Annotated in this window: 55 protein-coding genes, 1 pseudogene and 1 riboswitch (2 of these 57 running past the window's edge); of the genes and pseudogenes, 36 read left to right on the plus strand and 20 right to left on the minus strand. The window is 42.5% G+C overall.

Features of this window, described 5'->3' with window-relative positions; all coding sequences use genetic code 11:
- A protein-coding gene (gene glmM, locus B4U37_RS00970; protein ID WP_088016702.1) for a phosphoglucosamine mutase crosses the window boundary here: on the plus strand, window positions 1–1214 show its 3' portion. It extends 133 nt beyond the left edge of the window; only the last 1214 of its 1347 coding nucleotides appear in the window; the start codon falls outside the window, past its left edge; its stop codon occupies window positions 1212–1214.
- A gap of 534 nt (window positions 1215–1748) precedes the next feature.
- Complete coding sequence (gene glmS / locus B4U37_RS00975) at window positions 1749–3554, plus strand: glutamine--fructose-6-phosphate transaminase (isomerizing) (RefSeq protein WP_088016703.1); 1806 nt, start codon at window positions 1749–1751, stop codon at window positions 3552–3554.
- Window positions 3555–3637: 83 nt separating this feature from the next.
- Here glmS and B4U37_RS00980 read toward each other — a convergent pair whose 3' ends face one another.
- The 3 genes from B4U37_RS00980 to B4U37_RS00990 are packed head-to-tail and all read right to left on the minus strand — an operon-like array spanning window position 3638 to window position 7550.
- Window positions 3638–4819, minus strand: a complete 1182-nt coding sequence (locus B4U37_RS00980; protein WP_157663670.1) for a Ger(x)C family spore germination protein — start codon at window positions 4817–4819, stop codon at window positions 3638–3640.
- The gene (locus B4U37_RS00985; protein ID WP_088016705.1) at window positions 4816–5907 is read right to left on the minus strand and encodes a GerAB/ArcD/ProY family transporter; all 1092 of its coding nucleotides are present in this window, start codon (window positions 5905–5907) and stop codon (window positions 4816–4818) included. The genes B4U37_RS00980 and B4U37_RS00985 overlap by 4 nt, the downstream gene beginning before the upstream one ends.
- Window positions 5908–5936: 29 nt before the next feature.
- The gene (locus B4U37_RS00990) at window positions 5937–7550 is read right to left on the minus strand and encodes a spore germination protein (protein WP_088016706.1); all 1614 of its coding nucleotides are present in this window, start codon (window positions 7548–7550) and stop codon (window positions 5937–5939) included.
- Window positions 7551–7748: 198 nt separating this feature from the next.
- Window positions 7749–7848: riboswitch (purine riboswitch) on the plus strand.
- Window positions 7849–7907: 59 nt separating this feature from the next.
- Here B4U37_RS00990 and add point away from each other — a divergent pair.
- Window positions 7908–8909, plus strand: a complete 1002-nt coding sequence (gene add, locus B4U37_RS00995) for an adenosine deaminase (protein WP_088016707.1) — start codon at window positions 7908–7910, stop codon at window positions 8907–8909.
- 164 nt (window positions 8910–9073) lie between these two features.
- Here add and brnQ read toward each other — a convergent pair whose 3' ends face one another.
- Window positions 9074–10426: a branched-chain amino acid transport system II carrier protein gene (brnQ, locus tag B4U37_RS01000; protein ID WP_088016708.1), complete on the minus strand. Its 1353-nt coding sequence runs from the start codon at window positions 10424–10426 to the stop codon at window positions 9074–9076.
- A gap of 242 nt (window positions 10427–10668) precedes the next feature.
- Here brnQ and B4U37_RS01005 point away from each other — a divergent pair, with 242 nt between their 5' ends.
- Both B4U37_RS01005 and B4U37_RS01010 read left to right on the plus strand, forming a co-directional pair.
- Window positions 10669–11340: a GntR family transcriptional regulator gene (locus B4U37_RS01005; RefSeq protein WP_088016709.1), complete on the plus strand. Its 672-nt coding sequence runs from the start codon at window positions 10669–10671 to the stop codon at window positions 11338–11340.
- A gap of 30 nt (window positions 11341–11370) precedes the next feature.
- Window positions 11371–11829, plus strand: a complete 459-nt coding sequence (locus B4U37_RS01010; protein ID WP_088016710.1) for a GNAT family N-acetyltransferase — start codon at window positions 11371–11373, stop codon at window positions 11827–11829.
- A 45-nt stretch (window positions 11830–11874) separates the two neighbouring features.
- Here the strand turns inward: B4U37_RS01010 and katG are convergent, their stop codons facing one another.
- Window positions 11875–14061 carry a catalase/peroxidase HPI gene (gene katG / locus B4U37_RS01015; protein WP_088016711.1) on the minus strand — a complete coding sequence of 729 codons (2187 nt, stop codon included), beginning with the start codon at window positions 14059–14061 and terminating at the stop codon, window positions 11875–11877.
- 307 nt (window positions 14062–14368) lie between these two features.
- Window positions 14369–15415: an NAD(P)/FAD-dependent oxidoreductase gene (locus B4U37_RS01020; protein WP_088016712.1), complete on the minus strand. Its 1047-nt coding sequence runs from the start codon at window positions 15413–15415 to the stop codon at window positions 14369–14371.
- A 322-nt stretch (window positions 15416–15737) separates the two neighbouring features.
- Here B4U37_RS01020 and B4U37_RS01025 point away from each other — a divergent pair, with 322 nt between their 5' ends.
- On the plus strand, window positions 15738–15935 hold the full coding sequence (locus tag B4U37_RS01025; RefSeq protein WP_088016713.1) for a hypothetical protein: 198 nt from the start codon (window positions 15738–15740) through the stop codon (window positions 15933–15935).
- A 55-nt stretch (window positions 15936–15990) separates the two neighbouring features.
- Here the strand turns inward: B4U37_RS01025 and B4U37_RS01030 are convergent, their stop codons facing one another.
- From B4U37_RS01030 to B4U37_RS01055, 6 genes are all read right to left on the minus strand, one after another.
- Complete coding sequence (locus B4U37_RS01030; RefSeq protein ID WP_088016714.1) at window positions 15991–16950, minus strand: nuclease-related domain-containing protein; 960 nt, start codon at window positions 16948–16950, stop codon at window positions 15991–15993.
- A gap of 298 nt (window positions 16951–17248) precedes the next feature.
- The gene (locus B4U37_RS01035) at window positions 17249–18961 is read right to left on the minus strand and encodes a glutamine--tRNA ligase/YqeY domain fusion protein (protein WP_010195008.1); all 1713 of its coding nucleotides are present in this window, start codon (window positions 18959–18961) and stop codon (window positions 17249–17251) included.
- Window positions 18962–19389: 428 nt separating this feature from the next.
- Complete coding sequence (locus B4U37_RS01040; RefSeq protein WP_088016715.1) at window positions 19390–21048, minus strand: b(o/a)3-type cytochrome-c oxidase subunit 1; 1659 nt, start codon at window positions 21046–21048, stop codon at window positions 19390–19392.
- Window positions 21045–21518 (minus strand): cytochrome c oxidase subunit II, encoded by a 474-nt coding sequence (locus B4U37_RS01045; protein WP_088016716.1) that lies wholly within the window; start codon window positions 21516–21518, stop codon window positions 21045–21047. Before B4U37_RS01045 ends, B4U37_RS01040 begins: the two co-directional genes overlap by 4 nt.
- Window positions 21519–21545: 27 nt before the next feature.
- On the minus strand, window positions 21546–21713 hold the full coding sequence (locus B4U37_RS01050; protein ID WP_088016717.1) for a cytochrome c oxidase subunit 2A: 168 nt from the start codon (window positions 21711–21713) through the stop codon (window positions 21546–21548).
- Between the two features lie 15 nt (window positions 21714–21728).
- Window positions 21729–22088 carry a cupredoxin domain-containing protein gene (locus tag B4U37_RS01055; RefSeq protein ID WP_088016718.1) on the minus strand — a complete coding sequence of 120 codons (360 nt, stop codon included), beginning with the start codon at window positions 22086–22088 and terminating at the stop codon, window positions 21729–21731.
- Window positions 22089–22306: 218 nt separating this feature from the next.
- Here B4U37_RS01055 and B4U37_RS01060 point away from each other — a divergent pair, with 218 nt between their 5' ends.
- The 8 genes and pseudogenes from B4U37_RS01060 to B4U37_RS01090 all read left to right on the plus strand — a co-directional run bounded on the left by B4U37_RS01060 (window position 22307) and on the right by B4U37_RS01090 (window position 28145).
- Window positions 22307–22981, plus strand: a complete 675-nt coding sequence (locus B4U37_RS01060; RefSeq protein WP_088016719.1) for a YdeI/OmpD-associated family protein — start codon at window positions 22307–22309, stop codon at window positions 22979–22981.
- Between the two features lie 100 nt (window positions 22982–23081).
- The gene (locus tag B4U37_RS01065; protein WP_088016720.1) at window positions 23082–23912 is read left to right on the plus strand and encodes a DUF2935 domain-containing protein; all 831 of its coding nucleotides are present in this window, start codon (window positions 23082–23084) and stop codon (window positions 23910–23912) included.
- A 125-nt stretch (window positions 23913–24037) separates the two neighbouring features.
- The gene (locus B4U37_RS01070) at window positions 24038–24709 is read left to right on the plus strand and encodes a haloacid dehalogenase type II (RefSeq protein ID WP_088016721.1); all 672 of its coding nucleotides are present in this window, start codon (window positions 24038–24040) and stop codon (window positions 24707–24709) included.
- Window positions 24710–24724: 15 nt separating this feature from the next.
- Entirely contained in the window at window positions 24725–25228 is a 504-nt protein-coding gene (locus tag B4U37_RS01075) for a peroxiredoxin family protein (protein ID WP_010195019.1), read from the plus strand.
- Window positions 25229–25518: 290 nt separating this feature from the next.
- Window positions 25519–25896 (plus strand): annotated as a pseudogene (locus B4U37_RS22660) (protoglobin family protein); the annotation flags it as partial.
- Window positions 25885–26706 (plus strand): methyl-accepting chemotaxis protein, encoded by an 822-nt coding sequence (locus tag B4U37_RS22665; RefSeq protein WP_425444105.1) that lies wholly within the window; start codon window positions 25885–25887, stop codon window positions 26704–26706. The pseudogene B4U37_RS22660 and the gene B4U37_RS22665, both read left to right, overlap by 12 nt.
- A gap of 168 nt (window positions 26707–26874) precedes the next feature.
- The gene (locus tag B4U37_RS01085) at window positions 26875–27345 is read left to right on the plus strand and encodes a DUF2243 domain-containing protein (RefSeq protein WP_088016723.1); all 471 of its coding nucleotides are present in this window, start codon (window positions 26875–26877) and stop codon (window positions 27343–27345) included.
- Window positions 27342–28145: a cytochrome c oxidase assembly protein gene (locus B4U37_RS01090; protein ID WP_198317061.1), complete on the plus strand. Its 804-nt coding sequence runs from the start codon at window positions 27342–27344 to the stop codon at window positions 28143–28145. The genes B4U37_RS01085 and B4U37_RS01090 overlap by 4 nt, the downstream gene beginning before the upstream one ends.
- A gap of 59 nt (window positions 28146–28204) precedes the next feature.
- Here the strand turns inward: B4U37_RS01090 and B4U37_RS01095 are convergent, their stop codons facing one another.
- Window positions 28205–28867: a spore coat protein gene (locus B4U37_RS01095; protein ID WP_010195024.1), complete on the minus strand. Its 663-nt coding sequence runs from the start codon at window positions 28865–28867 to the stop codon at window positions 28205–28207.
- 148 nt (window positions 28868–29015) lie between these two features.
- Here B4U37_RS01095 and B4U37_RS01100 point away from each other — a divergent pair, with 148 nt between their 5' ends.
- Both B4U37_RS01100 and B4U37_RS01105 read left to right on the plus strand, forming a co-directional pair.
- A complete protein-coding gene (locus B4U37_RS01100; RefSeq protein ID WP_010195025.1) occupies window positions 29016–29222 on the plus strand; it encodes a hypothetical protein in 207 nt (68 codons plus the stop codon).
- Window positions 29203–29517: a YbjQ family protein gene (locus tag B4U37_RS01105; RefSeq protein WP_010195027.1), complete on the plus strand. Its 315-nt coding sequence runs from the start codon at window positions 29203–29205 to the stop codon at window positions 29515–29517. The genes B4U37_RS01100 and B4U37_RS01105 overlap by 20 nt, the downstream gene beginning before the upstream one ends.
- 63 nt (window positions 29518–29580) lie before the next feature.
- Here B4U37_RS01105 and B4U37_RS01110 read toward each other — a convergent pair whose 3' ends face one another.
- Window positions 29581–31143: a glycoside hydrolase family 10-like protein gene (locus tag B4U37_RS01110; RefSeq protein ID WP_088016724.1), complete on the minus strand. Its 1563-nt coding sequence runs from the start codon at window positions 31141–31143 to the stop codon at window positions 29581–29583.
- A gap of 263 nt (window positions 31144–31406) precedes the next feature.
- On the opposite strand from B4U37_RS01110, the gene B4U37_RS01115 reads away from it, so the two are divergent.
- Together B4U37_RS01115 and B4U37_RS01120 are read left to right on the plus strand one after the other, a co-directional pair.
- Window positions 31407–32174 carry a MerR family transcriptional regulator gene (locus B4U37_RS01115; protein WP_088016725.1) on the plus strand — a complete coding sequence of 256 codons (768 nt, stop codon included), beginning with the start codon at window positions 31407–31409 and terminating at the stop codon, window positions 32172–32174.
- A 437-nt stretch (window positions 32175–32611) separates the two neighbouring features.
- The gene (locus tag B4U37_RS01120; protein WP_034774788.1) at window positions 32612–33940 is read left to right on the plus strand and encodes a hemolysin family protein; all 1329 of its coding nucleotides are present in this window, start codon (window positions 32612–32614) and stop codon (window positions 33938–33940) included.
- A gap of 52 nt (window positions 33941–33992) precedes the next feature.
- On the opposite strand, the gene B4U37_RS01125 is transcribed toward B4U37_RS01120, so the two are convergent.
- Complete coding sequence (locus B4U37_RS01125) at window positions 33993–35222, minus strand: hemolysin family protein (protein WP_010195032.1); 1230 nt, start codon at window positions 35220–35222, stop codon at window positions 33993–33995.
- A gap of 205 nt (window positions 35223–35427) precedes the next feature.
- Between B4U37_RS01125 and B4U37_RS01130 the strand changes: the two genes are divergently transcribed.
- From B4U37_RS01130 to B4U37_RS01145, 4 genes are all read left to right on the plus strand, one after another.
- Window positions 35428–36594 carry an FtsW/RodA/SpoVE family cell cycle protein gene (locus tag B4U37_RS01130; RefSeq protein ID WP_198317062.1) on the plus strand — a complete coding sequence of 389 codons (1167 nt, stop codon included), beginning with the start codon at window positions 35428–35430 and terminating at the stop codon, window positions 36592–36594.
- Window positions 36595–36716: 122 nt separating this feature from the next.
- Window positions 36717–37127: a hypothetical protein gene (locus tag B4U37_RS01135; RefSeq protein WP_088016726.1), complete on the plus strand. Its 411-nt coding sequence runs from the start codon at window positions 36717–36719 to the stop codon at window positions 37125–37127.
- A 448-nt stretch (window positions 37128–37575) separates the two neighbouring features.
- Window positions 37576–37917, plus strand: a complete 342-nt coding sequence (locus B4U37_RS01140) for a MerR family transcriptional regulator (RefSeq protein WP_088016727.1) — start codon at window positions 37576–37578, stop codon at window positions 37915–37917.
- Window positions 37917–38366 carry an SRPBCC family protein gene (locus B4U37_RS01145; protein ID WP_088016728.1) on the plus strand — a complete coding sequence of 150 codons (450 nt, stop codon included), beginning with the start codon at window positions 37917–37919 and terminating at the stop codon, window positions 38364–38366. The genes B4U37_RS01140 and B4U37_RS01145 overlap by 1 nt, the downstream gene beginning before the upstream one ends.
- Window positions 38367–38407: 41 nt before the next feature.
- On the opposite strand, the gene B4U37_RS01150 is transcribed toward B4U37_RS01145, so the two are convergent.
- From B4U37_RS01150 to B4U37_RS01160, 3 genes are read right to left on the minus strand one after another with little or no spacing between them, the layout of a single operon-like run.
- Window positions 38408–39169: an HAAS domain-containing protein gene (locus B4U37_RS01150; protein WP_088016729.1), complete on the minus strand. Its 762-nt coding sequence runs from the start codon at window positions 39167–39169 to the stop codon at window positions 38408–38410.
- An 18-nt stretch (window positions 39170–39187) separates the two neighbouring features.
- The gene (locus B4U37_RS01155; protein WP_088016730.1) at window positions 39188–39868 is read right to left on the minus strand and encodes a DUF1129 family protein; all 681 of its coding nucleotides are present in this window, start codon (window positions 39866–39868) and stop codon (window positions 39188–39190) included.
- Entirely contained in the window at window positions 39865–40197 is a 333-nt protein-coding gene (locus B4U37_RS01160) for a PadR family transcriptional regulator (RefSeq protein ID WP_088016731.1), read from the minus strand. The genes B4U37_RS01155 and B4U37_RS01160 overlap by 4 nt, the downstream gene beginning before the upstream one ends.
- A gap of 211 nt (window positions 40198–40408) precedes the next feature.
- Here B4U37_RS01160 and B4U37_RS01165 point away from each other — a divergent pair, with 211 nt between their 5' ends.
- The 14 genes from B4U37_RS01165 (at window position 40409) to B4U37_RS01220 (ending at window position 53363) form a co-directional block, all read left to right on the plus strand.
- Window positions 40409–41086, plus strand: coding sequence for an AlkZ-related protein (locus tag B4U37_RS01165; RefSeq protein WP_088016732.1), 678 nt, complete (start codon window positions 40409–40411; stop codon window positions 41084–41086).
- Window positions 41087–41228: 142 nt separating this feature from the next.
- The gene (locus B4U37_RS01170; RefSeq protein ID WP_157663671.1) at window positions 41229–42299 is read left to right on the plus strand and encodes a sensor histidine kinase; all 1071 of its coding nucleotides are present in this window, start codon (window positions 41229–41231) and stop codon (window positions 42297–42299) included.
- The gene (locus tag B4U37_RS01175; RefSeq protein ID WP_088016734.1) at window positions 42300–42941 is read left to right on the plus strand and encodes a response regulator transcription factor; all 642 of its coding nucleotides are present in this window, start codon (window positions 42300–42302) and stop codon (window positions 42939–42941) included.
- Window positions 42942–43392: 451 nt separating this feature from the next.
- Window positions 43393–43539: a hypothetical protein gene (locus tag B4U37_RS21720; protein WP_157663672.1), complete on the plus strand. Its 147-nt coding sequence runs from the start codon at window positions 43393–43395 to the stop codon at window positions 43537–43539.
- Between the two features lie 96 nt (window positions 43540–43635).
- A complete protein-coding gene (locus B4U37_RS01180; RefSeq protein WP_088016735.1) occupies window positions 43636–44568 on the plus strand; it encodes an ABC transporter ATP-binding protein in 933 nt (310 codons plus the stop codon).
- A gap of 12 nt (window positions 44569–44580) precedes the next feature.
- The gene (locus tag B4U37_RS01185) at window positions 44581–45843 is read left to right on the plus strand and encodes an ABC transporter permease (protein WP_088016736.1); all 1263 of its coding nucleotides are present in this window, start codon (window positions 44581–44583) and stop codon (window positions 45841–45843) included.
- 63 nt (window positions 45844–45906) lie between these two features.
- Window positions 45907–46947 carry an ABC transporter permease gene (locus B4U37_RS01190; protein ID WP_088016737.1) on the plus strand — a complete coding sequence of 347 codons (1041 nt, stop codon included), beginning with the start codon at window positions 45907–45909 and terminating at the stop codon, window positions 46945–46947.
- Window positions 46948–47046: 99 nt separating this feature from the next.
- Window positions 47047–47262, plus strand: coding sequence for a helix-turn-helix transcriptional regulator (locus tag B4U37_RS01195; protein WP_088016738.1), 216 nt, complete (start codon window positions 47047–47049; stop codon window positions 47260–47262).
- A gap of 3 nt (window positions 47263–47265) precedes the next feature.
- Window positions 47266–47679 carry a hypothetical protein gene (locus tag B4U37_RS01200; RefSeq protein ID WP_088016739.1) on the plus strand — a complete coding sequence of 138 codons (414 nt, stop codon included), beginning with the start codon at window positions 47266–47268 and terminating at the stop codon, window positions 47677–47679.
- A gap of 99 nt (window positions 47680–47778) precedes the next feature.
- The gene (locus B4U37_RS01205) at window positions 47779–49767 is read left to right on the plus strand and encodes a methyl-accepting chemotaxis protein (protein WP_198317064.1); all 1989 of its coding nucleotides are present in this window, start codon (window positions 47779–47781) and stop codon (window positions 49765–49767) included.
- A 378-nt stretch (window positions 49768–50145) separates the two neighbouring features.
- Entirely contained in the window at window positions 50146–50679 is a 534-nt protein-coding gene (locus tag B4U37_RS01210; protein ID WP_088016741.1) for a sigma-70 family RNA polymerase sigma factor, read from the plus strand.
- The gene (locus B4U37_RS01215; protein WP_088016742.1) at window positions 50666–51958 is read left to right on the plus strand and encodes a DUF4179 domain-containing protein; all 1293 of its coding nucleotides are present in this window, start codon (window positions 50666–50668) and stop codon (window positions 51956–51958) included. Before B4U37_RS01210 ends, B4U37_RS01215 begins: the two co-directional genes overlap by 14 nt.
- Before the next feature lie 40 nt (window positions 51959–51998).
- Window positions 51999–52172, plus strand: coding sequence for a hypothetical protein (locus B4U37_RS21725; RefSeq protein WP_157663673.1), 174 nt, complete (start codon window positions 51999–52001; stop codon window positions 52170–52172).
- Window positions 52173–52334: 162 nt separating this feature from the next.
- Window positions 52335–53363, plus strand: a complete 1029-nt coding sequence (locus tag B4U37_RS01220) for a LysM peptidoglycan-binding domain-containing protein (RefSeq protein ID WP_088016743.1) — start codon at window positions 52335–52337, stop codon at window positions 53361–53363.
- A gap of 291 nt (window positions 53364–53654) precedes the next feature.
- Here the strand turns inward: B4U37_RS01220 and metH are convergent, their stop codons facing one another.
- Together metH and B4U37_RS01230 are read right to left on the minus strand one after the other, a co-directional pair.
- Window positions 53655–57131: a methionine synthase gene (gene metH, locus B4U37_RS01225; RefSeq protein ID WP_088016744.1), complete on the minus strand. Its 3477-nt coding sequence runs from the start codon at window positions 57129–57131 to the stop codon at window positions 53655–53657.
- Window positions 57124–57671, minus strand: partial view of a bifunctional homocysteine S-methyltransferase/methylenetetrahydrofolate reductase gene (locus tag B4U37_RS01230; RefSeq protein WP_088016745.1) — the 3' end only. It continues 1315 nt past the right edge of the window; the window shows 548 of its 1863 coding nt (coding positions 1316–1863); its start codon lies beyond the right edge, outside the window; it ends in the stop codon at window positions 57124–57126. Before B4U37_RS01230 ends, metH begins: the two co-directional genes overlap by 8 nt.

Consider the following 57671-nt stretch of genomic DNA (forward strand, 5'->3'; position numbering starts at 1 on the left):
TTGGCCGTGACACGCGTATTTCAGGACACATGCTGGAAGGAGCGTTAGTGGCAGGTTTACTATCCATTGGCGCAGAAGTCATGCGTTTAGGTGTAATCTCCACTCCTGGTGTGGCTTACCTGACAAAAGCATTGGGTGCCCAAGCTGGTGTGATGATCTCTGCTTCTCATAATCCGGTTGCAGACAACGGAATTAAGTTTTTCGGACCAGACGGATTCAAACTGTCTGATGAGCAGGAAGCAGAAATCGAAGCGTTAATGGATGAAGAGACCGACAGCCTGCCACGTCCAGTCGGTGCTGACCTTGGACAAGTGAACGACTACTTCGAAGGCGGACAAAAATACCTTCAATTCCTAAAACAAACAGTGGATGAGGATTTCTCCGGTATCCACATTGCGCTGGATTGTGCACATGGTGCAACATCTTCTCATGCGACACATCTTTTTGCAGACCTAGAGGCGGACATCTCCACAATGGGATCTTCTCCGAATGGATTAAACATCAATGACGGTGTGGGTTCTACTCACCCTGAGACACTAGCGTCATTAGTGCTTGAAAAAGGTGCAGATATCGGTCTTGCGTTTGATGGCGACGGAGATCGCATCATCGCAGTTGATGAAAAGGGACAAATCGTTGACGGTGACCAAATCATGTTCATCTGTGCAAAATACTTAAGCGAACAAGGTCGTCTTCGTCATAACACAGTAGTTTCCACAGTCATGAGTAACCTAGGTTTCTACAAAGCATTAGAAGCTGCTAACGTAGAAACAAAACAAACAGCAGTTGGTGATCGTTATGTAGTAGAAGAGATGAAGAACGGCAATTACCTTCTTGGTGGGGAGCAATCCGGCCACATCATCTTCCTTGACTACAACACTACTGGTGACGGCATGTTAACAGGCCTTCAGCTTGTGAACATCATGAAGCTCACGAAGAAGAGCCTGTCTGAGCTTGCTGGCGAAATGACAAAGTTCCCTCAACTGCTTGTGAACATAAGAGTGACGGACAAGCACCGTGTAACAGAGAACGAGAAAGTGAAAGCTGTCATTGAAGAAGTAGAAGCGGAAATGAACGGAAACGGCCGTATCCTTGTACGTCCTTCCGGTACAGAGCCACTTGTACGTGTAATGGCCGAAGCCCCAACACAAGAGCAATGCGATGAGTACGTAGAACGTATCGCAGCTGTTGTGCGCGCGGAAATGGGCATGGAATAAGTTCCGAATAAACGTCTAGATGTACGAGAAAGATATGCATAAACCGCACTTATGGAGCGGTGGATGCATATCTTTTTTATATGGTGTGGGAATTTTGTTCAATGGCGGCCTTACTACCCAATTCACACCAGTAGCATAAGTCAAAATGCCCCCACCTTTGCAGTAATTGGAAATAATCCACATAATTGTTGACGAATTGGGGTATGGAAGGTAAGATATTATTTGTTGCTATTCAAGAATGGAAAGGAGCATTAAAGTCAGACAACTATAACTAGATACACAAAGCGCCTGAACTAAGCGACGGACGAAACAACGCTTAGTTGACGAGGAGGAGGTTTATCGATCTATCGGCGGATGCCTCCCGGTTGCCAATCACAACCGACTCTAGGGACAGTTTAAAGCATAAAGGCAACTTTATGTACAAAGACTGTTACTATGATTACCAAAATTATTTTATAGGTAATGTGGGGGCAAGACTGTCCCCTTACTATGGTGTGCTTTCTTGTCCCTGCAACTCTAGGGAGGAAACTATTTATGTGCGGAATCGTTGGATATATCGGAACACAGGATACAAAAGAAATTCTTTTAAAAGGTCTAGAAAAGCTTGAATACCGTGGATATGACTCTGCTGGTATTGCGGTAATGAACGAGAGCGGCGTACACGTATTCAAGGAAAAAGGCCGTATTGCAGACCTTCGCGAAGTAGTGGACAATGACGTTTTAGCATCAACTGGAATTGGTCACACTCGCTGGGCAACTCATGGTGTGCCAAGTAAAGTAAATGCGCATCCACACCAAAGCACGTCTGGTCGCTTTACACTTGTGCACAACGGAGTTATCGAGAACTATTCACAATTAAAACGCGAACACTTACAAGGCGTAGAACTAGTAAGTGAAACAGATACAGAAGTAGTTGTACAAATCATCGAGAAGTTTGCAAACGAAGGACAGCATGTGGAAGAAGCGATGCGTCGCACTCTTTCCATTCTTAAAGGTTCTTACGCGATTGCTTTATTGGACAACGAAGATCCAGAAACAATCTATGTAGGGAAAAATAAGAGCCCTCTATTAGTTGGAGTAGGAAAAGGTGACTTCAACGTAGTGGCAAGTGACGCAATGGCGATGATCCAGGTGACGGATCAATTTGTTGAGCTTATGGACAAAGAAATGGTTATCGTAAAGAAAGAAGCGGTGACAATCAAAAAGCTGAACGGTGAGATCGTCGAGCGCGCGCCATACACTGCTGAACTTGATGCAAGTGATATCGAAAAAGGCACATACCCACATTACATGTTAAAAGAAATCGATGAGCAGCCATTAGTAATTCGTAAGCTCATCCAAAAATACCAAAACGAAAATGGTGAATTGACGATTGACGTTGACATCATCAACGCTGTTAACCAATCTGACCGCATCTACATCGTAGCAGCAGGAACAAGCTACCATGCAGGTCTTGTTGGAGCGCAAATGATTGAAAAGCTTGCAAAGGTACCTGTAGAAGTACACGTAGCAAGTGAGTTCAACTACAACATGCCAATTTTATCTGAAAAACCGCTATTCATCTTTATCTCTCAAAGTGGAGAAACAGCGGACAGCCGTGCAGTACTTGTACAAGTGAAAGAGCTTGGTTACCCAGCACTTACAGTAACAAACGTACAAGGATCAACACTATCCCGTGAAGCAGATTTCACATTGCTACTTCACGCAGGCCCTGAGATTGCAGTAGCTTCTACAAAAGCTTACACTGCACAACTTGGTGTTCTGTCCATTTTCGCAGCAGTGCTAGCGGAATCTAAAGGACATAACCTAGAATTTGACCTAGTGCAAGATCTAGGTATCGTTGCAAATGCAATGGAAGTTCTATGTGACGCTAAAGAAGAGCTTGAAGATATTGCTCGCAAATTCTTGGCAACAACAAGAAACTGCTTCTTCATCGGCCGTACAATGGACTACTATGTAGGTCTTGAAGGTGCATTGAAACTAAAAGAAATCTCCTACATCCAAGCAGAAGGATTTGCTGGCGGAGAATTAAAGCACGGAACTATCGCCTTAATTGAAAATGGTACACCAGTTATCGCCATCTCCACACAAGAGCAAGTGGATCTTTCCATCCGCGGTAACGTGAAAGAGGTAGTAGCACGTGGTGCCAACCCATGTATCATCTCCATGAAAGGCCTAGAAACAGAAGAAGACAGCTTCGTTGTACCACCAGTAAACGAACTGCTATCTCCACTAGTTTCAGTTATTCCGTTGCAATTGATCTCTTACTACGCAGCACTTCACAGAGATTGTGACGTAGATAAGCCACGTAACCTTGCGAAGAGTGTTACGGTGGAATAGTTCTGTAGAGTAGTGAAAACTACTATTAAGGTTAAACGTGAGAAGCACCTTACTGTAACTAGTAAGGTGCTTTTTATATCTTGTTAGTTCTGTATCCCCAAGCCAAAGTCAGTGATTGTGATCTGTACTTCATAATCGATAGGAGCCTGACTGAAAATAGTATCCCAGTCACTTTGATGTTCTTTCCAAAATTCTGGGTACTTAATCCTCACATAATCATGGAAGCCAATGACATCCACTTGTAAGTCTTTTTGAATTCTTTCTAAGGTAGTCTGAATCTCTTTTTTTATTTCTTCCGCTATTTGCTCCTCTAATTTTCTTCTTGTTTTTTCCTCTGAAAAGCTTTCGGTGTTGGTTGCTACCTCAATGATAAGGCCTTCTGATTTAACTTTTACTTGAAAAGAAAGCTTGTCGTCCTCTATTGTGGGAGTGATCTTACTTTTTAATAATTCTTGTTCGTAAATTATTGGTTTATCACTGCCTTCTTCCTCAACTTTTACAATAGCGCCATTAGTTTGTGCAGTAATCCAATTTATTCCTTTTAATTCTTCTTCCGTTAAGAAACCAATAAGCTTCAATGTACTTCCTTTTATTACAGCAGCACCGGACAGTTTAAGTTCACCATCCGTTTGTACGACGTTTTGTAGTATAAAACTTGCTTGTGCTTCCATTAAAGCGTTTATTTTTGCAAGGGACTTCCGTTCAAGTAGCTTATTCGATTTATCAAAGTTTTCAGTGATATCATATATATGCATAGATGGGATATCGTCTGTCTCCATATAATCTAATATGTCCTTTGCCAGCCCGTCTGTAATCATGACAAGCATACTCATTCTGGCCTCAGGTTCACGGATGAAAAAATCAAGAATTTCTCTTATACTTCGATTTTCTGCTACCTCTCTACTTATGATAATTAACCTTTGGTGTTGACCGTTCACTGTGTTTTTTCTTAATTGTATAATTTCTCGAGCTGTTTCGATGAGGGAGGCTCCTGTCTGTTCTACGTTAGTGTAGGGTTTATCTTCTTGCTTTTTAGTATTTTGACCTTGATTGCTTTTTATTTTTGCCATTTGATAGGTAACAGTTAGTAGGGAATCCGCTCCATAGTAAGAAGAAGTAATATTCTCTTCTTGAGCTGTATCCACTCCAACGCCAATCAAGAGATCCAGTTTTTCAATATCCCTAGAACTCCAGCAGCCGGCAAGTAGTGGAATTAATATAACCAGTTGGAAAGAGCGTCTTAAGAGAATAAATATATGCTTCAACTGTGCTTCCTCCTTAAGAAAGAGAGAACTAATAGCATAATGGGGATTATGCCAAATAAAAGAATTGCTGCATTTCCCAGCATGTCACCTAGCGAAAAAGCTTGCTGCAGATTTTGAGGTAACATCGAAATAAAGAAGGCAACGGGAAGGAGAATGTACATAAAGGTTTTTATCTCTTTATTGAAAAGCTGCGATAGTCCCAAAGATGCTGCATATAACGTAATAGATATTGTCGCGAAAATTTGTAATATCCAAATCGTTAAAAAGAGGGAATCATATCTTTCAAAGAATATTCCAGGAAATTCAAAAGAGTGAATCAGTGTTATCGTAGGCCATGTTAAATTGCCTACTCCATCAAGCGATAAGGCTCCAATTACTATCACAATAGTGACAAGATAGAATATAGTCGGCATTAATACTCCGACAAATACAACTTTCTTGCCTTTCTTGGGATCAGTTAAAAAGGCAGAGAGAATAATTAGTATTTCAATGCCGATGTAAGACAAAGAAGTCGTTTTAATTCCTTTTAACACAGGGCCAATACCACCGCCAAGAACTGGCCTTAAGTTTTTTAATTCAAATAATCCTAAGCTCATTAACGCTAATAATATAAAAATAAAAACAGTAAGAGGAAAAATGATCTGAAACATCCGTGCGATTGAATTAAGCCCATCTACATTTAAATACAGGGTAAGCCATAAAAAGAGAATGATTAAGATTTGGATAGGAGTGTCTTCCAGTAGATATGTTTCCGTAACCTCAGCTAAAATCCTCACTTCAAAACTTGTTAAGGTAATAAAATATATGACCATCGAAAGACAAATGATGATGCTTAATATCCTACCAACAATTTTGTAGCTGTATTGATAGAATGTTTTCTTAGGGTATCTATTGTTAAGCATTAAAATAATGAAGCCTACTGCCAAAGGAAAGATGCTGCTAATCAGGATGGTAATCCATATATCAGGAGTTCCGACTTCATCAGCAAGTGCTCTAGGTAAAGTAAGTATCCCTACGCCTAGAATATAGTTGATGATGATAATAATCGCTTGAGCAGGCGAAATTAGATTTTCCTGTTGTGGGTTCATAATCAATAGGTCCTTCCCTAATAAATAAATTAACCTTTCCGGATAGTGTCAGTTGGCTTGAAGATTTTTGGTCTTTTTTTCATAGCTGATATAGGAAGTCGTATTAAAAAGTCCTTCCAATCATTGGTCTGATAAGGTACTGCAGGGCTAAGGTAAGGAACTCCAAAGCTTTTTAAGCGAACAAGGTGTATGCTGAAAAATATAAAAAAGACTATAACCCCATACAATCCCAATGTTGCAGCAAAGAACATGGCAATGAATCTTAAAACTCTTAACGAAATGCTTAAATTATATTGTGGAAGCGAAAAGGAGGAAATAGCCGTAAGAGCTACGACAATAACAGTTACTGGGCTAACGATACCAGCTTGAACGGCTGCATCTCCAATTACCAAACCACCAACGATTCCAATCGTTTGGCCGATTGGTTTCGGCAGCCTTAAACCTGCTTCTCTCAGTATCTCAATAGATACCTCCATCAGAAGAGCTTCAATAAGGATTGGAAAGGGAACCCCTTCCCTGGAACTAATAATGGAAAGGGCGAGTTTTGTAGGTATTAACCCTTGATGAAACGATACGAATGATATGTATAATGCAGGTGTGAAAACTGCTATAAAGGCAGCTACATACCTTAGGAAGCGGACTAAACTGCCTGCAATCCAGCGCTCATAGTAATCTTCGGGGGATTGCAAAAACATATTAATAGTAGCAGGTACAATTAATGCAAAAGGAGTCCCATCTAATATAATGGCAATTCTTCCTTCAGTGAGGGCAGCTACAACCCGATCAGGACGTTCTGTACTCTGAACCTGTGGAAAAAGGGAGAAATTATTTTCTTCAATTAATTCCTCCACATATCCTGATTCAGGTATATTATCAATATCGATAGACTCAATTTTTTGTTTCACATTTTCAATGATTTCCGGATTTGCTATCCCTTCTACATAGGTAATGACTAACTCTTTGTTGAATCGTTTGCCTAATTGAAGGGAGATAAACCGTAGTTCAGTATTAACGCCCGCTTTCCGAAGAAGGGTCACATTATCTATCAAGTTTTCATTAAAGCCTATTCGTGGTCCTCTAACCTGCAACTCAGATACAGGTTCTTCCAAGTTACGACCTTTAGCATTGCTGGTTTTTAATACAAAAGCATAATCGATATCTTGTAAAAATAATACCGTTTGCCCTCTAAGAATACTTGTGTTGATCACATCAATCCGGTTTTCTTCGGAAATCTCACTAATTGGTAGAAGATTTTTTATTTGAATAGTGGGTGGATTTACATGATCCGGAAGATTTACTAATAATGGTTCTAGTATATTACTATTAATAATTGCTGTATCTACAAGACCCTTGGCAAAAATTATGGCAGCTCTAGTCTGTTCTTTCCCAAAGGTGAACTTTCTTGTAATAATGTCCTTGTTTGTCCCGAAATTCTTGTTTATTTCATCAATATTGGCAGATAAGTCATTCGAAAGTATAGCAGGAACTTCCTTATCTTGTTGTTTATTTACAGGTTTTTCTTTATCGCCTTGCAAATAACCGGTAATCTTAGACAGGGCCAAAGGAACCAAAAGAGTAATGATGGTATACACATAGATATTTGCTTCTGGAAGAAAATTTTTTATAGATTCAACAATATGCACACAGGGACCTCCTAAAGCTAAAAGAGAGGGTAATTCAATTAACTTATCATGGATATATTATCACTCATGACCTAAAAACTATGCGTGTCATTATTGAATTATCGAACATAACAGGAGAAGTGATTGTTCCTGAGAGATTAGAATGTAAAACTAGCTCCTTGACAATGTAGATGAATTTTATTATTTTTATATAGAACTTATTAATAAAATACTTAAATTCGTATAACTCCAATAATATGGTTTGGAGGTTTCTACCAGGTACCAATAATTCCTGATTACGAAGGAAATACAAGAATTTTATCTTGTGCTTTCTTCGTAATCAGGATTTTTTTTTGTTAAAAAATAGGAGGTCCAACAATGAATTTTTCTAAAATGCCTAAGATTGAACTTCACTGCCATTTGGATGGGAGTGTTAGACCGGAGACCATCATTGACATTGCAAAGAAAGACGGCATCCGTATTCCTTCCTTTGATACGGAAGAGATAAAGGAAGAACTAATTGCTCCACTCAACTGCGAATCCTTAGATGAATATCTTAAAAGATTTTCTATTCCTAATTTAGTAATGCAGTCAAAAGAAAATTTGAAAAGAATTACTTATGAGCTTTATGAAGATGCAGCAAAGGAAAATGTAAAATACATGGAGGTTCGATTTGCCCCCTTACTTCATACGAAAATGGGATTATCTATAGAAGAAATTATCTTAAGTGTGATAGAGGGAATGAAAGAGGCAGAAGAGAATTTTGATATATATGGAAATATTATATTGTCATGTATGAGAACGATGGCAGTGGAAAGTGCTTTTGAGGTTGTGGAGAAGGGGAAAGAATTCTTAGGGAAAGGGGTAGTGGCAATTGATTTGTGTGCTTCTGAGGAGGAAGGTTTTTGCAGGGAGTTTATTGAACCAATCAGATTGGCTAAAGAATATGGCTTTAGAGTCACGATCCACGCAGGTGAAACTGGAATCGGAAAAAATGTGCTTGAGGCGGTTAAATGGTTAGGGGCTGAAAGAATTGGGCACGGTGTGTTCATTCATGATTGTGTAGAAGCTTATAATATTGTGAAGCAAAAACAGGTAGTACTTGAAATGTGTCCAACAAGTAATGTCCAAACCAAAGCAGTAAACCAAATCAGTGACCATCCAGTCTATGACTTTCACAGGGATGGAATAAAAGTAACCGTTAATACAGACAATAGAACGGTTTCGAACACAACGATGACAAAGGAATGTGATTTAGTCTGGAATGAATTTGCTATGAGTGATGTAGAGTATAAACAGATTTACATGAATAGCGTGCAAGCCTCTTTTGCAAATGAAAAAGTAAAGGAAAAACTGAAGACATATTCACTAGACATTTAACCTTTTTCGTCTATTGATTCCTAATTAATAGTAGTTCATTTCGAAAGAATTGGTATTAAGAATTGGTACTAATCAAATGGATAGCTTTAAATAAAACACCGTTTCAGTTTAGAAACGGTGTTCTATGCATTATGCCTCTGGTTGAGTCTTTTTACATGGTGTAATTAACCTGCTTTCCTCTCAAGCTGTACACGTTCTGGCTTTTCTTTTATAACCTTCCCAAAAACAAATCCTAACATACCCCCAATAATCGCTGGGAAAATCCACCCTAAACCTACTTCATAAAAAGGAAGAATTGTAGCAAAAAGATCTTCAACCGGTGCAATGCTCATACCCGCAGCCTTCAACGCGTCAGAGAATGCCACAATGGAAGTGAAAATCATACTTCCTTGATATACTTCTTTTCTTCCATTAAAGAATGAGTGCAAGAATGTTAAGACCATCAAGCAGACAACAAATGGATAAATCGCTACTAACACTGGAACGGATACGGCGATCAATTGCGTTAAGCCCACGTTTGCAAAAATGGCACTGATTGTGGATAACACGATGACAAAGGTTTTGTAAGAAATGCTTGGCAATAGTTTATTAAAATAGGAAGAACATGAAATGATAAGACCGATACTTGTTGTTAAACAAGCGCCAATAACGATCAGGCTAAGTAATAGTCCACCGTAAGCGCCGAAGAAGTGATTGGATGCACCCGATAGCACTGCTCCTCCATTTTCTAATAATCCTAATGCTTCCACACTTGAAGCTCCAATATAGGATAGGGAAGTATAGATGATGGCAAGAAGACCTGCCGCAATACCCCCTGCTTTTGTGACAGCGATCATGATTTCCTTCTTCGTTGTCGCACCTTTTGCTTTCACGGCATTGATGACTACAATTCCGAATACAAAGGCAGCAAGTGCATCCATTGTCAGGTATCCTTCTTGGAATCCTTTGAAGAAGGAGCCGTCTACATAACTCTCTGTTGGAGCTTGGAAGCTTCCAATAGGAAAAATAAAGGCCGTTGCAATTAAAATTCCTATGAAAAGTAGTAATAGTGGCGTCAAAACTTTCCCTACAATATCAACTATTTTGGTAGATTTCAGAGAAAAGAAGACGGTAACGCCAAAGAATAGAATGGTGAAAATCAATAACCCAATGCTGCTGCTCTCTTCTGATAAGAACGGTCTGATTCCCATTTCAAAGGACGCCGTTCCCGTTCTTGGGATGGCAAAAAGTGGCCCAATGGCTAGATATAATATAACCGTAAAAACTAGTCCAAAAACGGGATGTACCCTGCTCGCTAGGGACTGGAGATCGCTTTTCCCCGAATATCCCAACGCTAATACGCCAAGTAAAGGTAAGCCAACACCTGTTACGATAAAGCCCGCATTAGCAGACCAAATATTCGTCCCTGCGGATTGACCGAGCATGGCTGGGAAAATTAAATTTCCCGCACCGAAGAATAAAGCAAAAAGCATAAAACCAATGGCTAGTACAAATGAAAATGGCATCTTGTTTGTCATCTTAAGTCCTCCTGGTAGTTTAGTGATCTGGTTGGTCCCGCATAAATATATAGATAATTATTTTAGTAAGGTAATATATTGCATAACACAAGATATCATATGCAAAATATTTATGCAATATATTACGTATAATTGTTCCATGTAATATATTGTATTTAAAAGCAGAATACTATACACTTTTAACATATCTAACTCGAATGCATCATTATTTTTTGTGAAATTTATAAAGGTGGTTGATCATAATGCCCATACCTTCTAACTATTCATCACCCACTCGGGTATCTGCCAAAAAGCGCGCCTTTGCTCAAATTCAAGAGTGGATCATTGATGGAACGCTTCAACCGAAAGAAAAGTTGAATGATGCAGAACTTGCACAAGCTTTAGGTGTGAGCAGAACGCCTATACGGGAAGCACTGCAGCTACTGAATGTTCAAGGTTTAGTAGAAATGTTTCCAGGGGTCGGCACGCAAGTCACCTCTGTTAAAAAAGAAGACATAACCAAGATCCTGCCTCCATTAGGGGCTTTAGAGGCCTTAGCGGCAGAACTTGCAACACCATTAATTACCCAAGATACCATTGATACGTTGCGTGAAATTAATTCTGCGTTTGCCCGCGCTATAAAAAAAGGAGACTTTTATTCCGCTTTAAAGCAGGATGAAAAGTTTCATAATATTATTGTAGAAAATGCACAGAACCAGTATCTGGCTAACTCAGTATCAAATCTACAAGCACATGTTCTGCGTCTTTATTTTCATCAATCGATCATACTGACGGATACTTCTATAGATGAACATGAATCCATGCTAAAAGCGTTCGAGAATCGAGATCCAGAAACGGCGGCTAAAATTGCCCGCACTAATTGGCTGCGCGCAATAGATGAGTTTTATGCGGAGCAGAAAGATAGTAGGGAATAGCTTTACTATACCTTCGAACGGAGCATAACATTGGAAATTATCGAAATTAGAAACAAGGATCAACTATTGGATAAGGCAATCCAAGTTTTCTGGCAGCAGTGGGGGAGTGAGGAGAACTTTAAGTTTTATGAAGATGCGATTCTCCATTCTGCTACCACCTCTTCTGATATACCGCGATTTTATGTGGCAGTGGAAGATGGTCAAATCATTGGTACGTATGCGATTTTAAGAAATGATATAAATAGCCGTCAGGATCTGTGTCCATGGTTGGCTTGTCTTTATGTGGCAGAGGGGCATAGAGGGAAGGGGATAGGTGCCAAGCTGTTGGAGCACGGATTAGAAGTGGCGGCTGAAAAAGGGTATGACAACCTATACTTAACGACAGATTTAGAAAACTATTATGAGAGATACGGTTGGAAAAATAGCGGGATTGTTTATGGACCAGACGGTGGCTCGATTAAGCTTTATGAAAAAAGTACTGCTCAATAAAGAAAAGCCAGATGAAGGGTTTAACCTAAATCTGGCTTTTTTGTATTATTTATTTACTTTTACGTCATAACGATCTGCATCCATCACTTTCACCCATGCAGCCACAAAATCATTTACAAACTTCTCTTGGCTGTCGTCTTGTGCGTACACTTCAACAAGTGCACGTAGGACGGAGTGTGAACCAAAGACAAGGTCTACTCTTGTAGCGGTACGGACAAGCTCGCCTGTTTGGCGATCACGTGCTTCGTAGTAGCCTTCTCCTTCAACCGGCTTCCATTCCACACCCATGTCAAGCAGGGTCAAAAAGAAATCGTTCGTGAGCGTACCGATTTTCTCCGTGAATACGCCATGCTTAGTGTCACCGTGGTTTGCACCAAGGACACGTAAGCCTCCGATAAGAACAGTCAATTCCTTCGCAGAAAGGTCCATAAGTTGCGCCTTGTCCACCATAAATTCTTCCGGTTTTAAGGAGTATTCTTTCTTATGGTAGTTGCGGAATGCGTCAGATACAGGCTCCAACACTTCGAAGTTCTCTTCGTCTGTTTGATTCTGAGTGGCATCACCGCGACCAGGTGTGAACGGAACTTTTACTTCAAAGCCAGCGTCCTTGGCAGCTTTCTCAACGGCTGCACTTCCGCCAAGTACGATAAGATCAGCAAGGCTGACGTTTTTCTCCAAGCTTTGTTGTAAGTCTTCTAATACATTCAATGCCTTTGCAAGTTGCTCCGGCTCATTTGCTTCCCAGTCCTTCTGAGGAGAGAGGCGAACGCGGGCACCATTTGCGCCACCACGCTTGTCCGAATGACGGTACGTGCTCGCAGATGCCCAAGCAGTTTTTACAAGCTCGCTTACAGAGAGTCCGCAATTTAAAAGTTTAGCTTTAAGATCTTCAATCTCTGCATCAGTTAATGTGTAGTCCACCTTCGGAACCGGATCTTGCCAAATGAATTCCTCTTCTGGCACTTCAGGTCCTAAGTATCTGTCGCGAGGCCCCATGTCACGGTGAAGCAGCTTGAACCATGCGCGTGCAAAGGCATCAGCAAACTCATCCGGATTTTGATGGAAGCGGCGGGAGATCTTTTCGTATTCTGGGTCCATGCGCATCGCCATGTCCGCAGTCGTCATCATTGTTTTTACTTTTTTGGATGAATCATGAGCGTCTGGAGCTAAATGCTCTTCATCTGGATCGATCGGTGCCCATTGGTAAGCGCCAGCCGGGCTCTTCGTCAGTTCCCACTCATATCCGAACAATAGATCAAAATAGCTCATATCCCACTGAGTAGGAGTTGGCGTCCATGCACCCTCAATTCCACTTGTGATGGTGAAAGCGCCGTGGCCAGTTTCATGGCTGCTCTTCCAACCGAAACCTTGGTGTTCAAGGCCTGCTCCTTCAGGCTCTTCTGTCACATGAGACGGATCTCCGGCACCGTGGGCTTTCCCGAATGTATGTCCGCCGGCAGTCAATGCCACGGTTTCCTCATCATTCATTCCCATTCGTTTGAATGTATCTCGGATATCAAAGGCACTTTTCTTGGGATCTGGTTCGCCGTTTGGTCCTTCCGGATTAACGTAAATCAATCCCATTTGCACGGCAGCAAGCGGGTTCTCCAGGTCACGCTCACCGGAATAACGGTTGTCACCAAGCCATTCCTTCTCCGGACCCCAGTTTATGTCTTCTTCAGGGTGCCAGATATCTTCACGGCCGCCACCGAATCCAATCGTTTTTCCGCCCATGGATTCAATCGCAACATTTCCTGCAAAAACGAGCAAGTCTGCCCAAGAGAGCTTGTTGCCATATTTCTTTTTAATCGGCCATAGCAGTCGGCGGGCCTTGTCCAAGTTTCCGTTATCAGGCCAACTGTTCAACGGTGCAAAACGCTGAGATCCGCTTCCGCCGCCTCCGCGTCCATCTACTTGACGATATGTACCAGCTGCATGCCAACTCATACGAATAAAGAACGGCCCATAATGACCATAGTCCGCCGGCCACCAGTCTTGGCTATCTGTCATAAGATTATGTAAGTCCTCTTTCAGGCCTGCATAATCGATCTTTTGGAATTCCTCTGCGTAGTTGAAATTTTCCCCAAGTGGGTTTGTCTTTGTGTCATGCTGGTGAAGCACATTCAAATCAAGTTGATTCGGCCACCAGTCTTTGTTTTTCGTGCCTCTGATCGGTTTTTCAGAACTGCTTTCCCCAGTAAATGGGCACTTTCCAACGTTCTCATTGTCCATACATCTTTTCCCCTTTCTGTTTTGAGAAGAGTAAATAGCATAATAACTAGCCTTACAACGTACGAAACCACAAAATGAGACAACATCAATTCTTACATTATAATTATAATAAATAATCAGCAGAATAAAAAGAAATACGCACTTAATTTTTAATAATATTCTGAAATTAATGGCATTCAAGTACGCCGCCAATATTTAAGGTGCCTTTTAGTTGGAATTTAATACCTATTAATGAACAGAAAAAAGCCAATCGCTACCGTGATACGATTGGCATACATTTTATTTAGGTTGTTACTTGCTTTGTGCATTACCGAATCATTTGCTTAATCAATTCTTTATTTCTAGCTTTAAATACTTCGTTGTGTGAGGAAACCATTGCTACTTTGCTTGCATGAGGTTGTATATATTGTTTTGCTTTGTTGACTGCATTTGCTGCATCCTGGAAAGCCCCAGCAATTAAATGCAATTTCCCATCATGATTTAAAATATCACCAGCAGCATAGAGTCCTGGTATGGAGGATTCACTTTTTGAATTCCCCGCTATGTAATATGTGTCCACCATTTCAATTGGCAGTTCGCTGTTCTCGATTAATGTTCCGTCCCGTTCATATCCATGGCTGATAATGACTTCATCAATAGAAAGGGTGGAGATATCCCCGGTTTCATGATTGGTAAGCTGAACTCGTTCGATTACTTCATGGTCAGCGCTCGCAATTAACTTCGTGATGGAGGTGTGGAATAGACATTTTGCCGAGCTGTTCAGCAGTTGTGATACCTGTGCCTCGTGAGCGGATAGCGCATCTTTTCGATATGTAACATATACTTGTTTAGCTATCGGCTCCAGTTCATTTGCCCAGTCTATAGCTGAATTGCCTCCGCCGGATATGATAACAGTTTTGTCTTTAAAGCGTTGAAGTGACTTAACGGTATAATTTAAATTTGTTACTTCAAATCTCTCTGCTCCTTCAATAGCCAGCTTTTGCGGATGAAGGATGCCTCCACCTACAGCAACAATGACCGTTTTGGATAAATGGCGTTCACCATTGGAATCCAAGAGCACAAAGAGGCCTTCATCATTTCGTGTAATAGATTCTACTTTTCTACTTAATACAACTTCAGGATTGAAGGTTAGGCCTTGCTCAACAAGCTGTTCAATCAGTTTTGCTCCGGGAAGAGGCGTCTGTCCCCCGACATCCCAAATCATTTTCTCAGGATACACATGAATTTTTCCGCCTAATTGATGCTGATACTCAATCAGCTTTGTCTTCATTTCTCTAAGACCACTATAAAATGCAGAGTAAAGGCCTGCAGGACCGCCACCAATAATCGTTACATCAAATAAATCCAGTTTCACCCTTATTCACTCCCTGTAGGAAATAGATAAAATTGATTATCATTCTCATTTAAGTATATAACTATTTTACTAGTTTATGCAATATGGAGGCGGGGGATTGGCTGATATTTTGTAAATGTCACAATAACACGATGAAAAGTTATAATGACCATTATAAAAGTTTCAATCCACGGCAAAAGAGTTACAATAACCCTTCGAAAAGGTACAATCCAGCAAAATATCGCGGTAATAAGCAGATAAACTAAGTTAGTATAGTTGAAAAAAAACCTTTTATAAGCTACCGTTCAATGTATAGAGAGTTTCCGAAATGGAGAGAGAGCATATGATGTTAGTTTTAGGCGTTTTAGGAGTGCTAGTTTTGGTTGGCGGGCTGTTTGCAACACTTCAGGTAGCGGGAAAGGGAGATCACGATTATCAGAAGAAATCAGAGGGGAATGTAAGGCGACTTACGTACATTTATATCGCGTTATTTGTTGTTATTATCGTTGGGTTTATTGTTTATTTGAGATGGTTTGTGTAGGATATAATGTTAAAAGGCCCCCGGGAGTCTAACTTCGCGGGGGTCATTTGTATTTTTATTCAATAAAATATATGCGGGCTTTTTTGTTGCCTTGGTGGGGGATATTTAATGATAGGAGCTCTCTGTAAGCAATGTGTGAGGAATGAAGACATATGAACTCTCGGAACTCTCTGTTTGTTATCTTGTTCCCAAATCCAAGTAATGGATAGTCCTTAATTGTCTGTTGAAGAAGCTCTTTTTCTGAATGTCCACATTTTAAGCACAACCACTTCTGATAAGATTTCTGCATAGGTGCATGGGAGCAAATAGGGCAAATCACTCCTCTAATAAACGAAGAAGAAGAAAGTCCATAGTAATTCATCAAGTTAAAGTTCTCATCTTGGTGAATTTTTAATAGTGTTTTCACAAGCTTGTTGGCGTCCTTATTTGAAAAGTAAGTGTGGGTTTGGGTGTTATCAATTTCTTTTATTCTTGTTGGGAGATTCGTGTGGAAGACTACATTCTTTAAGATGATGGGAGATTTTTTTAATAAGGTAGCATTTTTATGTGTTATGACGATTTGAGTATAGATAGGTAATCGGGGCAATTTAAGGTCCTTGATGATAGAGGAGAGTTGAATTTTGTGGCGCGCTAGCTGTGCAAACGGGTCTCCAAGTCTTTCTTGTCCTGCTTCATTGTGACGAATTAGACTACCGGTATCTTCATCAAACTCAATTTTTCCTGAAACATATTTGGAATCTAATATGAGGCAATGAGTAGGGGAGATAAGGAGTGAGTCCATCTGGAAATGTCGTCCTTTTGTGTCTGGAATCCTTAGGCCATGCAACACTTTATAGTCTTCATGGGGCAGGAAGGATGAATAGTAGTCCATTGCTTGTTCGCCTTTGTATCCATAGTGTAAACGGTAGAATTCTTGTTCAAGTTGAGGGTGTTTTGGATGGGTTTTGGGGACCCTTCGCATTGCGGCTTCATGCGCGAGCAACCTGAGTGGTTTTTCTCTGTCTTTTGTTATCATGGTAGCCTCCTTTTCATAGATATTCCCTCTCTATTTCGCCTGTGGAGTCATGAATTCCTGCCTGAAGCATGAAAGAATACGTTTTATCCGTGGAGATTTGATTTTATCCGCGAACTTTTCGTTTTATCCACGGAGATTGGATTATATCCGCGAACTTTTCGTTTTATCCACTACTTTCACCCATATAACCGCCATTCGACAAACCTCAGCAAATTTTGCAACAATTGAGCCACGTGCCCGCCCCACCCAACCAACAAAAAACCCCCGTTCACGAACAGGGGCTATCAATCACTCAACTCTATAACTTAAACGAACTCTTCAACGACACAATCTCATTAAACACAAGCTTGTCAGCTGTGGTATGTTTCGGATCCACATTAAAGTAGCCGTGGCGGAAGAATTGGAATTTCTCCTGTGGTGCCACATCCTTCATGTTTTCCTCCACAAATCCGTTCAACACTTTCATGGAATTCGGGTTTACTTGGTCCAGGAAGGATTTTTCGATAACTTCCATCGACTCTTCTTCCGTGCCAGCTACATTTGCAACTTCAGCTTCCACTTCCGACTCAGGCTCCTCATCCAATAGCAACGGCTCGAACAAACGGAATTCAGCAGGGACCGCTTGGGAAGCTTCTACCCAGTGTAATGTCCCTTTTACTTTACGGCCAGTGAACCCAGTGCCGCTCTTCGTTTCCGGATCGTACGTACAGTGGATCTCCACTACATTTCCGTCTTCGTCTTTTACAAAGTCCTCACACTTAATGAAGTAAGCATGCTTCAGGCGAACCTCATTGCCAGGGAAGAGGCGGAAGTATTTCTTCGGCGGATCTTCCATGAAATCCTCTTGCTCGATATAAATCTCGCGGGAGAATGGAATTTGTCTTGTTCCCATTTCGGGATTTTCCGGGTTATTTTCCGCATCCAGCATTTCCACTTGTCCTTCTGGGTAGTTGGTGATGACCACTTTCAAAGGACGTACAACACCCATGGTACGAGGGGACTTCAATTTCAAATCTTCACGTACAAAGTGATCAAGCATTTGCGAGTCAACAAAACCGGATCCTTTAGAAACACCTGTTTCACGAACGAATGCGCGGATTGCTTCAGGTGTGTAACCTTTACGGCGCAGTCCGGAAATTGTCGGCATACGAGGGTCGTCCCATCCGTCCACAATTCCTTCTTCCACAAGCTTGCGCAGCTTACGCTTACTCATGACGGCATTGGTGATGTTCAAACGGCCAAACTCGATTTGCTGTGGCGTTCCTGCCATTTCCGTTTCCGCTACGACCCAGTTGTACAGTGGACGTTGGTCTTCAAACTCCACGGTACAGATAGAATGAGTCACATCTTCAATCGCATCCTCAATTGGGTGTGCGAAGGCATACATCGGGTAGATGCACCATTTGTCTCCTGTGTTATGGTGCGTTGCATGAGAGATACGGTAGATGACCGGGTCGCGCAAGTTGATGTTCGGTGACTTCATGTCAATTTTTGCACGAAGTACTTTTTCTCCGCTGCCAAATTCGCCTTTACGCATGCGCTCAAATAGATCAAGGTTTTCTTCCACAGAACGCTCGCGGTATGGGCTGTCTTTTCCTGGTTCTTTTAAAGTACCGCGGTAAGCACGGATCTCATCAGCAGACAGGTCGTCCACATACGCTTTGCCTTTTTTGATTAAAAGAACAGCGCGATTGTACATCTCTTCAAAGTAATCAGATGCAAAGAATAGTCCGTCCCAATCATAGCCAAGCCATTTTACGTCTTCTTTGATGGAGTTAACATACTCAACGTCTTCTTTTAAAGGGTTGGTGTCGTCAAAGCGCAGGTTCGTTTTTCCGTTGAACTCGTCAGCAAGGTCAAAGTTGATGACGATGGACTTTGCATGTCCGATATGTAGGTAACCGTTTGGCTCTGGAGGGAAGCGGGTGATGACATGGTTGCGCTTGCCAGATTCCAGGTCCTCTTTTATGATATTTCGAATAAAATTCGAGTTTGCTGGGTTATGTTCCAAGTTTTTCAACCTTCCTTATATAAGAATGCCGGGGGAGCGGGCTTTTTTAGCTATTTTCCCCACATTTATGATAGTCAATATTGTAACACAAGAAATGGCAAGCGCAAAAGCTTATAAGAAGGGGAAGGGGAAGATTAGGCAATGGTTTAACACCGCTGTTGATTTCCGCGCTAGGCTTCGCTTTCCGCGGGCGGTCCGGAAGCCTCCTCAGGCTTCGCCTTGCGGGGTCTTCCCTGTCCCTTCCTCCCGCAGGACAAGGAATGCTTCGACAGCGATACATCGCACGAAGAAAATGCGATAGCATTTTCGAGGAGTCTTCGCCTATCGCTCCAATCAACAGCTAGGTTATTTGATCACTCCAATTCCCCTTTTTCACAAAATAAAAAAGCAGCGGGACCCCTTCCTCCCACTGCCCATATCACCTTCCATCACCAAGGTCTGAACGGAGGTGATCCTGGTGGTGCATTTTGTATCATATCCATTAACGGAATGGTGTAAGCGAACAAGATTAATGCCACCGCAATTCCGATCCATAGCTTCCAGTTTTCAAGAATGCGTGGGGTTTCCCGTGCATCATCCGCCACTTCGCCGATTGGGAATTCCGTATGGGCTTTTGGTGCGAAGAAGGCAAGGTTGATGACGATGTAGATCATCAGCATGGATGCGACAAACAGGATGACCCCGCCGAGTGCCATCGTGACCTGGTTTGTGAAAACTCCATCAAACCAAGCGGCAGCTGTCGCATGATCCTGATAAGTGGTATAGGCAGTACGACGAGGTGCCCCCAACAACCCAAGCAAGTGCATCGCACCAGACATAAAGAACATTCCGACCGTCCAAAGGATCGTCTGTGTCATTGCAAGTTTGTTCATGCGTGCGGTGAAGGCCCTGCCGCGCAGTACTGGAATCAGCCAGTAGGCAATTCCGAAGAATGTCAGGATAACGGTGGATCCAACCGTAATGTGGAAGTGTCCCACCACCCAAAGAGTGTTATGGACGACAGCATTCATTTGGTTACTGGCGTTGATAATTCCACCGGTTCCAGCGGGGATGAAAAACAGCATTCCCATAAATGGTGCGAAAAAGCGTGCGTCACCCCAAGGTAATTTTCGTACCCATCCAAAGGCACCTCTTGCTCCTTTAGCCCGACCTGCTAATTCAAACGTTGCGAAAATAGAGAAGGCGGTCAGCAGCGAAGGAACGATTACCGCAAAGGTCAAGACAACCTGCAGGTATTTCCAAAACTCAGAGATCCCGGCTTCCATCAGTTGATGGTGGAAGCCAACTGGAATGGAGAACAGCAAGAACAACACAAAAGCCAAGCGAGCTAGTGAATCACTGAACAGCTTTCCGCCGATGATTTTAGGAATGCAGACATACCAAGCGATGTAAGCTGGCAGTAGCCAGAAGTACACCAACGGATGGCCAAAATACCAGAATAACGTGCGGCTTAATAAGATATTGATGTTATCAACAAGGCCTAGCGACCAAGGTAAGAATTGAAGCAGCACAGTTGCGGCAACCCCGATGGAAGCGACATACCATAATAGAATCGTTCCGACTGTCATAAAGCTGAACAGTGGTGTTATTTGCCCGCGGTTTCTCTTTTTCCAGCGGATATAATGTGCCAACAAACTTGCCCCGCCAATCCATGTTCCGACCACAAACAGAGTCAACCCTACATAATAGAGGGGAGAGGCTTGCAATGGCGCGTAAAAAGTATATAAGACCGATGCGTCATTCGTTAAGATCATTGCAAAGCTTAATAGAGTGCCGATCGTGAGTACCCAAAAGCCGACCCAGCCTAATCTTCTTTCAAAAGGTGTCATCGTCCCCAATGTTCTGCTCATCCCGGCATGAAGGAAACCGTAGATGAAATAGGTCGTCAACACAAGTGCAAGCAACACACCATGAGCCGTCAACAGCTGGTAATAGCTGATGCTGTAAGGCAGTTCAATTAGTCCCCCGCGCACAAGCCCCTGGACCACACCTGCCATTGTTCCCAAGAATAGCGCAGCAAAAGCGATATAAATATAGGCCATACTTAATTTTGAATCATGAATGTCTACTTCCGCTGCCTGTCTCATTCATCTGTCACCTCAATTTCCATTTGCATATTCTGATGTCCAATGCCGCAATATTCATTGCAAAGGACAAGGTAAGAGCCAGCTTCTTTGAATGTATGTTCCGATTGGTTGATGTGTCCAGGTGTGATCATCATGTTGACGTTTGTCTTCGGGATGGTGAAGCTGTGGACGACATCCTGGCTAGTCAGCTGGAACTTGACAGTAGAGCCTTTTGGGACGGTAATTTTATTAGGTTCATAGCCAAATGTCATAGCAATGATGGTAGCTTCATAGGTGTTCTCGTCGATTTTCTTCAATCCGGGCTCATCAAATGGAGCGGATGCTCTCACATTCTCCGCATCCACAGTGGCCATATGACTTGGTGGATGGTGCCCGTGAGCAAAGGCGGTAACCCCAATGACGGATAAAAAGACAACCAAGGTCCCAACGCCAAAAATTAACCAATATTTTTCATAACGGTGTAAATGCATCTATTTGTACCCCCTTTTTCTGACCTGCTAATTTCGTGAAATAAATAAGCTGAACACGCTGACCCACGAAATGACGATAAACGCCCCTAACAAAAATACGGCAATCAATGTTCCTTTTAATGAAGCTTCCTCTTCTTTCAAAGGAAGCTTCTTGCCGGTAGTTTTCTCAGGACGTTCATATTGTACATTTGCCATCCCTGACACCCCTTTCTATTCCACAACCAGTTTGGAAACCATCTCTGTGTGCCCTGTTCCGCACATGATGTCACAGATGATTTCGTATTCCCCAGGCTTAAGGTTCGCAACGACACTGCCATCCCCTTGAATCTTCACATCTGTTCCTTTAATGGTAATTCCGTGGTGACCTTCCACGTTTTCATGGTGGATAGCAACGGGTTTGCCGGCAGGAGCGGTATAAGTAGCTTTATCGAATTCCCAGTTCGAACTCTTAATCGTTACTTCTGCCTCCGCATCTTCCACCGAAACCTCATCAGAACCACAACCGGTCATAACCCCTAAAAGTAAGACAAGTGCAAAGCAGCACACCAAAAATTTTTTAAAAGAAAACATACTCGTCACTTCCTTTTCCAATTTTTATCTAAATGATCTATGCACTTTCATTGTAAAAGGTGGAAAGAAATAAAAGTGTGATAAAAGTCACACATCTGGAAGAAAAAGGTGAATATTTTGTTAACAAGTGAGCAAAGTGAAAAGCACGGTTTGATCATGCCTGATTTTGTTATAATAGTAGATAGAAATGTAAGGAAGCAGAGGGGGATGTAAGAGAGATGAATGCTGAAAAAACGATTATCGATAAACTGAATCTGCAAAAATATGAGAACCGTTTATTTTTGCAGTTGCCTGAGAATACTGGGGAGTTTGAAGGACTGGAATACGATACTTCTATTAAAAAGGACAAGTATGATTTGATTTTCTTATTCATGTTCTCCATGGAAGATTTCAACAGGTACGTTCCAATCATAAATGAGAAGCAGTTGCTTTCTGATAACGGCTATGTGTATGTCGCTTATCCGAAAAAGGGGAATTCGGTCTACCCGGAATACATTGAGCGGGACAGCTTTTATGCGGAGTTAAATCTGGATGAAGAAAAGTACCTGCCAAACAGCGCGCTTAAATTTTCAAGAATGGTCAGCCTGAATGAGGTTTTCACGGTAGTAGGGCTAAAATCCACGCCTAAGAAAGCGAAAAAGAAGACAAGTGCAAAGAGTCAATGTGTGGATGACTACATCGCTCACATTGATGACATTAAGAGCTTCTTGAAAAATAATGGGGCGGTATTGGCCAAATATAACGAACTGACATATGGCTACCAAAAGGATTGGGCGCGCTATGTCTATAGTGCTAAAAGGGCAGAAACGCAGGAAAAACGCCTGCAAGAGATGGTAGCAATCATTGACGAAGGTCATAAATCGATGGATCTTTATAGACGAAGCAAAAAATAATAATAAGGTAAGGCGCAGCTTATTTTCGACTAGGCTGCGCTTTTCTTTATCATGAAAACCTCCCCTATCAAATAAGTTGTAGTAAGAGGAGGGGGACAGAATGAGCTATGAACCGATTACCCCATGGGAAGAACATGAATTCTGGCTGGGCATATTAAAGGACCATGCCTATTTTATAAGAGATTATTTATCACCGGAAGAAAAGAAATGGGTCAAGCAGGCGGAGACGTTTATTGAGACTTTTGGAAAAGTGGAACAGGAGCTTAGAAAGGTTCCTAAAGATGCACCTGTTGATTCGGGACCGATGATCAGGCTAGCGGAAATGGCGAATGAAGTGGCATACAAGTACTACTTGTTCGAAGGCAATCTGTTGAATCTGAGGCTTTTTAATAAGGTCAATTTGAATTTGACACCGACTTATTTGAATGGGACGCTTTTGGAAAACAGGGAGTACTTGAGGATACTGGAAAGCTACGTCCAGGGAAAAGATTATCCTGCATTAACTCTCGTCGAATTGTTAAGCATGTGGCTGGATGATCAGTTGGGGCATGCCTCTTTATTATTGAGGATGTTGGATGGCGTGGAGTTTGCACTGGTGGAACGAGCCAATCATGTGAGAGGAAAGTTTTCGCAGTTTATTGTGAAAAATGACATGATGGAAGGCTATCTGCATTTTACAGAACCAGGCTTTCCTGCGCAGATGAGGTTCGCAAAGGAAGTGTCAGTCGAAGTGGTGAAGTTTAATAATCTGGTGGCCGAAGTACTGGAGCTTTACTTGGACGACGAACTCATTAATCAAAGTACACTGCGATTTCTCGAACACCACTTTCCGGAATCCTGCTATTTTATGAGAAAGTTATCCTATTACGCGCCTTCTATTAGCTATCCGGCATGTAAGTTGACGAAGCCTACGTTAAGAAACTTAAATTAATGATATTAGATAAACACACTACCTCTATGTCAGGTTGGTGTGTTTTTTTATAAGCATATTAAACAGTTTACTTTATTCTTAAGAGGGAATTTTAAAAAGAGAATACCATAAAGGAAGTGTTAGAGTTGCCCCCTACTATTTCAACATTCGTATTTGATGTGTATGGAACCTTATTTGATGTTCATTCTGTAAAAGAAAAAGCGGATGAATTATTTGACGGAAAAGGAACGGAAATCAGTGAAATATGGAGGAGAAAACAGTTGGAGTATTCGTTTCTTCGCCAACTGATGGGGAACTATGAAACATTTTTCGAGGTAACGAAAGATTCTTTGAAATATGCATTAAAGCAATTGGCCATTCCGTTTTCTAACAAAGAAGTGGAGTCTCTTATGGTGCAATATACTTCTTTGCGTGCCTATGATGAAGTACAGAATGTGCTAAGCACGCTTAAAGAGAATGGGAGGGTTCTTGCGGTCTTCTCAAACGGGTCGCGGAATATGTTAGAGCCTTTGGTCGAACAAGCAGGGATGAAAGAGTATTTCCATCACATCATAAGTGTAGATGACACGAAGCAGTATAAACCTACGCCTGCTTCCTATACGGGAGTGCTGAAAGTGATAGGTGTGAAAAGAGAAGAAGTTCTATTTATGTCTTCAAATGGATGGGATATCAGCGGCGCCAAAAACTTTGGTTTTCATACTGCTTGGATTAACAGAAATCATTTACCCCAAGAAGAATTGGGGCTAGCCCCAGATTACACATTTGATTCACTAGATGGCATTTTGGATTTATTATAAAAGGAGGAAATGAACATGGGATATCTTAAATTAAAGGACAAAGCTCCTGAATTTAAACTTACTCAAACTACAGGGGAAACTTTCTCGTTTGACGCTCACCAAAAGGAGCATGAGGCATGGCATTTGATCGTCTTTTTCCGCGGTTCATGGTGCCCTGTCTGTCAAAATGAATTGAAGGAACTAGAGGAAAGCAAGGGGTACTTTGAGGATAAAAAGGTACATGTCTTGGCCATAGCCACAGAGGAAGTGGAAAAACTAAAGGAAATGGTATCGGAATATGATTTGACTATGCCTGTCCTTTCAGACTCGAAACTTGAAGCGTTAGAAGCATATGGTGTCTATTATCATGGAGAAGATGCTCCATATGAAGACCATGGAGTTCACGGGGAACCAGCCTATTTCCTTATTGATGAAAAAGGAAAACTACTCTATCAACAAAGGCAGACAAGTCCATTTGGTAGACCGTCTGTATCTGAACTGCGAAAAATTGTGAAATACATTGGGAAGAATTTAAAGTAGCCTTGTAATCTAGACTTCACCAACCCGCTTCACCTACAATTCTTAAAACTTTCTAGTTAAGTTATTTAAGCCATTGTCTATGGAGATAAATTCCTATACTATTAAAAATAGACAATTGCTTGAAGTTATGAAGCAGTCCCCTCTCCTAGTGAGAGGGATTTTTTGTATGAAAAAGGGGAGTCAGGATGATATTCAAAAGGGAACGCCAACAAGGGAAAAGCTTCAGTTTTGAAGAGGGAAAAGGGAGTCTTGAGGTGAAAAGAGATAGTGAGATCCTCAAGCAAGTAAAAATGATAGACCTTCACAAAAGGGACTTGGAAATTATAAACGCCATTCAACCGTTTGTTACGGCACAAATCGAGGATATTGTAGCGAGATTTTACAAGAATCTAGAGAATGAACCGGCGTTATTGACAATTATTAATGATAATAGCTCCATCGAAAGGCTTAAAAAGACGCTTAAACAACATATTACCGAAATGTTTGATGGGAAGATCGATGAGTCCTATTTTGCAAAAAGGATAAAGATAGCTCAAATACATGTAAAGATTGGATTGCAAACGAAATGGTATATGTGTGCATTCCAAGATTTGCTTTTATCGCTGATAAACATCATTGATAAGAATATTTCAGACAAAGAAGACTGCCTTCTTGCAATCAGAGCCGTTTCAAAGCTGTTGAATTTGGAGCAGCAGTTAGTATTAGAGGCATATGATCAGGAAACAGAAAGATTAAAAGGAGCTGTGGAGGAACAGAAGCGACACGTTAGGGATAATGTAGCGAGCGCATCTGAAAATTTAGCTGCTATTTCAGAAGAGACGAACGCGGCGTTTCAACAATTGCTCTCACGTTCTAGTGAGATAGTGTCTCTTTCAAACAACGGAACAGAGCTTTCCATACTTGCACAGGAGCATGCGGAAAATGGAAAGGGCCAAATACATAAACAAACGTTGAATATGACAAATATTCATGGTTCAGTCAATGATATTTCAAGGGATGTGGATGTATTATTAACCATATCAAAACAGATGGAAGAAATCGTAGAAATTGTGACAGGAATAGCGGACCAGACCAACTTGTTGGCGCTTAATGCTGCCATTGAAGCGGCAAGGGCTGGAGAGTCAGGACGCGGCTTTGCTGTGGTAGCAGGTGAGGTTCGAAAACTTTCCGAACAGACAAAAAAATCAGTAACAAATGTTTCTTCTCTTATCCTGAATACGAATAAGCAAGCAGAGGAATTGATAAAGTCCTTAGAGAGAATAAGAGTCGAAGTCAAAAGTGGCGACGATAACATGAAGCAGACAGAAAAACACTTTGAAGAAATTTTAAATATGTTAGGGAAAACTTGTAATCAAAATAACAAAATCAACGAAGAAGTATTGTCTTTTGTGGGAGTGGTAGATGATTTGGGAAAGGCATTTGAAGAGGTTGCTCATTCTGCAGATAGCTTGACTATGATTACGCAAGAGATGAAATAATTTATAACAGATGCTGGTGGGATTACATTCTCACCGGTTTTTTTTTGCTCCGTTCACTAATTCCCCCTGAATTGTGGATAGAAAAGAGTGAGAACTTGATTACAAGACAAGTTTTAGGGAAATTATGAAAGAAAGTTTATTTTCTAAGAATAGGAGTTGAACGGTGAAATGGATATGGATACATCCAACTATAGCAGACGTAATTTGTGGTCGGGGATTCTCTTTGGATTAGGGATGGTTGCTTTTATAGATGAAACGATCTTTCACCAATTGCTTCACTGGCATCATTTTTATGATAAGTCCACAACAAGTGTGGGTTTAGTTTCCGACGGGTTATTTCATGCCTTCAGCTGGTTTGCGACGATTGGGGGCTTGTTTTTATTTGCTGATTTAAGGAGAAGGAAGTCGCTTGTTTGGAAAAGGTGGATAGGCGGTATTTATTTGGGGGCAGGAGTTTTTCAATTATATGATGGGATCATTCAACACAAGATCATGCGGATTCATCAAATTCGGTATGTTGATAATGTAATAATTTATGACGTAATTTGGAATATGATCGCTGCGGGGATGATAGTGGTGGGTGTGATTTTAACGATTAAAACGAATAATAGGCAACGTTCCAAAGAGGTTGCTTCATGAGCCTACTCACACACATCCATCATCAGGCAGAGATAGGTGGTTGGACCAGTCAGCTTCTGGTGGTTCCTTTTTTATTGGCATTACTTTTATATATAACAGGAGTGAAACTATCCAATGGAAAATATACAAAATGGCCGCTCAAGCGGACTTTGTTGTTTACTAGTGGAATTATCTTTGCTGTGATTGCTTTGGCAGGTCCCATTGCAGAAAGGGCACATGTGGATTTCTCCTACCATATGTACGCACATCTATTATTAGGGATGTTGGCGCCACTATTACTCGCCTTATCGGCACCTATGACCCTTTTAATGAGGGCGCTTAGCGTTAATGCTTCCAGAAAGTTAACACGAATCCTAAAGAGTAAACCTATCTCGGTCGTTACAGATCCAGCTGTTGCTACTGTCTTAAATATCGGAGGATTGTGGGTTCTATATACAACCGCATTGTATGAAGCGATGCATCAGCATGTAGGGCTGTATCTTTTCGTACATTTCCATGTGTTCTTGGCAGGGTATTTGTTTACGATATCGATGATTTATGTTGACCCGACAGCGCATAGAAGAAGCTACCTCTACCGGACCATCGTCTTCATCCTTGCACTTGCCGGACATGGTATTCTATCGAAATTCATCTATTCTATGCCTCCAAAAGGTGTGCCTGTAGAACAAGCGGAAAGTGGAGCAATGGTTATGTACTATGGCGGCGATGTGATTGACGGTATCATCTTAGTTATCCTGTGCTATCAATGGTATAAAACTACACGTCCTAGAGCACTTAGCGAGGTAGCGTTGAAAGGGTAAGGAGTAGTGATTGGAAAAAGAAGCCGTGGAGAACTTTCCCTCCTTGGCTTCTTTATTTTTTAGTGAGTCATATTCCCCTGATTCGGTACAGTTGTATAACTTTGCAGCATAGCATTCATATCCTGCATAGCGAGCTGTGGTACTTGATAGTAACCGTGTTTATTTTGATAAAGAAAAATCTCGTAACTCATTTCAATGAAGTTTGGCACACTGTCTGCAATGACGCGACGAAGGACCGGATTGGTCATTTCGAGCGCAGTCATGGCAAGCAGCGTCGCAAGCCCCTTTGTTTGTCCAAGCATATAAGCGGAAAGCCCTTTGTCAGCAAGCTCATTGACGGATTGGTTCGGCTTTTTTGGTTGTGAAGGTGTGATGCCGTATACTACGTCATGTGTTTGGGTCATTTTATACACTTGAGTAGAAACGGATGGCTTCTGACCAGTTCGGAAACTTTCCACGATGGTGTTGTACATCTGGGTTACAAAGGTTGTTTGGCGTTTCACGATATCTTTTAGCGCAGGATCCTGGATATGCTGTTCGTACATTTGGTATTGGTCGAGCATGCTGATAATGCCGGCAATCACTTCATGTGCATCGAATAGCTCGTGCCCGCCGTGGTTCGTATTTGGGGTAGCTTGTGTCCCTTGTGTGTTCATGTTCATTGTTGGCGGCATCTGATTTTGATTCATATTTTGTCCTTGTGAGGTAGGTTGATTTTGCATGTTTTTCATCTCTCCTTAAAGTGGCATTCTATCTTATAATGAGCAAATTTGTCCCATTCATGTATGAAAAGTGAGGCGGGAAAATATAATGTCAATGGTACAAGGAGTTTCTTGTTGGGTGGGGAATAGTAGTGGTGGAGGGATGAGGATGATCGAAACTCTAAAGAAGGTGCTGGTGCTTGTAGTAATCCTCGGGCAAGTGGTCGGTGTGGCCCTGCTTATAGTTAATATTTGGTTAGGAGTTATGTTTTACATATTTTATGTGCTTGCACTCCTAGCACTATTCATTGTGCTGATTGTAGAGCGTGCAAAAGAAAAAGAGGAGGATGACAAAAATGATTATAGTGACTACTGAGTCGGTACCAGGGAAAAAGATTGTGGATCTGAAGGGATTTGTGAAAGGTAGTACGGTGCAATCAAAACATATTGGGAAGGATCTATTGGCAGGACTGAAAACGATTGTCGGGGGTGAAATCAAGGAATACTCGGAAATGATGCAGGAGGCTCGTCAAAAAGCAATCGGCCGGATGGTGGAGGATGCAAAGAGCAAAGGGGCGAATGCTATTATTTGTGTACGTTTGGAAACCTCGAGCGTCATGACAAATGCATCCGAGATTATTGCTTATGGGACGGCGGTAACGGTGGACTAATAAGAAAAGAGAAAGCGCTTGGTTAGCAATGTAGCCCGCCAAGCGCTTTTTTCAGAGGTGTCTTTATTTTACAACCTTCACAATCTTTGCATCCTTACTTTCTACTCCAGTATTGGAAACGGAGGTTACGCCATACGTATAGCGTTTGCCTTCCTCAATGGTGCTGTCAATATAAGTGGTAACACCTTCTGTTGCATACACAACATCCACAATATTCGCAGGATTGTTATAATCTCCTTCTTTCATCCCATCGAAACGGTAGATAACATATTTCCTTGCGTCAGAATGCTTTTTATCATCGATTGTTAGGGTGATACTGCCTCCTGTTTTAACTGCTTTCACCGTGTTTGGCTTTTGTGGAAGCTTTTCGCCGTTCCACGGAGTTGCAGGAACGAGTGCAGGCTCTATATAGATTTCGTTTGTTAATATGTCTGCATAGCCAAGGTTATTTTTGATAATTTGTCTAAGGGAGAAATGCATCTGTCCTTGCGTATTCTCGTCTTTGCGGTTGTCTAGAATCTGTTCAGGAAGCTCGTATGGGTTATCCCAGTTCTGGTCAAAATTGTCTCCAACCTTGTAGTCCGCTGTTCCGATATACAGGTTCACCGGATGGTTATGGGCATATTCTTCGACTTCATTGCTCCACCAGTCAAGCAGGATGGAGTAATCGGCTGCTGCAAAACCGCGGGACCAGTAGATTTGCGGTGTGATGTAGTCGATACTGCCGTCTTTGATCCATTGTCTTGTATCCGCATATAGGTCATCATAGTTTGTTTGGCCGGCTTGTGTATTGCTTCCTGTCGGATCCATTGCGATATTTCTCCAAACACCAAATGGGGAGATTCCAAACTGTACCCAGCTCTTTGTTTCTTTGATCGTGTCATTGATGGCCGACACTAGGTTGTTTACGTTGTCGCGTCTCCAGTCTTCGATATTATCAAAACCGCGCGGATCTGCTTCAAATTGCGCTTGATCCGGGAATTCCTCTCCAGCCCTGCGATATGGATAGAAGTAATCATCCATATGAACCGCTTCAATGTCATAGTTCGTTACAAGCTCCTCGACAGTTGAAAGCAGGTAATCCTGCACTTCCTGAATACCAGGATTCAAGTAGTATTGAAAACCGTATCTAACCACCCATTCAGGATGTTCCTTTGCAACATTTTCCTCAGAAAGGCTTTCTAATGTTTCAAAAGGCATCGTCACACGATAAGGATTAACCCAAGCGTGCACTTCGATACCGCGCGCATGAGATTCATCAATCATAATTTGGAGCGGGTCATAACCTGGGTCTGTTCCTTGTGCACCTCCAGTCACATATTTGGACCAAGGATCGATTTCAGATGGATAAAAAGCATCTGCTGTAGGTTTTACCTGATAAATGATCGTATTAAAGTTTTTACCTTTTAGAAAATCAAGCGTTTCTTCTACCCATGCTGTATAGTCTGCTTCGTTCAATCCTGCTTGCATGTCAATGTTTTGAACCGTGGCAATCCAGGCTGCCCTCATCTCATGCTTTGGCTGCTGAGTCATTTCTGCACTCCCTTTCGTTGTAAAAAGAGGGAGAGTGAAGGAGAATAATAATGCGGTAATCATTATGTACTTACATGCTTGTCCAAATTTCATTTGTAGCCCCTCGCTTTCTTTTTGTTTAATAGTAAACGCTTACAAAACACTGAAATAAAATTTCAATAAATTACAGAAAAATTGAAACATTACTTCTGTTTCCATTATAAAAGGAATGAAAGTGAGGGGATATAAGACGAAAGAATTAAAATGCAGAATATTCAAACTTAAACAGTAAACATATAGGCCTATTTTTCAAAAAAACCTATTTACCTTTACGCAACGTCAAGGTGTACACTGAATTTGTCAGGAGGTGATCAATCGTGGAATACACCGTACAGAAATTAGCAAAATTGGCTGGAGTGACAGGCAGGACGCTGCGTTATTATGATGAGATTGGGATTCTCAAGCCGGCGAGAATAAGTGCATCGGGGTATCGCATCTACGGGCAGGCGGAAGTGGATATGCTGCAGCAAATCCTCTTTTACCGCGAGCTCGAACTGGATCTCGAAAGCATCCAAAAAATCATCAACGCTCCATCCTTTAATGAAGTGGAAGCACTTAAAGAACACCGTGACAAGCTTCTGACAAAGCAAAAGCGGCTTGAGGGCCTCATTGAAAGTGTAGACCGGACACTGGCTGCGAAAGAAGGGAGTATTACTATGAGTGATAAAGAGAAGTTTGAATCATTTAAGCAGAATATGATAGATAAAAACGAAGAAAAATATGGCGAAGAAATCAGAGGAAAATACGGCAACGAGACGATCGATAAATCCAACGCTAAAGTAAAAGGCATGTCCAAGGGTCAATACGAACAAGGAGAAAAGCTTGGGGAAGAGGTGCTGAACGTCTTGAACGAAGCATTCAAAACTGGTGACCCTTCAGGAGAGCTTGCACAAAAAGCCGCTGACCTGCATCGCCAATGGTTAGGTTATTACTGGGACTCTTATTCCAAGGAAGCGCATGCCGGACTTGCTCAGATGTATGTGGATGACGAGCGATTTACAGCTTTTTATGATAAAAAACAAACTGGTACAGCAGAATTCCTGCGGGATGCCATCTATATCTACACAGGAATGCAAAAACAGTAACGTATACCAAGTCCCTACTCCTTTTAAAGGGAGTAGGGACTTTTCTACTAATCTACAAATATTGACTTTACAACAAAACTATAATAGAATTTTTCTTGATAGTTTATGAGTTTAAACTATCGCTCTGATTTTTAGAGCTTATAATACTCCAAAGGGGAGTAGCTGACAGTTATGTCGTCAATCCGTGACAACAATTAAAGTCACCGGCTTAACTGGCAACATTAAACATGTTGTTTGCGAGACCTTTGCCACTTAGGTATAGGTTAAATAACTTTACAAATAAAACCTCTACCAGTTTTTGGTGGAGGGTTTTTAATATTCAGACTGGGGGAGAGTTCTAATCTAAAATTAGGTGGAATAGTTAAAGGTAAAGGTAGAAAAAATAAAAGTGGAAAATTTCGGAGGTGAATCCCTTTTTTTGAGGGAAACAATTGGATATTGACAGTATATTAATTATGAACTTACTTTTAGTGGCTTTGTTAATAGGTTTAACAGCGTTCTTCGTTGGATCGGAGTTTGCAGTGGTAAAGGTGCGTATGTCCCGAGTGGATCAATTGATTGCAGAAGGAAACAAGACAGCGGTCGTGGCCAAAAAGCTTATTGCGGATCTGGATTATTACTTATCCGCGTGTCAGCTTGGTATTACGGTAACAGCATTAGGTCTTGGTTGGTTAGGAAAACCGACTGTGGAAAGACTTCTGTATCCTTTATTTGAAAACTTTGGAGTACCTACGTCTGTTTCTACAGTTGTTTCGTTTGCGGTGGCATTCTCGCTAGTCACATTCTTACACGTAGTGGTAGGAGAGTTAGCACCAAAGACGCTTGCGATTCAGTTTGCAGAAAAAATGACATTGCTTATTGCGAGACCGTTATATTGGTTCGGTAAACTGATGTACCCGTTAATCTGGACTTTGAACGGTTCAGCGCGTGTGTTGCTTCGCATGTTCGGTGTACAACCTGCAAGTCATGAGCAGGCCCATTCAGAAGAAGAGCTTAAAATCATTATGACGCAAAGTTTTGAAAGTGGAGAAATTAATCAAACAGAACTATCCTACATGGAAAATATATTCACTTTTGACGAAAGAGTCGCAAGGGACATCATGATCCCGCGTGTGCAAATCGTCACTTTATCTAATAGCATGTCTAAAGAAGAAATTATCAGCGTATTGGATGAACACCAATACACCCGTTACCCTGTTACAGAGGATGGGGACAAAGATAATATTCTCGGATTTGTGAACGTAAAGGAAATGCTGACAAACTTCGCTGCTGGCAGAGCAGGGGAGATGAAAGACTTCCTACACGAGCTTCCACTAATTCATGAGGTGACCTCCCTGCAAGACGCATTGTTAAAAATGCAGGAAGAACAAGTTCATATTGCATTAGTAATTGATGAATACGGTGGTACTGCAGGTATCATTACGATGGAAGATATCCTCGAAGAAATCGTGGGAGAAATCCGTGATGAATTTGATGCCGATGAAGTAGAGGATATTCAAGAAATTGAAACAGATCTTTTTCATATAAATGGTCTTGTCTTGTTGACAGATATTGAACACCAATTCGGGATAATATTTGATGAAAAAGATGATATTGATACGATTGGTGGCTGGATGCAGGTAATGCTGCAGGACTTGGAAGACGATGAAGAGCAACATATTAAACATGGTGAGAACATTTGGACTGTACTTGAAATGGAAAATCACCAGGTAAAGCAAGTTGGCCTTCAGCTACATGCACTAACAAATCAGCATCAACAGTCATAAAAAATAAGAGGGTGTCGCTCTTCCAAGAAGAAGAGCGATACCCTCTTTACGTTTAATTGGCTTTTTTCTTCACTTTCACTTGCTTGATGACATTGTCCTCCATCTTCAATATGTCAAAGTGAAGGTGATGGTATTCAAGAGATTCGCCCTCAGTTGGAATATGTCCAAGCTCTTTGAAAAGAAACCCTGCAACCGTGTCCTCTTCTTCGGGGACCTTTGTTTTAAACACTTCATTAAAACGTCGGATGGCAATTTTTCCATGACAGATAATTTGAGTGTCTGTCAATTCTTCAATAAGAATTTCCCCGGACTCATCCGTCTCATCCTCAATTTCCTGCCCAATCATCGCTTCAATAATATCCTCATGGCTGATAAGCCCTGTCGTCCCACCGTACTCATCAATAACAATCGCCATATGTTTTTTCTCTTTGAGCATCATCTTAAATACTTTTTCGATGGAAGTGGATTCAGCTACAAACAGTGGACTTGTGTCCATAAAGTCCTTAATTTCTAATTCCGGTCTTAAAGACCAATTCAACAAAAATTTAGCATGAAACACACCGATGATGTTATCCATATTATCTTTATAGACAGGATAACGGGTATAACTGCTATCCATTACAAAGCTTCTCGCGTCTTCAAAAGTAATATCACAAGGCAACCCGTGAATCTCAATTCGCGGTGTCTTCAACGCATCACGGACATCCTTGGTATAAAAATCAATGGCACCGAGAATATGCTGCGATTCTTCTTCGTAAAAGGTACCCTCCGTGCGGCCGATATCCACCATCGTTCTAAGCTCTTCCTTGGAAAGAGTCGCCTCTTGGACCATTCCTCTAGAAAGAAGGCGGATGATGAAATTAGTCAGGATAGAAAGCAAAAAGATCAGGGGCTTTAAGACAAAAAGTAGAATGGAAATGACAGGTGCAACAATGAAAGCCACTTTATTAGCAAAAGTAGCGGCAATGGACTTAGGCACCACCTCTGCGCAAATGATAAGTACAACAGTTAATACAGCCGTAGCGACTCCTACACTCCAATCGTAATCAATTGCGATAAGTGTCACAAGCGTTGGTAACATAATATTAGCGATGTTATTTCCAATAAGAATAGCTGTAATAAACTGATCAGGGCGTTCAATCAGTTTCATTAGTTTCTGGGCAGCAACATCCCCGTTTTCTGCTCTAATTTGGATTTTCATCCTGTTAACAGCTGTCAGGGCTGTTTCACTTCCAGATAAGAAAAAAGACATAAACAGGAAAAAAGCTAATGCAATAAACAAAGTATGTAGTCCTCCTAAAATAAGTTAGTTCTAATTTCCCCTTTTTCCACCTTCACATGCATTATCCATAATTTTATGGATTGACCTTTATGTTTTTCTCTAATATGCTTTATAGGTTATTCTATTATTAAACATATCATTAACTTAAATAATAATATAAACAACCTTAAAAGAAAAAGTATAAGTAGAGATAGGAGAGAAAACAGTGGAAAAAGACTATAAACCTCAGTTGGATACCACACTGATTTTTCTTATGGGGATTATGGTAGTTGCAAGCCTTTTTGCGTTAAAGAGTGTAGAACCTACCCTGCCGCCAGTATTGCAGAACATAAACTTTATGCAAAAACAGCTAATGTGGTTCGTTGTCGGAGCGATTGGTATCGGCATATCATTGCTGATACATTTTGACTACTTCCGAAACTTGGCTTGGATTACATACGGCATGGGAGTCGTTCTGTTACTCGGGCTGGAGTTTAACGTTCCATCTTCTCTTGTCAGCACGATAAAAGGGGCAACAAGTTGGTACACATTGCCTGGCCTTGGTAATATCCAACCTTCAGAATTAATGAAGATTTCCATCATATTAGTGTTAAGTAAAATTATTGCCGACCACCGCGCCCAATATGAAGTAGCGACATTGCGCGACAGTTATTTGCTTCTTGGAAAAATAATCGCCGCCTCCAGTATTCCATTATTTCTAGTAGCGAAACAGCCGGATATGGGGACAACCATGGTATACTGTGCGATTATCGCAGCCATGATCCTCGTTTCAGGTATCAAATGGAGCATTATCCTATCACTAGTCGGTGCAGCGTTAGGATTCATTGCATTGTTCTTATATATTTTCATTGCACACCCAACATTTTTCCATACGTATCTAATCCCGGAATATCAACTGGACCGTTTCTACGGCTGGTTGAATCCCTATGAATACCAGGATGTACAAGGCTTCCAACTGGTAAGATCCTTGCTTGCCATCGGTTCTGGGGAATACACAGGTTCAGGCTACGGTGAGATGAATGTCTACCTGCCTGAAGCACACACAGACTTTATCTTTGCGGCCATTGCCAGCCAGTTCGGTTTCATGGGGGCGACGGTTGTCATCTCGTTATTCTTTTTCTTAATCTATAAAATCACCTTCATCGCTATGGAATGCCATGATACGTACGGTACTTACCTTTGCGCAGGAGTTATCGGCATGCTGACTTTCCAAGTGTTCCAAAATATTGGGATGACAATTGGACTGCTTCCTATTACAGGTATCCCGCTGCCGTTTTTCAGCTACGGAGGGAGTTCGCTTCTGACCTATATGATCGCAGTTGGGATTGTTTTGAACGTGCAGATGAGGACTAGGAAGTATTTTTTTGAATGATAGGTTTTTGATCCCTTACCGCTTGGAGTGGTAGGGGATTTTTGAACTCCTTGAAAAAGTATGAATGATATGGGTTGTCTGATATATAATGGGAAGTAGAGAATAGAAACGGGGGTTTAGAGATGTATATCTTAGGTTTAATTTTATTTGCGATTAGCTTTGGTCTGATCGGATTCGGTGTGTTCACGACACTTGTGAGATCGGAAAAGAAAAAAGGGCGCATTTCGCTTGTTGTTGGTACAATATTGCTCATTACGACGTTTGTGATGTATACGTATTTCCCCTCAGCATCCGGTGAGGATCAAATTACGGTGGAGAGTGTGGCCGTGACAGAAGCGGAGAACGGTGCTTATCGTTGTTCAGTTACCGAAACAGATTATAATGGGCTGACTTATCATTATGAAGCGGAGAACAAAGAGGATGCAGAAGCATTCTGTGGCCAGTTTGAGGTTGGAAAAGAGTATACGATTTCTTTTGAATATGATTTAGATACTGAGGAGTATACCTTAGTCGAGTTGGTAGGCAAGGAATAATGATGAACACCTAAGGAGGCGCTAGTTGCTGCACTTGGGTGTTTTTTTAAAAAGTGGGTTTAATTTTTATGGTTTTGGGGTCTGGGTTGGCGTAAGGATCAAATGTCCGAAGATTTCCGGATTTTGACCGAAGATTTTCCAAAGTTGACCGAAGTTTTGGCGAAAGTGACCGAAGATTTCCCTTAGTTGTCCGAACGAAATTTTGAGGTGTCCAAAGGTAGCAAAAAGTTGTCCGAAGGGATACCCTCAATTGACCGAACCCCTTACGAATAAGGGGGGAAAGTGTCCGAAACAACGAACAAAATGACCGAACGCTTTTGGAACTGCATTAAAACGTATTACTTTGCCTGTTTTTAGCGCAAAACTATCTCAAAACACACAAATTTAAAATTCCCCATTGACCATGTGGTGCACCACACAGTTTAAACTAAACAAAGGAGGGCAAGAAATGTACAAAGTCAGTGAATTTTCCGAGATGACCGGGCTCAGCAAGGAGACTCTGCGCTATTATGCGGAAGTGAAGCTGATCGAGCCCGCTTATATCGATCCGAATAACAACTACCGATATTATGATGATGGCAGTTATTTTCTGGCCATACTTTTAGTGAAACTGAGGAGCTTTGGGTTCACCATTCAGGAGATGATTTCGGTGATGGAAGATGAATCGTTCGAACACCTTGAAGATTTACTCATTCAAAAGAAAGAAACGATCCGCCTCCAAATAGAAGAGTTGCAACAAAAAACAGAAGAAATAGATGCCTTCTTGGCGTCAGGGAAGGAGACAAAATAATGATTCAATGGCAAGAAGAACGTGTGATACCTGTTCCTATTGAAAAAGTGTGGGAACTCTTCCTCGACAAACATATCAAAAGAACCATGCCGAAAGTGGAAGAACATACCTTAATAGAAAAAACAGAAACAGAGGTAGGTGCAAAACACCAGCAAACATATCGAGAAGGCAAGCGGGTGGAAACGTATATCGTGGAGACGCTTGCTTATGAGGACAAGCCCGATAGGAAACATAAACAAATAGCTTTTGTACTCGGAAAGGCATTTGAAATCAATTTGTCTTTTACGCTGGAAAAGGTGGATGAGACGCATACACGCTTCATTTATGCAGGCCATAACAAAGGTGTCAACTTTGTGGGGCGGGCGATGTTGAAGCTTGGCAGTGAGAAGAGCAATAATAAAGTTGTGCAGGAGTATATGGACCGTGTCGAAGCAGAATCGATGAAATAGAATGGGAGCTGACGTGATAAAAAACGCGCAGCTCCCAGTTTTTATTTTGCAGAGGTGGATGTCCTCTTAAGCTCGAATAATAAATAAGCCCCGATTAATGCATACATGATAAGACTGCTGCTCAATAACTGGTTTTCTGCCGATAGGTCGGTAAGGGCTACCAAGTATTCCGGTACAATGTAGAAGATAGGAAGCACAATGGAAACAATCGTCTTACTCCAAATTGAAATCCCAATTAAAAACGAGATGGCCATACTTGCGACAATCAGGTTGCCGTAATAACCGAGCATAATGATCGGTGACTCGATATAATTTGGAAGGAACATTAATCCAAGGAACATGGCCATCGATAGAAAGCTCACCAAACCAAAGAAAAAGAACTCCTTTGACTTGGAAAAAGTATGACTGGCGATATGCCTGAAGGTCCCCATGTAGGCAAGGATTAAGATGATACAAACTAGAGGGTAACCAATCAGCTCCACCAGCGAATATTGAAATCCGCCAAAGACGATGTCTTTCAGAACGATGCCTGAGAATGCCCCAAGTATAATGATGGGAACATATTTAGCCCAGCCGCGTACATCAAAAGACATTTCGCCGGAGATCTGCTCCATGTATTCTTTCGGGGAGCTTCCGATGATATGCTCGACACTCTTATTCTCTTTTTCCGCTTCGTATAAATGCACTTCTAGCTCATCCGTTATCTCATCAATTTCATTTGTCTTTTTGCCGCATGAAAATAGGTAGATTCGTAAATTTTCTATGAATGTTTGGCTCTTTTTAGATAAAGGTAATTGGTTCATTTGGTTTGCTCCTTTCGGTTAATGGGTGTGGTATGCGCGCTGAATTAATTTCCCTGTGCCAAGAAGAATGAGCGCGATAATCAGGTAAATCCACCATTCTATCAAAATTCTTGGGCCGAAATCAGGAACAAGCCAGGAGAACAATAAAATCAGCGCGAAGGAACCTCCACCAAAAAGGCCAGCTTTTAGATAGGCGCGTTTAGCTGATTTCTTTTCACTGAAAAGGCTCGAACGAACTAAGGTGAAGATTACTTTCACTCCTAGAGCGGACACACCTAGAACAGCCAAAGCTAATACTATTAAATTCCCTATAGGAGAAGGTGCTTTTATCTCAGTAAAAAAAGGCATGATCAAGTGAACAATGGAAAGCACGAGAGCGAACCAACCTAAAGAATTACTGACCTGGGTGCTTATGAAAGGAATCACATCCCGCTTTTTATCTTTAGGAAGCCCTTCAATCAGTTCATCTGCATATGCTTTGGGGTCTGACCCTAGCAGCTCTGTTCCTGATCGCCCTTCATGTTGTGCTTCTAACATATGGTCGAGGAGGTCCATCAGTAATTCCTCGCTTTCATGTTCCGCCACTCTTAAATCCGTACGGATATATAAGAGTAAATCCTCATACAATTTCAAATTATCATCACTCAACAGCTTCCGTTTTTCATTGTTCTCTTCAATTAATTTCTTTGTGTCTCTCATCCGTTTTCCCCTCTTTGCAATAATTGACTTACTGGACCAGCGATCAGCATCCATTCGCTTGAAATTCGTTCAAGTTCTTCTTTTCCGGCAACGGTTAGAAAATAGTATTTTCGGTTTGGCCCGGATGCGGAAGGTCGCATCTCCCCTATGATGAATCCGTTTTTTTGAAGTCGGAGCAGAACCGGATAGATGGTGCCTTCACTGATGTCCGGTAATCCGACTTTTTGCAGCTGTTGGGAAAGTTCGTACCCATAGACTGCTTTCTCCTCGACAATTGCCATCACGCAGGCATCGAGGATTCCTTTCAATAACTGGCTTCTTGCTGCCATGTGTTCACCTACTTTGGTTGTGGTAAAAAGTATTTTCGGCTCCGGTATCTTGTATAACAAGTTACTTAGTCGAAGTGCTGCGGCTATCTTGTATTACATGATACTCTTATTATATGCACAGCTATCTTGTATTGCAAGGTATAATTGGAAAAATTTTAAAGGACTCTCTGCGGTGGATGTAGAATTTCTAAAACATAAGGAGAGGATTACAATGACTACACAAACTAGCACCATCCATACATATGAAGAGGCCGTTGCAGTGATTAAAGAAGTGGGCTTGCTTCCGCTTGCGCCGTTATTCGAGGATTACCCATCGCTTGGAGGCATGACGCCGAAAGAGGCATGGCATTCTGACACAGAGAAAGATCCGTGGATTTGGAGGACGCTTTTTGCTGCAGATGGAGTGGCGGTTTATGGAAAGTTCATTAAGAAAAAAGCGATGTTCATCTCAAAGGATTTACTTCCACTGATGCTTGTTGCACTTGCAAGTACAGAAACCGTGGAGAAGCGATACGAAAAAGGAGAAGTGTCCCGTGAAGCTTTGTCCCTTTTCAGCCTCATTTCGGAGAACCAAGGAATTGATACGAGAGTACTGCGAGCAAAAGCTGGAATGAAGGAAAAAGAAAAGAAGAAAGCCTTTGACCAGGCATTACTGGAGCTGCAAGGGAGTCTTGATATTGTGGTATCGGGGACAAAAGAAAAGCAGGACGAAAATGGCGAAAAGAATGGGTGGAGCAGTACGTCTTATGAAACGATGAAGCATTGGTGTGATAGAAATTATATAGAAGTGCCGGAATTGAAAAAGGAAGAGGCAACCGAAAAGCTGATGAATCATTTTGAAAGTTTTACATCAGAAGCGACGATGAAGAAGTTGAAGAGAGTTTTTTAGTCAAACGTTTGTTCAAAATGAGAAAAGTGCAATTCATGGAACAACAAGAATTCACATAAAATAAAGGCGGGAATGATTTATGGGTAGCAGGGTTAGTTCACTTTGGATAAAACTTTGTTTTGTGTGCGCGATTCTTTTAATCATGCCAATCTATTATTCTCTGACAGGCACGCTGTTGGCTGCCTATCTTTTGGCGGCGGGAATGTATTTGGGGCTTTATTTTTCCATGCCGATTTGGAAAGAGAAGTGGATTGCGTATTTTTTGGCAACTGGGGCCGTAGTGTTGATGCAACACTTTATTCTGACGCCGTTTGATGTGTTGCCTTGGCTGTTGGTCTATTTTTTATTGGTGGAAGGAATGCAATCTTCCGTTACCAAGCAGGCTGTCCTCACGACAGTGGCTGTTCTTTTGCCTGTTATGTTCACCCTTAGCGTTCTGGCAGTTTCTGATTTATTTTTCTATCATCTATTTCTTTTCATCATGTTGATCGGGGTGGGGGCGCTCATTCATCGATACTACCGTGATAATGAGAAGTTTGATAGAGAGTGGAAAAGTTTGTTGGTGGAGTATCGTGTGTTAAAAAGGCAGGTCCTTGAAAATGAGGAGGTTGCCAGAGTCGAGGAGAGGAACCGGATTGCTAGGGATATTCATGATTCTGTGGGGCACCAGCTGACAGCACTCATGATGCAGTTGGCAGTGGCGGAACAGGCTGCCGGGGAAGAGAAGGTTGCTTTCATTGTGAAGCAGTCCAAACAGTTGGCCAGAGAAAGCCTGGATGGGATGCGAAAAGCAGTGAAGGCCTTGCAGGGGGAAGAGGAGCAGGGGATCTCTTCTGTGATTCATTTGATTAGAAAGCTGGAAGCGGAAAGTCAGATGAGGGTGCAGTTGACGACTAAAACTGGCGTGCTATCGCAGCCACTTAGCAATGAGCAGAACATTGTTTTGTACCGATTTGTACAGGAAGGGCTGACCAATGCGATGAGGCATGGTAGCTCGAAGGAAATCTCCGTTACACTTGAAATTATCGGAGAACACAGTTTTCAGGTGAAAGTGGAAAATAAAGTGGAGGTTACAGGTCCTGTGGAAGAAGGATTTGGACTGCAAAATATGCGAAAGCGAATGGAAGGCTTGAACGGACGGATGGAGCGGGAAGTCACCGAGGGATATTTTACAGTGAAGGGAATTTTCCCTTTGAAGGGAGTTACATATTAAGTGATTAATATATTGCTAGCAGAGGACCAGGCATTGGTTCGGCAAGGAATAAAAATGATGATTGAGCAGCATCCTTCGTTTCGGGTTGTGGCCGAGGTCGCAAACGGGAAGGAAGCAGTCGATGCTTATGAAAAGCACCTGGTGGACTTGGTGCTGATGGATGTACGGATGCCTGTCATGACGGGAATTGAAGCGACGAAGGTCATCAGGCAGCGTGACCCGAAAGCGAAGGTGTTGATCTTGACGACTTTTGCAGATGATGAATATGCAATGGAGGCGTTGAGGCTTGGGGCATTAGGCTATCTATTGAAAGATGCGGATGCGGCGAACCTTTTGTCCTCGATCGAGAGTTGTTTGAATGGAGGGATTTCCATCGATGCCTCGGTAGCGGGAAAGGTGGTTCCGAGGTTGATTAATCGGCCGGGGCAAGCACCCTCTAGTATGGAGATGGTCGAGTTGACCAGCCGGGAGCGGACCATTTTACAGCTTGTGGGTGAGGGGAAAAATAATCAGGAGATTGCAGAAGCCTTGCATCTGTCTATTGGAACGGTGAAGAATCATGTGACGGTTATTTTACAAAAGCTTGGGTTGAGGGACCGGACACAGCTTGCGATTTTTGCGATTCGGAATGGGGTTGTGTAGGCGGGTTTTATAGTTTAATTCCAATATTATCCACCTGAAGACTTGAAGCCCTTTAAAAATGGAGCGTTTAGTCAAATAGAGGGGCTCTATACGCTTGAAGCAGAAGTAAGACTGGGAGTTCGGTCAAATAGAAGGGTTCTATACGCCCGAAGCGGAAGTGAGACTGGGAGTTCGGTCAAATAGAGGGGCTCTATACGCCCGAAGCGGAAGTGAGACTGGGAGTTCGGTCAAATAGAAGGGCTCTATACGCCCGAAGCGGAAGTAAAACAAGGTGTTCGGTCAAATAGAGGGGCTCTATACGCCTGAAGCAGATGTGAGACTGGGAGTTCGGTCAAATAGAAGGGTTCTATACGCCCGAAGCGGAAGTAAAACAAGGTGTTCGGTCAAATAGGCGGGGTCAATACGCCCGAAGCAGAAGTAACACTGCACGTTCCGTCTAATAGAGTGCTCGATGCAGCTCGAACAGAACAAAAAGCATCTAAAAGTTGGTGAGATTGCCGCAGGGTATGAAGCAACAGGGGACTTTAATGAAGCATGCTTGAAGCTCGAGAAATCCATTCGGGCTTTTTTACGTCCAAACTCTCCACCACAAAAGTGACTAAAGTCACCCCCACTCTCACAAACTAATGACCTTCTTCAGGTTAACTTCCCTCGAGCCGATAGTATAGTAGAAGTAACAAAGGGGGCAACGAACATGCTAGAAGCCATTCAACTAACCAAAACGTTCAAAAATACGCAAGCCGTTAAAGGCGTCAACTTATACTTAGAAAAAGGGGAGACGGTGGGGCTGCTCGGGCCAAATGGAGCCGGCAAGTCCACCACGATCTCCATGCTTTCTTCCCTTGTCCGCCCGACAAGCGGGGATGTGCTCCTCAAAGGGGAAAGTGTTAAAGATCAGCCGCAGCACCTCAGAGAAATCTTGGGTGTCGTGCCGCAGGAGATCGCGGTATTCCCGGAACTGACTGCCTATGAAAATATGAGCTTTTTCGGGAAGATTTACAAACTGCCAAAAAGCGAATTAAAACAGAGAATCGAAGAAGTCCTGACGTTGGTAGGCCTTGAGCAGCGTCAAAAAGAACCGGTCAAGCAATTTTCCGGAGGGATGAAGCGCCGACTCAATATCGCAGTGGCACTGCTACACAGGCCAGAAATCTTAATCATGGATGAACCGACTGTCGGAATCGACCCGCAATCTAGAAATTACATCTTAGAGACGGTGAAAAAGCTGAACGAAGAAAAAGGGATTACGGTTCTTTACACAAGTCATTACATGGAGGAAGTGGAGTTTCTTTGTCAGCGCCTCTATATTATGGACCGCGGCGAAGTAATTGCCTCCGGGACAAAGGATGAAGTGAAAAATATTCTTTCCTCCGAGCATACTATCGAGGTCGAAGTGGAAAAGGTCAACCCGGCATTTATCGAAAAGCTGGAGGGCGTTCCAGCCATTTCATCCGTAACCTCGCTTGATAAGAAAATTATCTTGCTTGCTCCAAAGAAAATTAACCTGCTAGAAGATGTCTTTGATGCGGCAAAGCAAACAGAAAGTCCGCTTAAAGGCATACAAATAAAAGCGCCGACACTTGAGGATGTCTTTTTGCATCTGACAGGTCGCAAGCTTCGGGATTAGGGGGAATCTAACGTGTTACGTGCGTTTATCAAAAAAGACCTCCTTCACTTGCTGCGGGATAAAAAAGAAGTCCTGATCTTGCTTGCGATGCCGTTTGTTTTAATAACGATTCTTGGGTTTGCATTAGGGGGGAACTCTGGCGACGAAGTAACTCTGAACGCTCAGGTGGCGGTCCTTGACCAAGGAGATCTCCAAACAGAGTTAGAGCAATTCGACGAATGGATGCAATCCGAAAATATTCCTGACCAAGGCAGAGCACCAATCCTTGAAGCGGCCGAACAGACCTCCTTGCCAGAGTTGCTCGTTGATACGGTAATGAAAGAGGAACTTCAAAATTTGCTGAATGTAAAAGAAGAAACAGATCTGGATGCGGCTCTTGCCAATGACGAATACGCTGGGGTTCTGCAATTTTCAGAGGGGCTTCGCTTGGAGACTTGGAAAGGGCAATTTTTCAACCAGGAAACGACAAAAGAATTGCAGCTCTACTTAAACGAAGATAAGGGGCTAGAAGCCAGTATCATCTCAGATGTGGTAGAAGATTTTACCAATCAGATACGTTTGCAAACGGTGTTGACACAAGAGGCTCAACAAACGAATCAGGCGTTCCCTAGTTTCGAGAATGTAGCGGAGGTCACAGGGGAAACAGTAACGGTGGACGGAAAAGTGCCAGTGGATTCCTTTGGTTATTTTGCGGTGGGGATGAGTACGATGTTTGCTTTATATGTCGTATCCTTTGTAGCTGGCTATGCTTATTATGAAAAAGCCACATTTGTGTATGACCGAATACTTTTAACCAATACGAACCCTTGGATGTACGCGTCAAGTAAGTGGTTTTCAGCAGTCCTCATTTGCTTCCTTCAATTGTGTGCGTTATACGGTTTGGCCGCTCTGATTTATCAGGTGATATGGCCGGATCTACTAGGATTCCTTGCCATCACGCTCTTCTTCAGTTTTGTGGTCGGTTCGATGGCAGTGCTAATTACCGCCTTGAATTACCGCTTTGAAACGCAACGGGTATCCACGATGTTTTCCGGATTCCTTGTCAGTGTGTTTGCTTTCTTGGGCGGAAGCTTTGTCCCTTGGAATGAAGTTTCCGACACGATGTTTACAATCGCATCTTTCACGCCAAACGGTGCCGCCCTGCAAGGCTACCTGAAAATATTAAGTGGCGGAGAGCTTGCAACAGTTACTGGTAACCTTTTCCGCCTAGCAGTGGTGAGTATCGGCCTTCTCCTGATCGCCATCCCTATTTTTCCTAAAAGGAGGTTGATTTAAATAAGGGCCATATTAATCAACCATTTACAGTATTTAAGAAGGCAGCCATTTGCGGTAATCGGTATGATCGTACTAACGTTTGTATTTGCCCTCGCACTCGGACAGGTAAATCAAGGGGAACCTGTAGAACTCCCTGTATTTTCAACCACCCTAACGGAGGCCGAACAAACAGAATTGATTCAAGCTCTAAATTCCAAAGCAGAGAATACCGTTTTTGTTTCGGAAAAAGAATCCTCGGTAAAAGAAAAACTCGAAAAAGGCACCATCGACATTGGGTTACAATTGGAGAGGGATAGCTACAAACTTTATCTTAGTGCCACCACTCCCAATATCACCCTGATAGAGTCGCATGTAGCGAACGTGGTGCAGTCAGAGGGCACGCTCACAGACGCAGCGGAAAGACTCAATGCTACACCAGACGATTTGAGAAAAAAGGTAGAAGAAAGCAGCGGATTGTTTGCTGTTTCGGAAAAATCTTTTAAAGAGAGTGAATTCGTCTATGATGCTTCTCTGCAGGCTTTGTTCGGATTCTCGCTTTTCTTTGTTATCTTTACGGTCACCTATACAGTCAGTACTATTTTGGAGCAAAAGAGAAATGGAATGTGGAACAGGATGATCTTGTCTCCGTTAACGAAAGTGCAGTTATATCTGGGGCATGTAAGCTTCAGCTTTTTACTTGGATACGCGCAACTGGCACTGGTTTTCTCCTTTTTCCACTTCATATTGGGAGTAGATTTAAAAGGTGGCTACCCAATGATTCTCCTTGTGATTATCCCATTTTTGTTTGCGATTGTGTCCCTTGGAATACTAATTAGCGCGATTGCCACCAACCCAAGGCAATTGGATGCAGTCATTCCGTTGATATCAGTGAGTATGGCCATGATCGGCGGCGCCTACTGGCCACTTGAAATCGTTCAGTCAGAGGCTTTGCTCACCTTGTCCAAACTGATCCCAATGACATATGGAATGGAAATGCTGAAGGGCGCAACGTTGTTGGATTGGTCCTTGTCGCAATTTTTGCTACCGGCTTCGGTACTATTTTGCATGGGTGTCCTCTTTATGGGAATTGGATTGAACCTGATGGAGCGGAAAGCAACAGTGTAAATTTTTTCTGAGGAAGTGTGTAAAGGTATCTTTACATATTTCCTTTTTTTGTTTATAGTGTATGTAAAGATATCTTTACCTTTTATGGAGGGGACGCCCGTGGCAGTAATCAATCACATTAAAGAAATTCGGCAAAAGCGTGGAATTACACAAATCAAGATGGCCGAAGATCTACAAATCACCAGGCAAACGGTTAATGCCATTGAGAAAAATAAACACAATCCAAGCTTAGAGTTGGCCCTCAAACTGATTGCCTACTTTGATGTGCCGATTGAGGAAATGTTTTATCTAGAAGAGACGAAAAAAGGGGAGTAGAGGATGAAAAATAATAAGAAGTGGTTCTGGTTGGCATTTGTAGTCATCTTAATTTGCATGCAGATTGGTGGAGCTTTGGGGATCTATATAATCGGCCGGGAAGAAGGGGTTTTTGATTATAGCCTTCTACTATCCATGTTTCAAGGTACATTGGGAGGGCTAATTTTGGTGCTCCTCATCATGTTCTTCCGCAAAAAAAGAAAGCCGAAATTACCCGAATTTGATGAGCGCAGTATGCTATTGATGAAACGCTATTTCTTGGGAGCCCTGTATGTGGTGTTCATAGGCAGCGCAGCTATTGTCGTGACACTTGCCCTTCTTGGCGTGGAAACGGTAGAAGTAGGAATGCTTGCTGTGTATCTAAGCATTTTGTTTATCGCCGTTGGAATGGGAGCGCTTGTGACGGCGCGGCTTTAATGGCATTTTTTGAAAATACTGACTTCTCCCTTGCTTCTTAACATTTAACATACTATGTCGATAAAATGTTTATCTGTTAAAAATAAAGGAGTCTTAAATATGTTTACATCATTACGAGGCAAACTGGTATTTTCGTTTTTGTTACTAATATTTTTGATCATTGCCAGTGTAGGCGCCGTTACATATAGCCAAGCCAAAAAGAAAATAGATCATGACGTCGTTGCAGATGCGGAAGCTGCGATGGTAGATCTTGAAGAAATGATTCATATTTACCTAGATAACTATTCTAAAATACTTAGCTCTTATGGGAGCACCTCATTAGTCGATGATTTTCTCGTAGATGGATCCGCAGCAAATGAGGAGACTATGTTGGAGGGATTCGACAAGGTATTAGGGAATTTCCCTGACATGCAGGTCCTATACTTGGCAACCGCCGGAAAAGAGTTCTATTCTTCTCCTGCCATGGATCTCCCATCAGATTTCGATCCTACTACTCGAGCTTGGTATGTGCAGGCTATGCAAAGCCCAGGTGAGGTCATTTATACAGATGTTTATGCAGATTCAAGTACCGGTGAACCGGTCATCACTTTAGCAAAAGCGGTAACAGGAGATGGAGTTGTACAGGGAGTGCTTGCAACAGATATTAATATTACCGCTTTGGAAGAGCTAGTTGCACAAAAAGAACTTGGATATGGTGGATATAGCATTCTTTTGGACAATTACGGAGTTGCATTGGTGCATCCTACGTTGACTGGGGAAAACCTGTTAGATCAGGACCTACCGTTCATCGATAACATCTACAAGGAAGAAACGGAAGGTGTCCAAAGGTATACATTTGACGGAGAGAACAGGGTGCTGGCTTTTAACACTGTCAATGAAACTGGCTGGAAAATAGGCGGAGTGTTTTTGGAAAAAGATATGCTCCAATTGGCAAATGGCATCTTGAGAACAATTGTAATTGTAGGGTTAATCGCTATTGTGGTGGCAAGTATTTCTACCATTCTATTAGCACGTTATATTACTAGGCCGATATTGAGGTTGAATTCTGAGGTTACCAAAGTTGCCGATGGAGATTTAACCGGGGATATTGAGGTTGGTTCCAAAGATGAAATTGGTGTGTTGGCAACGTCCTTTAAAACAATGCTAGTGAATATGCGCGAGATGATTGGAACGGTGGCCGATTCTTCTCAAAAAGTGAAGGCATCTGTGGAAGATATGAGTGCGGTCACAGAAGAGGTTTCCGCAACGAGCGAAGAGATGAACCGCGCTATCGAGGAACTGTCAAAAGGTGCGGTCCAACAGGCAACCGATTTAGAAGGAACAAGCTCTCGTACCCAAAACCTAGCGGATAATATTGAGGATGTGTTATCCAAGCAAGACAATCTTCAGGCGCTCTCTGGACAGATTATTTCTGCGAATGAAACCGGTCTGAAGAAGCTTGGGGTGCTGCAAGGCCACACAAATGAGTCAACAGAAATTGTAATGAGTCTTAATGCGTTAATGACCCAGTTTACGGACAAAATTAATAGTATAGAAGAAATTACGCATACCATTAACGAAATTTCCAATCAGACCAATCTGTTGGCATTGAATGCAAGCATTGAAGCAGCTCGTGCCGGCGAACATGGCCGTGGATTTGCGGTTGTGGCAACGGAAGTAAGAAAGCTTGCGGAACAAACAGCCGACTCGACCCAGCACATTAAAGAGACCATCTCAAGTATTCAAGAAGAGTCCATTGTAATTTTGGCGGAGATGGAGAGAACGAATAAGATCTCAAGCGAGCAAAGCCTTGCTGTAACGGACACTGGAGAGTCATTCGGAGAAATCGCGACCAACATCCGCTCTATCATTGGATTCATCGAAGACATTATGGGCAACATGAATGCCATGAATGAGTCCAAGGAAGAAGTGCTTGCTTCTGTTCAAAGCATATCGGCCATCGCGGAGCAGTCTGCTGCAGGTACGGAAGAAATTGCAGCTTCAACAGACGAGCAAGTGAAGGCAATCAGCAGTATAGCATATTCAGCTGAAGAGTTGCTTGCAATGAGTGAGAACTTGAGTGAGTTGATTAAGAAGTTTAAGTTGTAAGATTTTTTGTGGGAACCCCGGCCGGGTGAGAGAGTGGATGGCCGGGGTTTTTTGTATAGATTTCTAGGGTGTTCGCGAGGACCTACTTGTGCGTTGAGGTCGCTATTTCTTGATATATTGCTAGATTTCTTGATATATCTTGAATTTTCTTGATAAGTGGGTAGATTTTCTTGATATAATCCAATTTTTCTTGATATATCATCAAATTTCTTGATATCTATTAGGTTATGAAGGTATTAGCAATTTTCTAGACGCTTTTCATGACACTTTGGTCCTTAAATACCCCATTATTCCCCAAACCCCATCAAAATTTTCTTGCATTCTTGGAACGTTTCCCAAAAGTCGCTTGTCTAATAAGGGAAAGGAGGTCACAACATAGTGAAAATATTAAAATCGTGGTTCAAACCGTCCGCAAGTGGCCCGACATTCGAGTCCCTGATAAAAAACGAGCAGGAAAAGCTTTATAAAATAGCCTTTGCCTACGTGAAAAACGAACAGGATGCATTGGACGTGGTGCAAGAGGCCGTCATCAACGCATACAAGGCGTTCCCGAAACTGGAAAATCCACAATATTTTTCTACATGGATGACCAGAATCCTGATCAACACCGCTATCAATGAATTGAGAAGAAAGAAGAAAATTACCTTCCTTGATATAGAGAAACATCATGAACAGTCTGTCAAAGAAACCCACCTGTCCATACATAAATTAGACCTGGAAGAAGTGCTGGAAAGACTCAAACCTGAACAACGGAGCTTATTGATGATGAGATTTACTTACGGTTACTCAATCAAGGAGATGGCGCAAATCTTTGAAAAGCCGGAGGGGACGATTAAATCCCAGCTACACAGGACGTTGGCTCAGGTAAAAGCGGAACTCGAAGAAGGAGGAGAGAAGTATGGAGAGGCTTAGCCGAGAAATTGGAGCTGAATTTGAGGATATATATGTACCGACAAAAGAGCTGGATGCTAGGGTGCAAAATGCGTTGGAGATCGGGCAGAAACGGGAACGGAAAAAATCCAATAGGCTGCAATTGTTGAAGGTCAATTTTGCTGCGATATTAGTGGTCGGGATTATTGCCGTGCTTGCACAGTCATTTTGGAATGCAGACGAAAACCTTTCCGGATCAGTTGCAAAAGATAGCATTCTCTCCAACCACGGTGACCCTGGAATCAACCTCGTTGCCAAAGAGGGAAAAACGACCGCATTGAATTTGGAAGAAAAGTCGAATGGAATGACAATCAAGATAAAAGAGGTATATTTTGATGAAAGCCGTGTTGCTGTGGGGTATGAGGTGGAAGCGGAGGAAGCTAAGAAAGGGCAGGTATACTCTACTATGTCATTTAACGGTAAAGATCTTGGTGGAGGCACAGGAAACTGGGATATAGCCGCCGATCAAACACATAGAGGCATACTTGATTTTGATGCAGAAGACCTTGCTGATGCTGGCACAATCGAATTGAATGTTGAATTTAGTGAATTCAATGAAAAACAAGCAGAATGGCACTTCCAAGTTAAAGTGGAAAAAGAACCAGGATTACTGGTAAGAGGTCTTGGACTTGAAAAGCAAGACGAAGGTAGCAGGTTCAGAGTTTCTCTCCTAGAAGAAACGGCCTCCAGGCTCGAACTGACTACAAGTTTTTATTTACCTGATGACATTAGAAAAACCATAACAGACGATATGTTGCTAGAAATGATTGTGGTGGGGGAACAACCTGATGGATCCTTTATATCAAATAGCTATTACAGACAGAGCGGTAATTGGGGCTTTGCTGAACGGATGAAAGAAGGTAAGAGTTATACATCACACTCTGAGTTTGCGCCATTACGCAAAATGGATTCGTTTAAAGTTATACCGTATGTAATTGATTATAATAAGGCAATTACCGAGCCTTTGAAGCAAGGGGCAGTTTTATCTTCCCAAAATGGAACAATACAGCTGGTTAGTATGACGAATAAAGAAAATAGATTGTTAGTCAAATTGGATAAGGGGAGGGTCCCAACTGAGCTAATCGGTCAAAACGTCCAAATTGAAGATAAGAATTTTAACAGGTATAAGAATGTGTTCTATAGAGATAAAGGGAATTACGTTGAACTGTACTTTGAGATAAAAGGTAAGAAGGAAGACTTAAATATTGTCTATCAGCCAGTGGAATATTTCTTTGAAGATCTGGCCATCGAGATAGAATAGGAAGTAAAGCGGCTGCCGATCCAGCCGCTTTTTTGCTTCAATGGATATATCCGTTTTACAATGGATAAAACGATTTTACAATGGATATATCGAATTTACGGTTGATATATTTATTTTACAATGGATAAATGGTCCGTTTGAATGGATATCCCCGCAAATTCACCTTCATGACAAAATCCGCAATCAACAAACAATACAGACTACGTCCATTTGAGTAAATGTACTCAATAAAAATCCACTAAAATACAATGGTTATTACTATTCTCCCTACTTTTTGCCCCACCCTAATAATTAGTGACTACTTTACGAAATATCTCTGTGATTTCGACAAAATACTTCAAACGGAAGAATATATTGGTAGAAAACGAGGGGGATTATGGTGGAAAGTCAGAATATTAGGTCTCGTAAAGAGAGAATTGAGACGCAAAAGAGAATCAACAAGGGGAAGAGAGATAGAAAAATTGTTAGTTATGTCCTAGCTGGAACTCTTGCGGTTAGTGCGTTTATCACAGTTAACGCCAGAGGTGAAGTGCTTGCGAATGAAGCAGTACACCAAGTAAAACCTGGAGATACGTTATTTTCACTAGCTCAAAAGTATGGGGTGTCCGTCAAGGAATTAAAAGAGTTGAATGGTCTAAAGTCTGACATCATAATAGTGGGTCAAATTTTGCAACTGAGTGAAACTGGTTCTAAAGAAGTGGAAGAAAACAAGAAATCAATCCATGAAGTGTCATCTGGAGATACATTATTTTCAATAGCTAAGAAATATGGTCTTTCTGTTCTGGAACTTAAACAAGTAAATAACCTTAAAACGGACCTAATCAAAGTTGGCCAGGTCCTGAAGGTTGGAGGTACAACCACTTTATATAAAGTAATTACTGGAGATACCCTCTTCTCTATTAGTGAAAAATTCAATGTAACGGTTGGTTCGATCCAAAAGGAGAATAACCTCACAACGGATACAATTCGCATAGGGCAGCAGTTAATCATTCCTACATCTAATCATCAGTCGGTGGAAAAGTCTCAGGAAAAAGTGACAAAGGCATTTTACACGGTAGCACCAGGGGAAACGCTGTGGGGTATCGCCAAAAAGTTCAATATGTCCGTACATAAAATTAAGAAAGATAACCACATGTCCTCGGAATTTGTGCTGATAGGTCAGGAATTGAAAATCCAAACGGACGGCATGATAAAAGCCAATGCGGTCATAACTGGAGTAGTAGATCGCAATTCAGTGGAGTTTCTGATAGAAGGAGAGAAGGAGCCGGTTGTTCTGAGGGTTGCTTACGGGACGGCACCTAATTATGACATTATTTCAGGAGCGGAGCTGTCTATCATTTATAAAAAGGGGATCAGTCCTGTTTTAGTAGATCTTGTGTTTGCTAATGAGGAGTTTGGTTATTAGAATTTGTAGGGGGAGGATCACTTATGGTGGTCCTTTTCTTTTGGCAAAGGAAAGAAACGAATTCTTTGGTCAAACGTTTGTTTAAAAAATAATTAACTGGCTACCAATAGAATTAAACCATCCATCAAACGTTTGTTTAAAGTCCCCAATCCGTTGCCCTGCATGCTCCAACGGCTATTAATCGAACGTTTGTATAAACATAAAACTCTCGGCAATCCATCCCACCACCGCAATTAATCAAACGTTTGTTCAATAAAAAAACCCCACGCAACCACGCGGGGTTCCCATCTACTACAACACATTAAAATACCTAGCCTCAGGATGCGCAAACACAATTGCCGAGACCGATGCTTCCGGCTCCATCATGCAACCGTCCGTCAGTTCCACGCCAATATCCTCCGGCTGAATCAACTTAAACAACTTCTGCTGATCCTCCAAGTTCGGACATGCAGGATACCCAAAGGAGAAGCGCTGGCCTTGATACTTAGCCGAGAATCTTTCCTTCATCGTAAAGCTGACCGGATCTGGGAAGCCCCAGCGGTCGCGCATTTGCTGGTGGACGAGTTCGGCAAGTCCTTCCGCGGTCTCAAGCGCTAAAGCTTGCAGGGCATGGCTTTCCAAGAAGCGGCCTTCCTTTTTATAAGCGGCACCCAGCTCGCGAATTCCTCGGCCGGCTGTTACAGCAAACAGTCCTACATAATCCATGACGCCACTGTCACGGGGCTTCACATAATCTGCCAAGCAAAGATGGGGTGCTTTTGCCTGTCTTGGAAAATCGAATTGCTCAATCACTTTAGAAGTGTCCTCCGGGTCATAGATAAACAGGGTATCGCCTTCTGACTGAGCCGGGAAGTATTGGTACACGGCAGCGGGAGTGATGAGTTTATCCCGCTTAACTTCTGATAGTAGCTGATCCACCACACCTTTCACTTGCAAGGTGCGCTCATCCCTCTCAGCAATCAACCTCTCAATTTTTCCTTTTACCCCAAGATGGTGGCCAATCAACATTTGCATATTGATGTACGGTTCCACATGGGAAACGGAAATGTTCCGCAGCAGGTGACGCTTCGTATCGCTTGGCGTAAAAACACGGACATTCCGAGAGACATTGGAACGAACCTTAACGGCCGTTGCCACAGCACTGCTATCCTCAACGGCTCCACCTAAGCTCTCTGCAGCAGCCGCTGCCTCACGCAATCTCTTCTGTTTTTCCGCCTGCTCATTAACCAACACTTCCAACTCTTCAGGGGAACGCAGCTGGTTGGCAAGGGACAAACCGTTCATCGCATCTTTTGCGTACAGGACAAGCCCTTCGTATTCTTTGGAGATCTTGTTGTCTGTGAATTTTCGAGATAGCGCAGCTCCTCCTACTAAAATAGGAACGGAGATGTCGGATTGCTTCATATCCTGCGCCGTCAACACCATTTGTTGTGCAGATTTTACGAGCAGTCCGGATAGGCCAACAATATCCGGCTTTTCTTTTTTAATAGCTTGAATCAAGTCGATGGAAGTCACTTTGATTCCGAGGTCGACCACATCATAACCATTGTTGCTCAAGATGATGTCGACCAGGTTTTTCCCAATGTCATGAACATCCCCTTTAACGGTTGCAAGCAAGATCTTCCCCTTAGAAGAAGAGGTATCGCTTGCTTCCATATGCGGCTCCAAAAATGCGACGGAGGCTTTCATAACCTCTGCGCTTTGTAGCACTTCCGCAACGATCAGCTGGTTATCATTGAACAAGCGGCCGACTTCTTTCATCCCGTTCATTAATGGACCATTGATGATTTCCAATGGTGTAGGGTAAGCTGCCAACGCAAGCTCAAGGTCAGGAAGGAGCCCTTCTTTTGTCCCTTCCACCACATAGTAGGCAAGTCGCTCATCTAGAGGTAAATCCGGAATATTGGACTTTGCTTCTTTCTTTTTGCCTCGGTAAAAGTCCGTAAACACAGCCAACGACTCATCGGTCGTTTCAAACAGCAATTTTTCCGCCATCTCGATCTCTTCGGCCGGGATGGAGGCGAAACGCTCCAGCTTTTCCGTGTTCACGATTGCATAGTCCAGGCCTGCCTGTGTGCAGTGGTAGAGGTAAACGGCATTGAGTACTTCACGTCCGACAGGTGGGAGGCCGAAAGAAACGTTGCTGACGCCAAGTATCGTCAGACAGGCAGGGAAGTGTTCTTTTATCAATCGTATTCCTTCCACCGTCGCATTCGCCGAACCGATATACTGCTCATCACCGGTACCGACAGGGAAAACAAGCGGGTCGAAGATGATGTCAGTAGGGGAGACCTTGTACTTGTTTACCAAAAGATCATAGGACCTCTGTGCAATCTCAAGCTTTCGTTCAGCACTGACGCCCATACCTTCTTCGTCAATGGTGCCGACGACAAGCGCCGCCCCGTATTTATGAACCAACGGAATGATCGCTTCAAAGCGTTCCTCGCCATCCTCAAGGTTGATGGAGTTGATGATTGCTTTTCCTTGCGAGTATTTCAACGCTGCTTCGATGACCTGTTCGTCGGTGGAGTCGATGACAAGCGGTACCTTCACTTTTTTCACGACCTCTTGCACGAATGCTATCATGTCCTCTAGCTCATCGCGGTCCGGGTCGGCAAGGCAGATGTCGATGACGTGGGCGCCGCCTTTTACTTGGGCACGCGCCACTTCTGCCGCCTCTTCAAATTTTTTCTCCGCAATCAGCCTCTTAAACTTGCGGGAGCCAATGACATTGGTGCGCTCCCCGACCATGATTGGGCGAAGGGAAGGGTCGTCATAAATGAATGACTCAATCCCGGAAACGCTGTGGTGGTCGGAAACAGTTGCTGCTCGTGGCTTGTAATCTTTCATCACATCCGCAATAGCGCGAATATGATCTGGTGTCGTGCCACAACAGCCTCCGACGATGTTCAGCCAGCCTTGTTCCGCAAATCCGCCAAGTTTGGTAGCAAGGGACTGTGGTGTTTCATGGTAATGACCTTCTTCATCTGGCAAGCCGGCGTTCGGATAGCAGCTGACCGCACTTTTGGACAAATTGGAAAGTGTCCGGATATGATCCTGCATGAATTCCGGTCCGGTCGCACAGTTCAACCCGACTGCAAGAGGTTTCATGTGCTCCACAGATACGTAAAACGCATCGATTGCCTGACCGGCAAGGGTGGTTCCCATCGGTTCGATGGTTCCGGAGATGATGACAGGGACGGTGACACCAGTCTTTTCAAAAGCACGCTGGATTCCAAGAAACGCGCATTTCACGTTCAATAAGTCTTGGCTCGTTTCTACTAAAAGACAGTCAGAACCGCCGTCTAGTAATCCCCGTGCTTGCTCCTCATAGGAATCTGTCAGTGCATCAAAAGTGGTTCCACCCGTAACACTCAGTGTTTTTGTAGTCGGCCCGATGGAGCCAGCGACAAAGCGCGGCCACTCCGGGGTGGAAACTTGAGCGGTCGCACGCTTGGCAATTTCCGCGCCAAGCTTATTAATCTCGTAAGCCTTAAAACCAAGCTCATACTCATCAAGAACAAGGTCTGTTCCGCCAAACGTATTCGTCTCCACGATATCAGCACCGGCGTTTAAATATTCTACATGAATCCGTTCAATGACGTCCGGTGCGGTGATATTCAGGTTTTCGTTACAGCCGTCATATTCTTCGCCGCCAAAGTCTTCTGGCGTAAGGTTTGCTTGCTGCAGCATCGTTCCCATTGCGCCGTCCATAATCAGTATTTTCTTTTGCAGCTGTTGTTCTAGTAGTGTGATAGCTTTAGACATTTTGAACCCTCCTGGATGAATGGAACGGACCGTATTTTTTGGCATAGTTGGCAAGCTCGACTGTCAGTTCATAGCGCATGAACGGTGTGATCAAGTAGATGCCATTGAATAGTTCAAGTGCGGCATCAAGCAGCCCCTTCGCAATGTTCAACCCCTCAAGACTTGCCTGTTGTGGATCATCTTGATGGCGGTTCATCACCTCAAGCACCTGTGGAGTCAGCTTGATTCCCGGCACCTCATGGTGAAGGAAGTTGGCGTTACGGCTGCTTGTAAGCGGCATGATCCCAATATAAATTGGGGCTTCAATATGTTTCGTAGCCTGATAGACTTCCAGTAATTTTTCTTCTGAAAAGACAGGCTGACTGATGAAATAATCCGCACCTGCGTCAATTTTTTTCTCGAGTCGTTCGACCGCCTTATCGATGATGCGAACATTCGGATTGAAGGCAGCTCCGACAGAGAAACTGGTGCGCTCGCCAAGTTCTTTTCCGGAAAGGGAGACACCTTGGTTAAACTGTTTGATCATATTAATGAGACCAA

The sequence above is a fragment of the Sutcliffiella horikoshii genome, from assembly GCF_002157855.1.
GTDB classification, from domain to species: Bacteria; Bacillota; Bacilli; order Bacillales; family Bacillaceae_I; genus Sutcliffiella_A; species Sutcliffiella_A horikoshii_C.

Bases quoted from the DNA above. Each gene is read 5' to 3' on its own strand.
- B4U37_RS01090 (WP_198317061.1), top strand. From the start codon at position 27,342: ATGAGCCTACTCACACACATCCATCATCAGGCAGAGATAGGTGGTTGG.
- B4U37_RS01215 (WP_088016742.1), top strand. From the start codon at position 50,666: ATGGAGAGGCTTAGCCGAGAAATTGGAGCTGAATTTGAGGATATATAT.
- B4U37_RS01075 (WP_010195019.1), top strand. From the start codon at position 24,725: ATGGGATATCTTAAATTAAAGGACAAAGCTCCTGAATTTAAACTTACT.
- B4U37_RS01205 (WP_198317064.1), top strand. From the start codon at position 47,779: ATGTTTACATCATTACGAGGCAAACTGGTATTTTCGTTTTTGTTACTA.
- B4U37_RS21720 (WP_157663672.1), top strand. From the start codon at position 43,393: ATGCAGCTCGAACAGAACAAAAAGCATCTAAAAGTTGGTGAGATTGCC.
- B4U37_RS01220 (WP_088016743.1), top strand. From the start codon at position 52,335: ATGGTGGAAAGTCAGAATATTAGGTCTCGTAAAGAGAGAATTGAGACG.
- B4U37_RS01045 (WP_088016716.1), bottom strand. From the start codon at position 21,518: ATGCATTTACACCGTTATGAAAAATATTGGTTAATTTTTGGCGTTGGG.
- add (WP_088016707.1), top strand. From the start codon at position 7,908: ATGAATTTTTCTAAAATGCCTAAGATTGAACTTCACTGCCATTTGGAT.
- B4U37_RS01005 (WP_088016709.1), top strand. From the start codon at position 10,669: ATGCCCATACCTTCTAACTATTCATCACCCACTCGGGTATCTGCCAAA.
- B4U37_RS01060 (WP_088016719.1), top strand. From the start codon at position 22,307: ATGAATGCTGAAAAAACGATTATCGATAAACTGAATCTGCAAAAATAT.
- B4U37_RS01140 (WP_088016727.1), top strand. From the start codon at position 37,576: ATGTACAAAGTCAGTGAATTTTCCGAGATGACCGGGCTCAGCAAGGAG.
- B4U37_RS21725 (WP_157663673.1), top strand. From the start codon at position 51,999: ATGGATATATCCGTTTTACAATGGATAAAACGATTTTACAATGGATAT.
- B4U37_RS01190 (WP_088016737.1), top strand. From the start codon at position 45,907: ATGATCGTACTAACGTTTGTATTTGCCCTCGCACTCGGACAGGTAAAT.
- B4U37_RS01040 (WP_088016715.1), bottom strand. From the start codon at position 21,048: ATGAGACAGGCAGCGGAAGTAGACATTCATGATTCAAAATTAAGTATG.
- B4U37_RS01135 (WP_088016726.1), top strand. From the start codon at position 36,717: ATGTATATCTTAGGTTTAATTTTATTTGCGATTAGCTTTGGTCTGATC.
- B4U37_RS01100 (WP_010195025.1), top strand. From the start codon at position 29,016: ATGATCGAAACTCTAAAGAAGGTGCTGGTGCTTGTAGTAATCCTCGGG.
- metH (WP_088016744.1), bottom strand. From the start codon at position 57,131: ATGTCTAAAGCTATCACACTACTAGAACAACAGCTGCAAAAGAAAATA.
- B4U37_RS01050 (WP_088016717.1), bottom strand. From the start codon at position 21,713: ATGGCAAATGTACAATATGAACGTCCTGAGAAAACTACCGGCAAGAAG.
- B4U37_RS01095 (WP_010195024.1), bottom strand. From the start codon at position 28,867: ATGCAAAATCAACCTACCTCACAAGGACAAAATATGAATCAAAATCAG.
- B4U37_RS01105 (WP_010195027.1), top strand. From the start codon at position 29,203: ATGATTATAGTGACTACTGAGTCGGTACCAGGGAAAAAGATTGTGGAT.
- B4U37_RS01155 (WP_088016730.1), bottom strand. From the start codon at position 39,868: ATGAGAGACACAAAGAAATTAATTGAAGAGAACAATGAAAAACGGAAG.
- B4U37_RS01165 (WP_088016732.1), top strand. From the start codon at position 40,409: ATGACTACACAAACTAGCACCATCCATACATATGAAGAGGCCGTTGCA.
- glmS (WP_088016703.1), top strand. From the start codon at position 1,749: ATGTGCGGAATCGTTGGATATATCGGAACACAGGATACAAAAGAAATT.
- B4U37_RS01030 (WP_088016714.1), bottom strand. From the start codon at position 16,950: ATGATAACAAAAGACAGAGAAAAACCACTCAGGTTGCTCGCGCATGAA.
- B4U37_RS01025 (WP_088016713.1), top strand. From the start codon at position 15,738: ATGATGTTAGTTTTAGGCGTTTTAGGAGTGCTAGTTTTGGTTGGCGGG.
- B4U37_RS01170 (WP_157663671.1), top strand. From the start codon at position 41,229: ATGCCAATCTATTATTCTCTGACAGGCACGCTGTTGGCTGCCTATCTT.
- B4U37_RS01180 (WP_088016735.1), top strand. From the start codon at position 43,636: ATGCTAGAAGCCATTCAACTAACCAAAACGTTCAAAAATACGCAAGCC.
- B4U37_RS01085 (WP_088016723.1), top strand. From the start codon at position 26,875: ATGGATATGGATACATCCAACTATAGCAGACGTAATTTGTGGTCGGGG.
- B4U37_RS01055 (WP_088016718.1), bottom strand. From the start codon at position 22,088: ATGTTTTCTTTTAAAAAATTTTTGGTGTGCTGCTTTGCACTTGTCTTA.
- B4U37_RS00985 (WP_088016705.1), bottom strand. From the start codon at position 5,907: ATGAACCCACAACAGGAAAATCTAATTTCGCCTGCTCAAGCGATTATT.
- brnQ (WP_088016708.1), bottom strand. From the start codon at position 10,426: ATGACAAACAAGATGCCATTTTCATTTGTACTAGCCATTGGTTTTATG.
- B4U37_RS01145 (WP_088016728.1), top strand. From the start codon at position 37,917: ATGATTCAATGGCAAGAAGAACGTGTGATACCTGTTCCTATTGAAAAA.
- B4U37_RS01160 (WP_088016731.1), bottom strand. From the start codon at position 40,197: ATGGCAGCAAGAAGCCAGTTATTGAAAGGAATCCTCGATGCCTGCGTG.
- B4U37_RS01110 (WP_088016724.1), bottom strand. From the start codon at position 31,143: ATGAAATTTGGACAAGCATGTAAGTACATAATGATTACCGCATTATTA.
- katG (WP_088016711.1), bottom strand. From the start codon at position 14,061: ATGGACAATGAGAACGTTGGAAAGTGCCCATTTACTGGGGAAAGCAGT.
- B4U37_RS01200 (WP_088016739.1), top strand. From the start codon at position 47,266: ATGAAAAATAATAAGAAGTGGTTCTGGTTGGCATTTGTAGTCATCTTA.
- B4U37_RS01150 (WP_088016729.1), bottom strand. From the start codon at position 39,169: ATGAACCAATTACCTTTATCTAAAAAGAGCCAAACATTCATAGAAAAT.
- B4U37_RS01065 (WP_088016720.1), top strand. From the start codon at position 23,082: ATGAGCTATGAACCGATTACCCCATGGGAAGAACATGAATTCTGGCTG.